The sequence below is a fragment of the Micromonospora sp. C97 genome, assembly GCF_018070385.1.
Taxonomy (GTDB): domain Bacteria; phylum Actinomycetota; class Actinomycetes; order Mycobacteriales; family Micromonosporaceae; genus Micromonospora; species Micromonospora parva.
The window spans coordinates 54,605-109,997 of the sequence record NZ_JAGPXU010000012.1 but is presented as its reverse complement, the minus strand read 5'-3'; the positions used below and the strand labels follow the sequence as shown (position 1 = coordinate 109,997).

Here is a 55,393-nt window from a genome sequence, read left to right as displayed (position 1 = left end):
GGATGTCGGGCAGCGCGTATTCGCGGTGGGCGATCCGGTAGCCGGGCTCGGCGTCGAAGGCGCTCGCCGTGCCGGTCTCCAGTGGGACACCCAACTCGCGCAGCTCGGCCTTGTCCCGTTCGAACTTGCGCTGGAACGCCTCGTGGTCGCGCGCGTCGTCAGGATCGTGCTCGTAACCGGGCACGGTCGCGGCGATCTGCGCGGCGGTCAGGAACCGTCGCGTGGACAGCAGGCAGATCACCAGGTTGACCAGGCGTTCGGTGCGGGTCCGCGACACGCGGTAGACGCTAGCAGCCGACGCGCCCACACCGTGCACCCACGCGGGCGTGCCGCACACATGTTCGGATCGGGTCTCCCCCGGCGCGTCGCCGTCCGCGGTCATAGGGTGATCCTCATGTCGGCACCGGAGGCCAGGCCCGCGAGCGAGAGCGTCGGCACCGTCGTCGTCGCCGGCGCCGCCAACCTCGCCATCGCGGTGGCCAAACTGATCGCCGGGGTGATCTCCGGATCCGCCGCGATGCTCTCCGAGGCGGCGCACTCGGTGGCCGACACCACCACCGAGGTGCTGCTCTTCCAGGCGCTGCGCCGCGGCGCCCGCCCGGCCGACCAGCGACACCCCTTCGGCTACGGCAAGGAGAGCTACGTCTGGGCGTTCTTCGCGGCGATGTTCACGTTCGTCGCGGGCGCCGGTTTCGCCGTCACCCACGGCGTCACCACGATCCTGGTGCACAAGCACAGCGGCGACTACCTGATCTCGTACATCGTGCTCGGGGTGTCGTTCGTCATCGAGTCGATCTCCCTGGCCCGCGCGGTGCGCCAGGTCCGCCGCGAGTCGCGACGCTGGCGGACCACGCCTCGGCGGTTTCTGCGGCTGACCGCCGACACCACCGTCAAGGCGGTCTTCCTGGAGGACAGCGCGGCCCTGATCGGTCTGGTGCTGGCCGGGCTCGGCGTCGGTCTGTCGCACGCCACCGGCGACGAGGTGTGGGACGGCGTGGCGTCGATCCTGATCGGCCTGCTACTGCTGACCGTCGCCGGGATCCTCGCCAGCAACAACCTGTCGCTGCTGGTCGGCCGGGCCGTGCCGGAACGGCTGCGCCGCGAGATCGAGCAGGAGCTGGCCGGGCTGCCCGAGGTGGAGCGCATCGACACCCTGTTGACCATGCAGCTCGGCCCGGACGACATCCTGGTCGCCGCGAAGGTCGACTTCCGCGACGAGGCCACCGGCGCGCAGATCGAGACCGCCGCCGACGAGGCCGAACGACGGCTCACCGGCCGCTACCCGGAGATCCGGTTCGTCTTCCTCGACCCCACCCGCTCGCTGCCCGGGGCCACCGGCACCGCCCGGCACACCCAGGCCCGACCGAGCCCGGACGCCGGCGGCGCCGAGTCCACCTGAACCGCACCCGGGCGCGGGCCGCCGGGCCCGCGCGGCTAGCGTGCCCGTCATGGTGCGATGGCGTACGGGGACGGTGGCGACGCTGCGACGGCAGTGGACCGGGGCGGTGGAGCTGGACGTCGACCTGCCCGACGGCACACGGATGCGCGCGCTGGCCTACCCGGAGCTGGTCGGCACGCCCGAGCCGGGCGACCGGGTGCTGCTCAACGCCGGCGCGCTGCTGATGGGGTTGGGCACCGGCGGGTACGCCCTGGTGGTCGCCCTGCCGGACCGGCTGCCCCCGGACCCGCCGGAGGTCGCCGACACCCGCGACGCCGGGCACCTGGTGAAGGCCCGCTACACCCCGTTGCAGCCGATCCTGCTCGGTGTCGACGAGGAGGCGTCCCCGCACCGCGACGTGCTGGCCGACGCGGACGACCTGGGCGGCCTGCCGGTGGTCACCGCCGATCTGCACTCGGCGCTGCCGGCGATCCTGGCCGGCATCCGGGCCGACGCCCCGAGGGCGCGGGTGGCGTACCTGCTCACCGACGGTGGCGCGCTGCCCGCCTGGTTCTCCCGCACCCTCGCCGGGCTGCGGTCCGAGCTGGTCGGCACGATCACGGTCGGGCAGGCGTTCGGCGGCGACCTGGAGGCCACCACAGTGCACGGCGGTCTGCTCGCCGCCCGGCACGTGCTCCACGCGGACCTGGCGATCGTGGCTCAGGGGCCCGGCAACCTGGGCACCGGCACCCGCTGGGGTTTCTCCGGCGTCGCGGTCGGCGAGGCGGTCAACGCGGTCGCCACGCTGGGCGGGCGGCCGGTCGGGTCGTTGCGCATCTCCGACGCCGACCCCCGTCCCCGGCACCGGGGCGTGTCACACCACAGCCTCACCGCGTACGGCCGGGTGGCGCTCGCCCCGGCGGAGCTGGTGGTGCCCGAGGACCTGGCCCCGTCGCTCGCGGCCGAGGTGCACGCGGCGCTGGCGCCCCTGGCGGCCCGGCACACGATCGTGCGGGTAGGCACCGACGGTCTCGACGCCGCGCTGCGGGCCAGCGTCGTGCCGCTGTCCACCATGGGCCGTGGCCTCGACGCCGACCACGCCTACTTCCTGTCCGCAGCCGCCGCCGGCCGCCACGCCACAACCCTCCTCCCCTGATCGGCCCGGCCCGGCCCTGGTGATCATGAAGTGCCCGCCGCCTCGGCGTGTCGGGGCAACAACTTCATGATCAACGCGGGCGACGGCGCGGGGCCGGAGCGCTGGGGGTTAGGCGAGGAAGATCAGGGCCAGCCAGCCGCCCACGATGAGGGCCAGGGCCAGGGCCAGCACCCAGGTCGGCACCGTGTAGTCACCGCGCCGGTTACGGTCGATCTCGGCGCGGATCTTCTCCCGCCGGCGTTCGATCCAGTTCTGCCGCTCGGTGCCGCGCTCGGGGCGCTCGGAACGGTCGGAAGGTCCAGAAGTCGTCATGGCGCGCTCAGCTTAACCGCTCGGCGCGCCGGGCCGACCGGCCCCGTCGGCGCAGCGCACCGCCGGGGCCGGTAACCCGTCACATGCTGGCGATCAGTCGCTCCACCCGCTCGTCGTACGCCCGGAACGGGTCCTTGCACAACACGGTGCGCTGCGCCTGGTCGTTGAGCTTCAGGTGCACCCAGTCGACGGTGAAGTCGCGGCGCTTCTCCTGGGCGTGCCGGATGAACTCGCCCCGCAGCCGGGCCCGGGTGGTCTGCGGCGGGGTCTCCTTGGCCTCGAAGATCTCCGGGTCGGTGGCCACCCGGTCGACGTCACCGCGGCGCTCCAGCAGCCCGTAGAGGCCCCGGCCGCGACGCACGTCGTGGTAGGCCAGGTCCATCTGCGCCACCCGGGGGTGCGACAACGGCAGATCGTGCTTGCGCTGGTAGCGCTCGATCAACCGCAGCTTGCTGACCCAGTCGATCTCCCGGGAGACCGGTTCCAGGTCACCGGTCTCCACCGCGTTGAGCACCCGCCCCCACAGCTCGACGACCCGCTTGGCGGCCTGGTCGCCGCCGCGCCGCTCGACGAACTCGGTGGCCTTGGCGAGGTATTCCTGCTGGATGTCGAGGGCGCTGACCTCCTTGCCGTTGGCCAGCCGCACCTTGCGCCGCCCGGTGATGTCGTGCGACACCTCCCGGATGGCCCGGATCGGGTTCTCCAGGGACAGGTCGCGCATCACCACCCCGGCCTCGATCATCCGCAGCACGATGTCGGCGGTGCCGACCTTGAGCAGCGTGGTGACCTCGTTCATGTTGGAGTCACCGACGATCACGTGCAGCCGCCGGTAGCGCTCGGCGTCGGCGTGCGGCTCGTCGCGGGTGTTGATGATCGGGCGGCTGCGGGTGGTCGCCGAGGAGACGCCCTCCCAGATGTGCTCGGCCCGCTGCGAGAGGCAGTAGACCGCGCCGCGTGGGGTCTGCAGGACCTTGCCGGCGCCGCAGATCAACTGCCGGGTCACCAGGAACGGGATGAGCACGTCGGCGAGCCGGCCGAACTCGCCGTGCCGGGAGACCAGGTAGTTCTCGTGGCACCCGTACGAGTTGCCGGCCGAGTCGGTGTTGTTCTTGAACAGGTAGATCTCACCCGCGATGCCCTCGTCGTGCAGCCGCTTCTCCGCGTCGACGAGCAGGCCCTCCAGGATCCGCTCGCCGGCCCGGTCGTGGGCGACCAGATCGGTCACCGAGTCGCACTCCGGTGTCGCGTACTCCGGATGCGACCCGACGTCCAGGTAGAGCCGGGCCCCATTGCGCAGGAAGACGTTGCTCGACCGACCCCAGGACACCACGCGCCGGAACAGATACCGCGCGACCTCGTCCGGGGACAGCCGCCGCTGCCCGCGATAGGTGCAGGTGACGCCGTACTCGGTCTCGAGGCCGAAGATTCGCCGCTCCATGGTGTGACATTAGCCGCCTGGGGGCCCGGTTCGTCACTGTCAGACCACAGGTCGTGCCCCGAGCGCTGTCACATACCGGTTGAGTGCGACATTCCGTCCGGGCCGAGGCTCGCCACGAACCGCCGGCAGCTGTCGTACTCCGGGAGCAGACCCCGCTCGCGCGCCTGGGCGAGGGTCGGCGCCGCGTCGTCGCGCGCGGACAGCAACGGAACCTCCGCCGGCCACTCGATGCCCAACTCCTCGTCCAGCGGGTGCACCGCGTGCTCGCCGGTCGGGTTGTAGGTGGCCGAGCAGAGATAGCTCAACGTCGCGTCGTCGGTCAACGCGCAGAACCCGTGCCCCAGCCCCTCGCTGAGGTAGACCGCCCGACGGTCGGTGTCGTCCAGCCGGACGCCCTCCCACCGGCCGAAGGTCGGCGAACCCACCCGCAGGTCCACGATCACGTCGAGGACCGCGCCCCGCACACAGGTCACGTACTTGGCCTGCCCGGGCGGGACATCGGCGAAGTGCACGCCGCGCACCACGCCACGCGCGGACACCGACAGGTTGGCCTGGGCCAGTCGCAGCGGATGCCCCACCGCCTCGGCGAGCTTGTCGAAGCGGTACCACTCCATGAACATGCCACGCGGGTCACCGTGCTGCTGGGGGGTGATCTCCCAGGCGCCCTCGATGCCCAACTCCCGGATCTTCACCAGGAACCCCCGTCGCGCTCGGCCTGCTCACTGAGCAGCCGGAGCAGGTAGTCGCCGTAGCCGCTCTTGGTCAGCGGCTCGGCCAGCGCGCGCAGCTGCGCGTCGTCGATCAGGCCGGCCCGCCAGGCGACCTCCTCGACACAACCGATCTTGAGGCCCTGCCGTTCCTCGACCACCCGGACGAACTCGGCGGCCTGCATCATCGAGGTGAACGTGCCGGTGTCCAGCCAGGCGGTGCCCCGATCCAGCACCGTCACCGACAGTTCGCCCCACTCCCGGTACGCCTCGTTGACCGCCGTGATCTCCAGCTCGCCGCGCGCGCTCGGGGTGAGCTTGCGCGCGATGTCGACCACCCGGTTGTCGTAGAAGTACAGGCCGGGCACCGCGAACCGGGACTTCGGCCGGGCCGGCTTCTCCTCGATCGAGAGCACCCGGCCATCGGCGTCGAAGTCGACCACGCCGTACTCCTGCGGGTTGGCCACCTGATAGGCGAACACCCGACCGCCGACCAGGTCACCGTGGTCGGCGAGCTGCCGTCCCAGGCCCACACCGTGGAAGATGTTGTCGCCGAGGACCAGCGCCACCGACGCGTCGCCGATGAAGTCCGCGCCGAGGATGAACGCCTGCGCGATGCCCTCCGGGCGTTCCTGGCTGGCGTACTCCAGCCGCAGCCCGAACTGGCTGCCGTCGCCGAGCAGGCGACGGAACTGGTCCTGGTCGTCCGGAGTCGTGATCACCAGGATCTCCCGGACCCCGGCCATCACCAGGGTGGAGAGCGGGTAGTAGATCATCGGCTTGTCGAAGACCGGCATCAGCTGCTTCGAGACCGCCCGGGTGATCGGCCAGAGCCGGGACCCGGTGCCGCCGGCAAGTAGGATTCCGCGCACCGGGGAAGCCTAGCCGCACCCGGACAGGTTGTGCGGGGGTCGCATACCGGGCTTAGCGCGCCACCCGTCGCGTATACTTCCGGACCCGTGAGGATCCTCGTCACCGGCGGAGCCGGATTCATCGGGTCGGAGTACGTCCGCCTGCTGCTGGGCAAGCCCCTCGGCGGCGCCGACGGCGTGCCGCCGCTCGAGCCGGCCGCCGTGACCGTCCTGGACAAGCTGACCTACTCGGGCAACCTCGCCAACCTCGCGCCCGTCCGCGACGACCCGCGACTGCGGTTCGTGCAGGGCGACATCTGCGACCCGGTCGTGGTCGACGAGGTCGTCGCCGGGCACGACGTGATCGTGCACTTCGCCGCCGAGTCACACGTCGACCGCTCGATCGCCGGCGCCGCGCCGTTCGTCACCACCAACGTGCTGGGCACCCAGACGCTGCTCGACGCGGCGCTGCGCCACGGCACCGGACGATTCGTGCACGTCTCCACCGACGAGGTCTACGGCTCGATCGACGAGGGCTCCTGGACCGAGACCTGGCCCCTGGCCCCCAACTCGCCGTACTCGGCGTCCAAGGCCGGCTCCGACCTGCTGGCGCTGTCGTACCACCGCACCCACGGCATGGACGTGGTCGTCACCCGCTGCTCCAACAACTACGGCCCGTACCAGTTCCCCGAGAAGGTCATCCCGCTGTTCGTCACCAACCTCCTCGACGGCGGCACCGTCCCCCTCTACGGCGACGGTGGCAACATCCGCGACTGGCTGCACGTGCACGACCACTGCCGCGGCATCGCCCTCGTGCAGCAGAAGGGCCGCGCCGGCGAGGTCTACAACATCGGCGGCGGCACCGAACTGACCAACAAGGAACTCACCGGTCTGCTCCTGGACGCCTGCGACGCCGGATGGGACCGGGTCGTCCCGGTCACCGACCGCAAGGGCCACGACCGCCGGTACTCGCTCGACATCACCAAGATCAGCGAAGAGCTCGGTTACCACCCCAGCATCACCCTGGACCAGGGCCTCGCTGACACCGTCCGCTGGTATCAGGACAACCGCACGTGGTGGGAACCCCTCAAGTCCGCCCCGGCCGCATGACCCGAATCCTCGTCACCGGCGCGGGCGGAATGCTCGGCCGGGACCTGGTCACCGTGCTGGGAGCACGACCCGACCTCAAGGTGACCGCCGCCACCCGCGCCGACCTGAACGTCACCGACCGCGCGGCGGTGGACGCCGCCGTCGCCGGGCACGACCTGGTGATCAACGCGGCGGCCTGGACCAACGTCGACGCCGCCGAAGCCGACGAGGCCGCGGCGACCGCCGTCAACGGAGGCGCCGTGACCAACCTGGCCGCGGCCTGCGCCGCCGACGGAACCCGACTGATCCAGGTCTCCACCGACTACGTCCTCGCCGGCAACGCGGACACCCCCTACCCGGAGGACGCGCCCACCGCGCCGGTCAACGCGTACGGCCGCAGCAAACTCGTCGGCGAACAGGCCGTCGCGCGCCTCCTGCCCGACACCGGGTACGTGGTACGCACCGCCTGGCTGTACGGCGCCCACGGCCCGAACTTCGTGGCCACCATGCTCCAACTCGCCGCCCACCGCGACCACCTCGACGTGGTCGACGACCAACACGGCCAACCCACCTGGTCCTACGCGCTCGCCCAACGACTCGTCGCGCTCGCCGACGCGGCAGTGGCCGGCAACGCGCCGCCCGGCGTCTACCACGGCACCTGCACCGGGCAGACAACCTGGTACGGGTTGGCCCGCGCCACATTCACGCTGGCCGGGCTGGACCCGGACCGCATTCGACCCACCACCAGCGACCGGTATCCGCGTCCCGCCCCCCGGCCTGCGTACAGTGTGCTAGGGCACAGCCGCTGGGCAGCCGTGGGTCTGCCCCCGCTTCCGGACTGGCACAGCGCCCTGGTTGACGCGTTCCACTCCCCCGCTCCACCCGCCCCGTGGAAGGTCGCATGAAGCTCACCCTCGTCACCGGCCTGACCGGCCTGCTGCTCCTCGGCACCATCGTCGAGCTGCTGCGCCGCCGTCAGCTGCGCGAGAAGTACGGCATGCTCTGGCTCGCCGTACTGGTCGTCGTGATCCCGCTGTCCCTGTTCCCCCGGCTGCTCGACAACGTCGCCGAACTCCTCGGCGTCGCCTCCGGCGTCAGCCTGGTGCTCTTCCTCGGCATCGTCTTCCTGCTGCTCGTGTGCGTGCACCTGAGCTGGGAGGTCAGCGCACTCGAAGAAGAGACCCGCACCCTGGCCGAGGACTTCGCCCTGCTGCGCGCCGAGATCGACGCGGACCGGGCGGCCCGTGACGAACTGGTGTCGACCGATGGTTAACGGCAAACGCACACTGATCATCATCCCGGCGCTCAACGAGTCCGGTTCGATCGCCGACGTCGTCGGCGAGGTCCGCGGCGAACTGCCCGGCGTCGACGTGCTCGTCGTCGACGACGGCTCCACCGACCGCACCGCCGCCGTCGCCACCGCCGCCGGCGCCACAGTCGCGAAACTGCCGTACAACCTCGGCGTCGGCGGGGCCATGCGCCTGGGCTACCGCTACGCCCGCGACCACAACTACGACGTCGCCATCCAGATCGACGCCGACGGCCAGCACGACCCCCGGTACGTGCCGAAGCTCGTCGACCTGCTCGACGACAACGACCTCGTCATCGGCGCCCGCTTCGCCGGCGAGGGCGACTACACCGTCCGCGGCCCCCGCCGCTGGGCGATGGTGATGCTCTCCGCCGTGCTGTCCCGGGTCGCCCACACCAAGCTCACCGACACCACGTCCGGCTTCCGCGCCGCCAACCGGCGGGTCATCGACATGTTCGCCACCTGGTACCCGGCCGAATACCTCGGCGACACCGTGGAGACCCTGGTCCACACCGCCCGCCGCGGATACCGCATCCGGCAGGTGCCCGTCGCCATGCGGAAACGGATGGCCGGCACACCCAGCCACTCCCCCGCCCGGGCGATGATCTACCTCGGCCGCGCGTTCGCCGTCCTCACGCTGGCCCTCATTCGCCGGTGATCCGTCGCCTGCTGCGCCTGATCCCGCCCGGCACCATCGCTGTTGGTGCCGGGCTGGGCCTTCTCGGCCTCGCCTCCTACGTGCACCTCGCGGTCGCCGGCCACAGCCTCAGCACCGCCGACTACTCCGCCCTGTCGGTGCTCTGGTCGATCGTGTTCACCCTCGGCATCGGCGTGTTCATGCCGATCGAACAGGAAGTCGCCCGGATCGTCGCCGCCCGGCACAGCCAGGGGCTGCCCCCGGGACCGGTGCTGGCCCGCGGCGTCACCGTCGCCGCCGTGCTGCTCGCCGTGCTGGTGTCCGCCGTCACCATCGGCCGCCAGCCGCTCGCCGACAAGCTCTTCGCCGGCGACGGCAACCTGGTCACCGTGCTCATCGGCGCACTCGCCGCGATGGCCGTCGCCTACGCCACCCGCGGCGTCCTCTCCGGCCTGCAACTGTTCCCCTGGTACGGCACCCAACTCGGGATCGACGGCGGCCTGCGCATCATCATGGTCGCCCTGCTCGGGCTGGCCGGGGTCACCTCCCCCGTCTGGTACGGGCTCGTACTCGTCGCCGCCCCGCTGGTCAGCGTCCTGGTCACCCTGCCACCGGTGCTGCGCGCCATCGGCGCCGGCCCGCCGGTCGCCTGGGCCACCCTGCTGCGCGGCCTCGGCCTGCTCACCGCCTCGAGCCTGCTCTCCCAGGTCGTGGTGAACATCGGCGTGATCAACGTGCAACTACTCGCGCCCTCCGACGCGGCAGCCGCCGGCGCGCTCCTGAGCGCCCTCGTGCTGGTCCGCATCCCCCTGTTCGTCTTCGGCTCCCTCCAGGCGTCACTACTGCCCGGCCTGGCCACCACCGCCACCACCGGCGACCAGGCCGGCTTCCACAGCCTGCTGCGCCGGGCACTCGGCATCGTCACCGCCCTCGGCCTCGCCGGCGCCCTCGGCGCCGTGCTGCTCGGCCCGTGGCTGGTCGGCGCCCTCTTCGACGCACCCGGCGTTCTCGGCCACGCCGACTTCGCCTGGTTGGCCGCCGCCACCCTCGCCTACCTGTGGGCGATGGTGCTCGGCCAGGCCCTGCTCGCCCTCGACCGGCACCGCGCCCAGGCGCTCGCCTGGACCGCCGGCGTCGCCGCCCTGATCGCCGTCACGCTGATCCCCGCCCCGGTCACCCTGCGAGTCGAGTTGGCGTACACCATCGGGTCCGTCATCGTGGCCGCCACCATGGCGACACTGCTGCTGCGCGGCGGCGCCCACCGACCCACCACCCCCACCCGGCCGCTCGCCGAGGCCGCCGCCCCTGCCGCATCCGGAGGCATCCGATGACCCGCCCACAGGTGACCGCGGTCATGCTCGCCTACGGCGCCGAGCCGTACCTGGTCGACGCCGCCCACGCCGTCCTCGCCAGCACCGACGTCGACATCGAACTGGTCGTCGTCGACAACGGTTGCACCGGCGACGGCATCGACATCGTCAAGGGCTTCCCCCAGGTGCGCGTCGTCCGCCCCGAGCAGAACACCGGCTACTCCGGCGGCTGCCGGATCGGCGCCGCCGAGGCCACCGGAGACTGGCTCGCCTTCGTCAACTCCGACGCCATCGTCGCCCCCGACGCCCTCGCCAAGACGGTGGCGGTCGCCGCCGAACCCGGCGTCGGCGCCGCGATGGCCTCCATCCGGCTCGCCGACACCCCCGAACTGATCAACACCGCCGGCAACCCGCTGCACTTCACCGGCCTGTCCTGGGCCGGCGGCAACGGCGAACCGGCCACCGCCCACGCCGTCCGCACCAGAGTCCCGTCACTCAGCGGCTGCTGCTTCGTGATCAGCAGGCAGCGCTGGCAGGAGCTCGACGGCTTCGCCGAAGAGTACTTCGCCTACCACGAGGACACCGAGCTGAGCCTGCGGCTCTGGCAACGCGGCCTGCGCCTGGAGTACGTCCCCGACGCCGTCGTCCGCCACCACTACGAGTTCTCCCGCAACGACCTGAAGCTCTACCTGGTCGAACGCAACCGGCTGGTCACCCTGCTCACCGCCTACCAGACCCGCACCCTGGTGCTGCTCGCCCCGATGCTGCTGCTCACCGAAGCCGCCATGCTCGCCGCCGCGCTCGCCGGTGGCTGGACCCGGCAGAAGACCCGCGGCTGGGGCTGGCTGTGGCGCAACAGATCCTGGGTGGGTGCCCGCCGCCGTCAACTCCAGGCCGAACGGACCGTACCCGACGGGGTGATCGCCGAGCTGATGACCGCCCGGGTCGCCCCCTCGAACGTCGACTCACCCCCCGGCATGGGCGTCTTCAACGCGGTCGCCGCCGGCTACTGGGCCCTCGCCCGGCCGCTGCTCCCCCGCCGCTGACCCACCACACGACAGCGCCGGGGCCCGCTCACGCGGACCCCGGCGCTTCCTGCTCACACGATCAACTGTCGGCCTGCCCCGGCCGATCCTCCAGGTCCGCGGAGCCCGCCGAACTGGTCGGCTTGCCCGCCTCCCCGGTCGGCACGCTCGGCGTCTCCGGCAGGTCACTCGCCGGCGGTGCCGCCTTCCCGTCCAGCAACGCGGTCAGCGCGGCCCCGGTGATCCGCCGGAACGTCCGGCCGACCCGCTGACGGTCCAGCACCGCCACCTCGAGCTGGTTCGCGGCGATCGTCCGAGCGGCGCCGCCCTCCCCACCGACGCTGCTGAGCGCCTGCACCGCGACCTTCACCGCCTCACCGAGCGACATGTCCGGCCGGTGGTTGGACTTCAGCACACCGGTGATGGCCTCAGCCTGACCACCCATCGCCATCCGCCCCGGCTCGTCATTGACCGAACCGTCGTAGGTGAGCCGGTACAACTCGTCATCGGCGGGGGCGGCCCCGACCTCCGCCACACAGATCTCCACCTCGAACGGCTTCGACTGCTCGGTGAAGATCGCACCAAGGGTCTGCGCGAACGCGTTGGCCAGGGCCCGACCGGTGACGTCCCGACGGTCGTAGCTGAGCCCGTTCAGGTCGGCCATCCGCACGCCGGCCCGCCGCAGGTTCTCGAACTCGTTGTACCGGCCGACCGCGGCGAAGCCGATCCGGTCGTAGATCTCACTGACCTTGTGCAGGGCGCTGGAGAGGTTCTCCGCGACGAAGAGCACCCCGCCGGAGTAGCTCAGGACCACGGCGCTGCGCCCGCGAGCGATGCCCTTACGGGCCAACTCGGAGCGGTCACGCATGATCTGTTCGGGCGAGGCGTAGAACTGCATGGCCACGGCGGCGGTTCTCCTAACGGGGCTGTGCTGACGACTGCTGGCAGGTGGGGGTGGGCGGGCGGGCCTAGCCGCCCGGGTTTTCCATCCGGCCGGCGACCACGCCCTCGGCGATCGTCGCCGTCTCGGCGTCGGTGAGCCGGTAGGTGCCCTCGGCAGTCGCGGTCATCACCACGGGGTAGATCCGGCGGGTCAGGTCGGGCCCACCGGTCGCGGTGTCGTCATCGGCCGCGTCGTAGAGCGCCTCGACCGCCAGCCGCGTCGCGTCCTCGACGGACAACCCGGCCCGGAACCGCTTCTTCAACGCGGACTTGGCGAACAACGACCCGGACCCGATCGCGTCGTAGCCGGTCTCCTCGTACGGGCCACCGGTCACGTCGAAGCTGAAGATCCGACCGGCCCGCGCCGGGTCGGCGGCGGCCAGGTCGAACCCGGCGAAGAGCGGCACCACGGCCAGCCCCTGCATGGCCGCCCCCAGGTTGCCCCGGATCATCGAGGCCAACCGGTTGGCCTTGCCGTCCAACGAGAGCATCGCGCCCTCGATCTTCTCGTAGTGCTCCAGCTCCACCTGGAACAGTCGCATCAGCTCGATGCCGATGCCGGCGGTGCCCGCGATGCCGACCAGCGAGTACGCGTCGGCCGGGTGCACCTTCTCGATGTCACGCTGGGCGATCAGGTTGCCCATGGTGGCCCGTCGGTCGCCCGCCATCACCACACCCTCGGCGGCCGCGATGGCGACGATGGTGGTCGCGTGCGGCGCCAGGTCGGCGGCCATGCCCGGCGGCAGCGGTCGCCGACCGGGCAGCATCTCGGGGGCCACCCGACTCAGAAACGTCGTGAAGGAGGACGTCCCCGCGTTCGTGAACACATCTGGTAGACGCCCGGATGGATCAAAGCCCGCTGCCACGTGGTTCCTCTCAGGTACGTGATCGCCCTGGCCAGCCTCATGGGACTGTCACGGAACTGGCCAAGACCACCGTTGCAGTTGAAGCAGAGTATCCCGCGCACCCATCCGGTGCGATGATCGTGGTCCAGATGTTGCGGGTCGGCGCCGCCACAGATCGCGCAGACCCCGCCCTGCTCGGCCAGGAGCTCCTGAAACTCCTTCTCCCCCACGCCGTACCTCCGCCGCAGGTGGTACTCGCGTGTCCCGCCGTAGAGCCGCTGCGCCGTCTCTTTGCCGCGGGCGTTGTGGCAGGGCTTGCAGTAGCTGTACCGGCCACTGGCCTTGGTCGTGGTGGTGGGGAACTCGTCGAGCGGCTTGATCTGCTCGCAGTCCGGACACCACTTGAGCCCCTCACCAACGGGCGTCGGCGACTTCTTCTGCGGCCCGACGCCCCGCTTGCGGCGGCTCGCCTCGGACCGAGCATTGGCGCACGCCTTGCAGTAGAAGGCCATGCCGTCCACCCGGCGCCGATCACGGTGGAACTCGCTGTAGGCCAGCACTCTCTTGCACTGCGGGCATGTCTTGCCCGGCGGCTCGGTCAAATCGGACATTTACCCCTATTGACCGCCTTTCTGTACATAACCCCTCACGAACTCTTCTGCATTTTCTTCCAGGACGGAGTCGATCTCGTCGAGGAGGTCGTCGACGTCCTCGGTGATCTCGGCGTGCCGCTCGGCCACCTCGGGGTTGGCCTCGGTGGTGACGTCCTCGATTTCCTCGCCCTGACGGGACTTGCCGGACTGCGACTGGCCGCCGCTGTCATGAGTGGCCACTGCTGCCTCCTCCACGATCGTCTGCGATGAACTTACCTCGCGCGGGCGACGAAAAGCCCGCCGCGCGCCGGCTTACGGCACACGACGGGCATCCGGGCGCGTCGTCAGCCCCCGGTCAACGTCTCCAGCAGGTCCTTGGCGCTGGCGCAGCGGTCGAACAGCGCACCGACGTGCGCGCGGGTGCCCCGCTCCGGCTCCATCATCGGCACCCGGACGAGCGACTCCCGGCCCACGTCGAAGATCACTGAGTCCCAGCTCGCGGCGACCACCTCGGAGGCGTACTGCGCGAGGCAGCGACCACGGAAGTAGGCCCGGGTGTCCTCCGGGGGCTCGGTCATCGCGGTACGGGTCTCGTCGTCGGTGAGCAGCGTCTTCATCGCCCCCCGGCTGACCAGGCGGTGGTAGAGGCCCTTCTCCGGCCGGACGTCGGAGTATTGCAGGTCGACGAGCTGGAGCTTGTGCGAGCCCCAACCGAGCTTCTCCCGCTCCCGGTAGCCCTCCAGCAGCCGCAGCTTGGCCACCCAGTCCAACTCGTCGGCGCAGAGCATCGGGTCCCGGCCCAGCCGGTCCAGGACGCTCTCCCAGCGGTCGAGCACGTCGACGGTCTGTTCGTCGGCGTCGGTGCCGTACCGGTCCTCGACAAAGGACCGGGCCCGCTCCAGGTAGGCCCACTGCAGGTCCAGCGCGGTGAGCCGGCGGCCGTCGCGCAGCCGCATGCGGTGCGTCAGTGAGGGGTCGTGGCTGACGGCGCGCAGCTCGCTGACCGGGTCGGCGATGCCGAGGTCGGCGCCGAGCGCCTTCTCCTCGATCATGGTGAGGATCAGGGCGGTGGTGCCGACCTTGAGGTAGGTGGAGATTTCGGAGAGGTTGGCGTCGCCGATGATGACGTGCAGCCGGCGGTACTTGTCGGCGTCGGCGTGCGGCTCGTCGCGGGTGTTGATGATGGGCCGCTTGAGGGTGGTTTCCAGGCCCACCTCGACCTCGAAGAAGTCGGCGCGTTGGGAGATCTGGAAGCCGCTCTGGCCGCCGTCCTGGCCGATGCCGACGCGGCCGGCGCCGCAGACGATCTGGCGGGTGACGAAGAACGGCGTCAGGTACGCCACGATGTCGGCGAACGGCGTCTGCCGGCGCATCAGGTAGTTCTCGTGGGCGCCGTAGCTGGCGCCCTTGTTGTCGGTGTTGTTCTTGTAGAGGTGGATCGGTTGGGTGCCCGGGATGGTGGCGGCCCGGCGGGACGCCTCGGCCATCACCCGCTCGCCGGCCTTGTCCCAGCGCACGATGTCGCGGGGGGTGGTGACCTCCGGGGTGGAGTATTCGGGGTGGGCGTGGTCCACGTAGAGCCGGGCGCCGTTGGTGAGTATCACGTTGGCCAGGCCGAGGTCTTCGTCGGCGAGGGCCTCGGCGGGGTCGTACGCGGCGCCGGAGTAGGTGAAGCCGCGGGCGTCGCGCAGCGGTGACTCTTCCTCGTAGTCCCACCGGGCCCGACCGCCCCGGTTGAGTTCCGGGCGGGCCCCGTAGGCGTTGACCACCTGCGACGAGGTGACCATCGGGTTGGCTCCGGCCTGTCCGGGCACGGAGATGCCGTACTCGACCTCGGTGCCCATGATTCGCCGTACGCTCATGCCGCGCCCCGCTTCAGCTCGCTGACGTACCGGTCCACGCCCCCGCCGGCCGGTGTGTTACCGCTCGATCGGCCCTGCGCTTCAGCCTAGTCCGAATCCGACAGCAACGCCCGCACCGGGCGTGGTCGGCCGGTCGGCCGGTCAGCGAGGATCCGGGGCTGGCTCGGAGATCGCTGACGCCGTCTCGTCGGCCTCGTCGAGGGGGCGCATCGAGACCCGCCAGGCGAGGACGCCGAGCAGTGTCAGCCCGAGCACGCTCGCCAGCAGGGGCGTGATCGAGCCGAGCGGGGGGTGCCAGTCGCCGGCGAAGGGGTTGAAGGTGCGGAAGGTCAGGTATTTGGGCAGCCCGTCCTGCCACCGCACCATCGTCAGGATGAGGACGAAGAGGTGGATCGGCAGGAGCAGGATGACGCTTATTCGGACCAGGGTCCGGCTGCGGGTGGCGTCGAGGCCGCGTTCCTCCCAGACGTACGCGGCGAAGAGCATCACCCCGGCGAGCATCGGCAGCATGTAGCGGCCCTGGGTGACGAACCCGGTCTGCTTGACCAGTGCCACCTGCATCACGGACGGCACCACGGTGCCGGCGACTATCAGGACGAGCAGCCGCCACCGGTCGACCAGCCGGCCGAAGACGAACGCGCCGATCAGTAGTGTCGCGGCGACGAACTGCCAGGTCAGGTAGATCGGCGCGGGCATTCGGGTGTCCAGCCACGAGGTCACGCCGACCATCTGGTCGAGGTAGCCGCGCCACCGGTCGGTTTCGGCGAGGGCGGCCTGGCCGTAGGTGTAGACGTGGCCGCCGTACTTGCCGAGGTCGGAGGTTTTCATCACGACGCCCCAGCCGACCGCGGTGACGGCTGCCACGGCGATGCCGCCGACCCACCACCAGACGGCTTTCTCGCGCACCAGCCGGCCGACGTTGCTCTGCCGCCAGGGGAAGGCGAAGGCGACGAACGCGGCGGCCAGCCAGAGGGGCCCGGTCTGCCGCAGCATGGCGAGCAGCAGTCCGCTGATGCCGGCGAGGATGAGGAGCCCGTGGTGCGGTTTGGGTCGGCGGTCCAGGAACAGCGGGATGGTCGCGGCGAAGAACGCCACGCCGGCGGCGATCTCCACGCCGTTGGGGTTGACGGCGCTGGCCATCTGGGCGGCCATCGGGGTGACGGCGACCAGCAGCCCGGCGATCATCAGACGGCGGCGGGACCAGGTCACCGTCACGACGAACGCGCTGGCGAGCAGCGCCGCGGCGATGCCGGCGCTGATGAACCGGGCGAGCAGCACCCCGGACCAGCCCGGCCAGAGGTCGAGTGGCCAGCCGACCAGGGCGTAGTAGACGGGGTGGTAGCGACCGGCGCCGGTGCCGGCGCGTACGGGGGTGTCGTCGCTGCCCGGTGGGACCGCGCAGGCGGCGGAGACGGCCGGCTTGAACTGCCAGCACTGTTCTCTGACCAGGCCGGCGGGGACGTCCTGGAAGGCCCCTGAGCCCTTCTTGGCGTCGGCCGGCGGCGGGGCGATCTCGCCCGCCGCCACTCCGGCGGCGCGGATCATGTGTTCCCGCTCGTCCGGTGTGCCGTCGTAGGGGGCGGCGACCGACCAGGCCCCGATGGTCAGCAGGAAGCCGACGAAGGCCAGGATCCAGACCCGGCGGGTGCCGGCGACGGCGCCGTCGCCGGCCGCAGGTTGTTCGGTCATCGCGGTTCTCTGCGCTGCCTTTCAGGGGGCGTGGGTCGGATCAGGGCCCGGTACCGGTCAGTCCGGCGTCGACTGGATGTCGAGGGTGAGCGCGGAGATCAGCATGTGGATGCCGGTCAGCAGCGGCCCGACGCAGAGCAGGACGCTGCCGGTGGTGGCGACGGGTGGGCCGAGCGTCTCGGCCAGCACCCAGATCCCCCAGCCGGAGCCGAACAGGATGAGGAACAGGCCGGTGAAGAAGAGCAGCGCGACGGCGGAGAACGAGGCGAGGACGTGCTTGAGCAGCATCCGCCGCCAGAAGCCGCGGAACAGGAGGCTGGCGATGCGGGGGGCGACCTTGTGGATGCGCATCGTCGACACCTCCTCGCCGTAGCTGGCGGGGACCGGTACGTCCTTGGCTCGGGCGTTGGCGATGTTGAGCCAGATGAGGAGGTCGTTCTCGAATTCGTAGCCGCGGGCCACGGCGGCGACGTTGAGCCGCAGCAGGGCCGACCGGGAGACCGCGGTGTAGCCGTTCTGCGGGTCGAAGAGGTTCCAGTAGCCGCTGGCGACCTTGGTCGCGAACGACAGGGCGACGCTGCCCAGCATCCGTACGGCCGGCATGTCGGCGAACGACGTGCGGGAGAAGAAGCGGTTGGCCTTGGTGAACTCGTAGCCGTCGTCGCAGATCGGGTCGAGCAGCGCGGGCAGGTAGGCCGGGTCCATCTGGGCGTCACCGGCCATCACGACGTTGATGTCGGCGCCCAGGAGGAGGGCCCGCTCGTGGCCGTCCATGATCGAACCGCCGACGCCGGTGTTCTTCTCGTGGTCGATGACGACGACCCGTGGGTCGCCCACCGCGCGGGCGCGCGCGGAGGTGTCGTCGGTGGAGCAGTCGTTGATGACCACGATGAAGTCCACGAAGTCGGGCATCGTGGTGATCGTCTTGCCGATCAGCCGGCTCTCGTTGTACGCCGGGACGACGGCGGCGATCTTCTGACCCTTGTACATGCTCAGCCGACCAGCGCGGTGTCGCGGATCTGCAGGCACACCTCGAGGGCGGCCAGGCCGTCTTCGCCGCTGACCACCGGTCGGCGGCGGTTGACGACGCAGTCGGCGAAGTGCCGCAGCTCGTGCATCAGCGGTTCGCCGTGCTGGGACAGGAAGGGGATCTCGACGCGGCCGCTCTGCCGGTAGCGCACGCCACCCTCGGAGAGGTACTCGGAGTGTTCGATGCGGTGCACCTCGACCTGCTGGCGCAGCAGGTCGGCGATGACGCAGTCGTTGCGCTGGGTGAGGGTGACGCGGCGGATCTTGTTCTGGCTGACCCGGCTTGCGGTGATGTTGGCGATCATGCCGTTTTCGAACATGAGCAGGGCGAACGCCAGGTCCTGCTCGGCGGAGCGGACGATCCGGGTCGCCGCGCGGTGCGCGACGATCTCCGAGCCGGCCACCGTGCGGGCCAGGTCGACGTCGTGGATCATCAGGTCCAGCAGGACGTCGGCGAGGGCGCGGTTGGAGAACGGGCCGACCCGGGTGATCTCCAACGACAGTGGGTCGTCCACCAGTTGCAGGAGTTCTGTCACCGCCGGGTTGAAGCGCTCGACGTGGCCGACCATCAGCACGCGGTCGTGCTTCTCGGCGAGGTCGATGAGGCTCCGCGCGTCGGCGACGGACGTCGCGATCGGCTTCTCGACGAGCAGGTCCCGGCCGCTGCGCAGGATGCGTGCGCCCAACTCGCCGTGCGTCTCGCTCGGGGTCGCCAGGACGACGGCGTCCACGCCGGCCAGCGCCTCGTCGAGGTCGGTCGTGTACTGCGCGCCGATGGCCTTGGCCAGGGTGGCGGCCCGCTGGGGGTCGGGGTCGCAGACGGAGGTGACGGTGACGTCCGGCGTGGAGAGGGCCACCCGGCCGTGGTTCGCGCCCATGATGCCCGCGCCGATGATCGCCAAATTAGGCATTGAACGCACCTCGTACGGCCTCGATCACCTGGTCGACGTCGTCGTTGGCCAGGTGCTGGTGGACAGGAAGGGAGAGCGCCTCCTCGGCGGCGCGCAGGGCACGAGGGGTGTCGTCCGTGCCGATCTGCGGGTGACCCACGTAGCAGTCGTAGTGGTGCATGAGGCGGGGGTAGTACAGACCGTAGCCGATCTGCCGCTCGTCGAGCCGCTTGCCGAGGTCGTCGCGGCTCAGTGGCGCGTCGGCGCCGATCCGCACCGTGTACTGGTGCCAGACGTGGCTGCGTCCCGCCGGCACCGACGGGGTGGTCAGACCGGGCAGGTCGGCGAGGCCGGCGGTCAGCTTCGCGGCGTTCTCGGCCCGACGGGCGGTGGTCTCGGCGAGCCGGCCGACCTGCGGCACGGCGATGGCCGCCTGTAGGTCGGTCAGTCGCCAGTTGTGCCCCGGCGCCTCGTACTGGTACCGCACCCGCATGCCCTGGTTGCGCAGCAGCCGCAGCCGGTCGGCGATGGCGTCGTCGGAGGTGGTGATCAGGCCACCTTCGCCGCACTGCAGGTTCTTGGTGGCGTACATGGAGAAGCAGCCGACGCCGAACGAGCCGACCGCCCGGTCACCGACGCGGGCGCCGTGCGCCTGGGCGGCGTCCTCGACGATCGCGAGCCCGGCGGTGTCGGCGATCGCGGTGAGGGCCGTCATGTCGGCGGGCAGCCCGTAGAGGTGCACCGGCAGGATGGCCTTGGTCCGTTCGTTGACCAGCGCCTTGACCGATTCCGGGTCGATGGTGAAGTCGTCGCGGATGTCGGCGAAGCGGACCGTCGCGCCGGACTCGAGGATCGCGTTCAGGGTCGCCGCGAAGCTGAAGGGGGTGGTGATCACCTCGTCGCCGGGCTGCAGACCGAGCGCTTCGAGAGCGGCGACCAGGGCGACGGTGCCGTTGCTGACGGCCACGGCGTGCGGCACACCGCACAGCTCCGCGAAGGACCGCTCCAGCTCGGCGACCATCGGGCCCTGCGCCAGCCTGCCGGAGCGCAGAACCGACAGGACCGCGGCCTCTTCCTCGGGGCCGATGACCACCGACGTGATGGGAATAGACATGAGGGGTCTCCTGTGAGTTCAGCGCTCTTCGAGTACGCCGGCGGGCAGCTGCTCGTCGCCGCGGGCGACCACCTCGCCGTTGCGGTTGACCCAGCCGAGGTGCCGGGCCGGGTTGCCGGCCACGAGTTGGTGCGGCTGCACGTCCCGGGTGACGACGGCGCCCGCGGCCACCAGGGCGTACTCCCCGATCTCGGTGCCGCAGACGATCGTGGCGTTGGCGCCGATGGAGGCCCCCGTGCGGACCAGTGTCGGCGTGACCTTCCAGTCCGGGTTCTGCGCCCGCGGGTTGAGGTCGTTGGTGAAGACAGCGCTCGGGCCGACGAACACCTCGTCCTCGAGCGTGACACCGTGATAGACCGAGACGTTGTTCTGCACCTTGACGCGGTCACCGATGGTGACTCCCGCGTCGACGAACACGTTGCGTCCGATGGTGCAGCCGGCACCGATGCGAGCGGTCGACCGGACGTGCGTCAGATGCCAGATCCGAGTCCCGGCTCCGACCTCGGCCCCGGCCTCCACCTCGGCTGTCGGGTGGATGGAGACACTCGGCATGTCGGTCACTGCACACCTTCGGGGGGTCTCGGGGCGATCGCGGGACGGGGAGACGATAGCGTGCTCCACCGTGACGACACATGGCGGGTCCGCATCCGAGGGTCAGCGATGAGGGCGGCGGCCTCGGCGACGATCGCAGGCCTGACACGCCGCAGCGAGGTGCGTTTTCTGATCGTCGGCGGGCTCAGCGCGATCACCGACACCAGTGCGCTCTACCTGTTCCACGGGGTGCTGGGGGTGTGGCTTCCGTTCGCCACGGTGCTCGCCTTCGCCGTGGCGTTCGTGGTCAACTTCGGGCTGAACCGGGCCTGGTCGTTCGGCTCGACCGGCGACGTCGGCGGTCAGGCGTGGCGATACCTGCTGCTGGTGCTGGTCAATCTGGCCCTCACTGTCGCCCTCGTGCAGGGGCTGACCTGGGCCGGTCTGCCGTACCTGGTCGCGAAGGTGCTCACCACCGGCGGCCTGGCGGTGCTGAACCTCTTCGTCTCCCGCAGGTGGATCTTCACCGACGGTCAGCGCTGACGCGCCGGGCGGTCCGCCGCCGGGGTGCGCAACGGCAACCGGGGCGACGCGTTTCGACGCGTCGCCCCGGTTGAACGCTGGTGCTACAGGTACTGGCCGGTGTTGCTGGCGGTCTCGATGGACCGGCCGGCCTCGGCGCCCTTGCCGCCGGAGACGAGCGTGCGGATGTAGACGATCCGCTCGCCCTTCTTGCCGGAGATGCGCGCCCAGTCGTCGGGGTTGGTGGTGTTGGGGAGATCCTCGTTCTCGCGGAACTCGTCGACGCAGGCGTCGAGCAGGTGCTGCAGGCGCAGCCCCTTGCGGCCCGAGGTGAGGAACTCCTTGATGGCCATCTTCTTGCTCCGGTCGACGATGTTCTGGATCATCGCGCCGGAGTTGAAGTCCTTGAAGTAGAGGACTTCCTTGTCACCGTTGGCGTAGGTGACCTCGAGGAAGCGGTTCTCCTCGGTCTCGGAGTACATCCGCAGCACCACGGCGTCGATCATCGCCGCGACGGTGGCCTGGGGGTCGGTGCCGTGTTCGGCCAGGTCGTCCGGGTGCAGGGGCAGCCCGGAGAGGATGTACTTGGAGAAGATGTCCTTGGCCGCCTCGGCGTCCGGTCGCTCGATCTTGATCTTGACGTCGAGTCGACCGGGGCGCAGGATCGCCGGGTCGATCATGTCTTCCCGGTTGGAGGCGCCGATGACGATGACGTTCTCCAGGCCCTCCACGCCGTCGATCTCGCTGAGCAACTGCGGGACGATGGTGTTCTCCACGTCGGAGGAGACACCGGAGCCACGGGTCCGGAAGATCGAGTCCATCTCGTCGAAGAACACGATCACCGGCGTGCCCTCGCCGGCCTTCTCCCGGGCCCGCTGGAAGATCAGCCGGATGTGCCGCTCGGTCTCGCCGACGTACTTGTTGAGCAGCTCGGGACCCTTGATGTTGAGGAAGAAGCTGGTGTGCTTCTCCTTGCCCTGACGCTCAGCGATCTTCTTGGCGAGCGAGTTGGCCACCGCCTTGGCGATGAGCGTCTTGCCGCAGCCCGGCGGCCCGTAGAGCAGGATGCCCTTGGGCGGGCGGAGCTGGTGCTCACGGAACAGGTCCGCGTGCAGGAACGGCAACTCCACCGCGTCGCGGATCTGCTCGATCTGCGACTGGAGGCCACCGATGTCGCCGTAGTCGACGTCGGGCACCTCCTCCAGGACCAGCTCCTCGACCTCGCTCTTCGGGATCCGCTCGTACGCGTACGCCGAGCGGGGCTCGATCATGAGCGAGTCGCCGGCCCGGATCGCCGAGCCGATGAGCGTCTCGGCGAGGTGCACGATGCGCTCCTCGTCGGAGTGGGAGACCACCAGCGCCCGGTCACCCGGCCCGCCGTTCGGTCCCTCCAGGATCTCCTTGAGCATCACCACCTCGCCGACCCGCTCGTAGCCGAACGCGTCGACGATGTTGAGCGCGTCGTTGAGCAGGACCTCCTGGCCGCGCCGCAGATCACCCACGTCGAGCGAGGGCGAGACCGCGACCCGTAGTTTCCGGCCGCCGGTGAAGACGTCCACCGTGCCGTCCTCGTGCTTGGCCAGGAAGACTCCGTAACCGCTCGGCGGTTGTGCGAGCCGGTCGATCTCCTCCTTGAGCGTCACGATCTGCGTGCGAGCCTCCTTGAGGGTGCTCACCAGCCGGTCGTTGTTCTCGGTCAGCCGCGCCAACTGCGCCTGGGTGGCCGCCAGCCGCTCTTCGAGCTGCCGGACGTGTCGGGGGCTTTCGGTCAACTTGCGCCGCACCAGGGCGAGTTCCTCTTGCAGGAACGCGACCTGCGTGGAGAGATCGTGGGCTTCCTTCTCCCACCGTGCGGCGCGCGAGTCCGCGTCGTCGCTACGTGCTGCCACGTCCCACCTCCCCGGGGGGCTTGAACGTTCTGCCCTAACACTAGCCGCTATGAGGCCGATTCGGTCCCACGCAACACCCTCGTCACCGAACCTTGATCGCCAAGGGTGGCCTGGCGGGCCGTTACCGGCGTTCGGGTACCGTCGGAGCGTGGGACGGGAGAACATGGGGGGTGCACCGGTGGCCGAGGTCGCGACCGACGAGTTGCAGGTCTGGGTTGACCAGGATCTCTGCACCGGCGACGGGCTCTGCGTGCAGTACGCGCCGGAGGTTTTCGAGTTCGACATCGACGGCCTGGCCTACGTCAAGGGCGTCGACGGTGAGCTGCGGATGGCGCCGGGCAGCCGGGTCGACGTTCCCGCGCACCTGCGACTCGAGGTGATCGACTCGGCGAAGGAGTGTCCGGGCGACTGCATCCACGTGGTGCGCGGCGACGGCGTCGAGGTCGCCGGCCCGGAGGCCGAGGACGACTGACCCACCGGCCGGGCCGCGCGGCCCGGCCGGGTCCAGAAGGGGTACGCCTCAGAGCATCGGCCGGCCGACCACCGAGGCGACCAACCGCGCGAACTCCTCCAACCGGGCGATCTGCCCGGCCCCGCCGTCGTCGAGGGTCTTACCGAACCGCAGCGCGTCGTGCCGGGGTGTGCCGGCCATCTCCTCGCTCGGCGGCGCCTCGTCCAACGAGGTGAGCAGCAGGTAGACGTCGATGCTGTCGACCCGGATCTCGCCGCTGTCGGAGCGGTTGAGCCGTCGCCGGCAGCCCACCTCGGTGACGGTGGAGACCGGCACCACCCGCAGCGACGAGGTCATCGAGCCGGGTGGGCCCTCCTCCGGCGGCACGTCCTCGCCGTGCCAGAGGATGAGCCGGCTGCCGTCACAGACGACGACCTCCTGCCACACCCCGTTGACCTCGTTGACGAAACGTTCCAGGGTGAAGCCGAGCACCGACGCGCCGCGCAGCACGCCACCGAGCGCCTCCAGGGCGACGTCCGGGTCCCGCAGGTAGGCCCGCGCCGCGGACTCCAGGTCCTGGTAGGGCGACCAGTCGGGAAAGACCGCGGGGAGGTCTCCACCGCCGTAGCCCGGTCGGCTCATGCCAGCGTCTCCCCCTGCTCGGCGCTGCCGACACCCCGCTCGATGGTCACGGCCTGTCCATCTCCCCCGTACCGTTGGCCTGAGCGCCCGCGGCCTGGGCGGCGGCGGCCTGTCGGGCCGCCTCCGCCTCGCGCAGGTCCTGGCGGCGCTGCGCGTACGCCTCGGTGCCCTTGCTGGGTTTGCGGCGACGCGGCGGCGCGGTGACCCCCGGGGCCAGCTTGCGCGCGGACACCAGGAAGGCGGTGTGCGCGATCATCCGGTGGTCGGGGCGGACGGCGAGGCCCTCGGCGTGCCAGTCGCGCACCAGGGACTCCCAGGCCCGTGGCTCGGTCCAGCCGCCGCGCTCGCGCAACGCCTCCACCAGCTCGGAGAGCTGCGGTGTGGTGGCGACGTAGCCGATGAACACCCCGCCGGGCACCAGCGCCCGCTCGACCATGTCGAGGGTCTCCCAGGGGGTCAGCATGTCCAGGATGATCCGGTCGAAGCCGGTCTCCTGGCACTGCGCGACGTCGCCGACGTGCAGGTTCCACGAGGGGTGCGGCCCGTTGAAGAACGCCTCGACGTTGCGCTTGGCGATCTGGGCGAAGTCGTCGCGCAGCTCGAACGAGTGCAGCTCGCCCTCGGTGCCGACGGCGCGCAGCAGGGAGCAGCTCAGCGCGCCGGAGCCGGCGCCGGCCTCCAGCACCTTCGCACCGGGGAAGATGTCACCCATCGCGACGATCTGCGCCGAGTCCTTCGGGTAGATCACCTGGGCGCCGCGCGGCATGGACAGCACGTAGTCCGACAGGAGCGGCCGCAGGGCCAGGAACGCGGTGCCGCCACCGGAGGTGGTCACCACGCTGCCGTCGGAGAGCCCGATCAGCGCGTCGTGCGCCAGGATGCCGCGGTGGGTGTGGAACTCCTTGCCGGGCTCCAGCGTCACGGTGTGCATCCGCCCCTTGGGGTCGGTCAGCTGGACCCGGTCGCCGGGCCGGAACGGCCCGCGGTGCACGGGTGTCAGCGCCGGGGTGGCGGCGTCGGCGGCGACGGTGGAGGGAGTTGCGGTCACGGTGTCATCTTCCGGTTGGGTTCGAGGAGCTGTGCCAGGTCCCCGATGTGCAGAATGCCGACGACATCTTCGCCTGACGTCACCACGTACTGCGCGCCCGGGTGGGTCTGTACGGCCTCCATCACCCGCTCGCCGTCCCACCCGAGCGACAACGTGGGAAGTGTGCCCAGCGACCGGGCGACGGCGTCCACCGCCAGCCACGGTCGGCGCTCGACCGGCACCGCGTGTGCGGCGGTCGGGTCGACCAGCGCCACCGGTCGACCGGTGGAGTCGGTGACCAGCAGCGCGGCGTTCGGCTGCCCGCTCTCGGCGCGCCTGCGCTCGGCCTCGGCCAGCGGTGTGCCGGTGGCCACCGGCCAGACCGGGCGGGCCAGCCGGGCGAGGTCGATCAGCGGAAACCGGCGGCTGACCCGGGCGGCCCGGATCGACTGCCCGGCGCCGCGCCAGAGGGTGACGGCGACCAGCAGCATCAGCGGCAGCGCCAGCGGCGCCAGCCGCCGCTCGACGGTGAGCAGCAGCACCAGGGCCGCGGTGCCGACGGCGACGATCCGGCCGGCCCACCCGGCGACCTCGGTGCCGAGGTGCCGGTCGCGGGTCAGCATCCACACGGCGGCGCGCAGCGCCCGGCCGCCGTCGAGCGGCAGGCCGGGCAGGCTGTTGAACAGCGCCACGATGACGTTGCTGACCGCGAGCTGGAAGGCGAGCTGGTGGGCCACTGTCCCCTCGGGTAGGGCGAGGGTGGCGGCGACCGCCAGGACGCCGAGCACCGCGGAGACGGCCGGGCCGGCCAGCGAGACCAGCAGGTCGACGCGGGGCGACGGGGCGTCCCGGTCCATCTCGGTGTAGCCGCCGAGCAGCTCCAGGGTGATCCCGCGCACACCGATGCCGTACCGGCGGGCGGTGAGGGCGTGGCCCAGCTCGTGCAGCAGCACCGAACCGAGCAGCGACACGACGAACCCGAAGCCGATCAGGTAGCCGCTGAGCTGCGGCAGGCCCAGTTGCCGGCGGGCGAACTCGCCGTACAGCACCGCGATGAGCACCGCGAGCAGGACCATCGAGCCGTTGAGGTGCAACGGCACCCCGAACACCCGTCCGACGTTCAGGCCGAGACGCCGGTCCGGTCGGCGCGGCGGCCGGGTTGTCTGCTCCATCGCCACGATGCTACGGACCGCCGCTGTGCGGGGCGGGCGGCGGTCGGTGTCACACCGGTGCCCTAACCTTTGCCGACATGACGGCGGAATCGGTCACCACCCCCCAGCCCTCCCCCGCGGCGCAGGCGCCGCCGACGGTGCGGGCCTCGCTGTCGCCGTCGCGGGCGGCGGATTTCAAGACCTGCCCGCTGCTCTACCGGTTCCGCAGCATCGACCGGCTGCCCGAGCGCACCACCATCGAGCAGGCCCGGGGCACGCTGGTGCACGCGGTGCTGGAGCGTCTGTTCGACCTGCCCGCCACCGGCCGCACGCCGGAGGCGGCCGGTGACCTGGTGGCCCCCCAGTGGGACCGACTGGTCACCGAGCAGCCGGAGCTGGCCGGGATCTTCGACGACGCGGAGCCGGCCGGCCCGGTGGAGTTCCTCCGCTCCGCGGCCGGGCTGTTGCAGGGTTACTTCGCGGTGGAGGACCCGACCCGGTTGGAGCCGGCCGAACGCGAGAGCCTGATCTCCGCAGTGGTCGACGAGGAGCTGCTGATCCGGGGCTACCTCGACCGGCTCGACGTCGCCCCAGACGGCGCGCTGCGGGTGGTCGACTACAAGACCGGTGGCGCCCCACGGGAGGCGTTCGAGGCGCGGGCGCTGTTCCAGCTGAAGTTCTACGCCCTGGTGCTGTGGCGCACCCGGGGGGTGGTGCCGCGGGTGCTGCGCCTGCTCTACCTGCGCGACGCCGAGGTGTTGGACTACACCCCGGACGCCGACGAGCTGGTCCGCTTCGAACGCACGGTGGTGGCGCTGTGGCGGGCGATCGAGCAGGCCACCGCCCGGCAGGACTTCCGGCCCCGGCCGAGCCGGCTCTGCGACTGGTGCAGCCACCAGGCGCTGTGTCCCAGCTTCGGCGGCACCCCGCCGCCGTTCCCGGTCGCCGCCGCGAGCGCCGACCCGCTGCGCGACTCCCGGTCCGCCCCGGTGGCGCCGGGCGCCGACGAGTGAGCGCCCGCTGACCGACGCGCCTGCCCCGGCGCGGCGTCGCCGGTCGACCCCGGGGGTGCGCCCGACGCCGGTGAACCGACCGCAACGGCGCCGCATCGGTCGGGACAGGGCGACCGGCCGGCCTCTACGGTGATCCGCGACGCACCGGTTCCGGTGGGCGAGGATGACCGGTGCGCGCCACGAGGCCGGCGGGACGGGAGACGAGATGAGCGATCGGGCACCCTCGGCGCGGCCGGTGCGGATCCTGCTCGCCGACGACCAGCCGCTGCTGCGGACCGGGTTCCGGATGGTGCTGGGCGCCGAGAGCGACCTGGACGTGGTGGCCGAGGCCGGTGACGGGGTGGAGGCGGTGGAGTTGTCCCGCCGGCTGCTGCCGGACGTCGTGCTGATGGACATCCGGATGCCCCGGATGGACGGGGTGGCGGCGACCCGGGCGATCGTCGACGCCCGACTGCCGGTACGGGTGCTGGTGCTGACGACCTTCGACCTGGACGAGTACGTGGTGGGCGCGTTGCGGGCCGGTGCCAGCGGGTTCCTGGCCAAGGACGTGCCGGCCGAGGACCTGATCGCGGCGATCCGCACCGTCGCCGGGGGCGACGCGGTGGTGGCGCCTCGGATTCTGCGGCGACTGCTGGACCGCTTCGCGGAGCTGCTGCCCGACCCGGCGGTGACGCCGTCGGCGGCGCTCGACGCGCTCACCGACCGGGAGCGTGAGGTGCTCGTGCAGGTCGCCCGGGGGTTGTCCAACGCCGAGATCGCGAGGGTCCTGTCGGTGAGCGAGACCACCATAAAGACCCACGTCGGGCACGTGCTGACCAAGCTGCGGCTGCGCGACCGGGTGCAGGCGGTCGTGCTGGCGTACGAGTCGGGGCTGGTCCGCCCCCGGGCGTAGCCCGCACCGGCCCGGCTACCTCACCTGGCGTACTCGAAGATCCCTCCGTGGGGGGACGGCTGGCGTTGCCGCCGTCACCTACCGTGACCGGAGACGGCCCGGTTCGGTTGACCCTCCTGTGGCGTCAGGCGGAAGTGTTGGTGCTGCCGCCCGCCCGGGGGGTGGGGAAAAACGGTCTGTCGGTCGTCATGTCAGGGGCAACCCTGATCCGACATGGGGGTGCACCCGCAGCGGGAAATCCGCACCGGGTCCCCCCAGGGTCGGACGGGACGGGCGAGGAAAGCACCGATGATTGAACGGTCGCGCCGGACCATCGGGGGGCGGCGTGCGTTTTCGGACAGACGGAAGAGGTAGATGACGTGACCGCGACGGTAGGCCAGCAGGCGCAGGCCGCGGCCCGGGCGAACGACGTGTGGAAGGTGTACGGCAGCGGCGAGGCTCAGGTCATCGCGCTGCGGGGGGTCAGCGCCGAGTTCGAACGTGGCCGCTTCACCGCGATCATGGGCCCGTCGGGTTCCGGCAAGTCGACGCTGATGCACTGCCTGGCCGGTCTGGACTCGGTGACCCGGGGGACGGTGTCGATCGGTGAGACGACTGTCACCGGGCTGGGCGACGCGGGGCTGACGAAGCTGCGCCGCGACAAGGTGGGCTTCATCTTCCAGCAGTTCAACCTGCTGCCGACGCTGACCGCCAAGGAGAACATCCTGCTGCCACTGTCGATCGCCGGGCGTAAGCCGGACCCGGCCTGGTACGACACGGTGATCGAGACGGTGGGACTGAAGGATCGACTGGACCACCGGCCGGCGCAGCTCTCCGGTGGGCAGCAGCAGCGGGTGGCGTGCGCGCGGGCGCTGGTCTCCCGCCCCGAGGTGATCTTCGCGGACGAGCCGACCGGCAACCTGGACTCACGCTCCGGCGCGGAGGTGCTCAACTTCCTGCGTAACTCGGTGCGCGAGCACGGCCAGACCATCGTGATGGTCACCCACGACCCGACGGCCGCCGCGTACGCCGACCGGGTGGTCTTCCTCGCCGACGGTGAGATCGTCTCGGAGCTGATCGAGCCGACCGCCGAGACGGTGCTGGACACCATGAAGAAGCTGGACACTCCGGCCGAGGTGGGCAACTGATGTTCCGCGCGACGCTGAAGAGTCTGCTGGCCCGCAAGGTCCGGCTGATCCTGTCCGGCCTGGCGGTGGTGCTCGGGGTGATGTTCGTCTCCGGCGCGTTCGTCCTCACCGACACGCTGGGTCGCTCCTTCGACTCGATCTTCGCCGACGCCTACTCGGACGTCGACGTGAACGTCGCGGCGAAGCCGAAGGTGCAGGTCAACGAGATGGAGGGTGAGCAGACGGCCGCCGCGCTGCCCGCCGCCGTGGTGGACCGGGTCACGCAGGTGCCGGGGGTGGCGTCGGCTACCGGTGTCGTCGCCGCCGACGGCGCCCGGATCATCGGCAGCAACGGCAAGGTGGTGACCTCGTTCGGTCCGCCGCAGTTGGGCGAGAACTGGACCGGCGAGGGCGAGCTGCTGCGGCTGCGTGAGGGGCGCGCGCCGCAGGCCGAGGACGAGATCGTCATCAACAAGGCGTTGGCCACGGCCGCGAAGGTGCAGGTCGGCCAGAAGGTCGGCGTGCTCACCGCGTTCGAGTCGAAGAAGCGGGACTTCACCCTGGTCGGTGTCGTCGGTTACAGCGGTGACCGGGACTCGATCGGTGGTGCCAACGAGGTCTTCTTCACCACTTCGGTGGCGCAGCGGCTGATGCTCGGCGAGCCCGATGTGTTCAGCAACATCACCGTACGCGCTGCCGGCGGGGTCTCCGACGAGACGCTGCGCGACGACGTGAGCGGTGCCCTCGGCGCGGACTTCGAGGTGAAGACCGGCGAGCAGTTGGCCGCGGACGCCGCGGGTGGCCTGAAGGAGGGCCTGTCCTTCTTCAACAAGATCCTGCTCGGTTTCGCGGCGGTGGCGCTGCTGGTGGGCACCTTCCTGATCCTCAACACGTTCTCGATCATCGTGGCGCAGCGGACCCGGGAGTTGGCGCTGATGCGCGCCATCGGGGCCAGCGGGCGGCAGATCATCGGTTCGGTGGTGCTGGAGGCCATCGCGGTGGGGTTGATCGCGTCGGTACTCGGCCTGGCGGCCGGTATCGGGGTGGGCGCGCTGCTGGCGTTCCTGTTCGGCAAGTTCGCCGGTGGGCTGACCCTGGCCGGGATCGGCGTGCCGGCGGCGGCGGTGATCGGTGCGTTCGCCGTCGGTCTGGTGATCACCGTGGTGGCGGCGCTGCTGCCGGCGCTGCGGGCGTCGCGGATCCCGCCGATCGCGGCCATGCAGGACGTGGCCACCCCGGACCGGCCGTTGACCAAGGTCACCGTGGCCGGATCGCTGGTCACCGGCGTCGGCGCGGTGCTGCTGTTCCTCGGGCTCAGCGGCAACGCCGGCGGTCAGACGCTGTCCACCATCCTCGGTGGGGTGCTGTTCGCCTTCATCGGGGTGGCGTTGCTGACCCCGCTGATCAGCCGGCCGGTGGTGAGCCTGCTGGGCGCGATCTTCTCCTGGTCGGTGCCGGGCAAGCTGGGCCGGCTCAACTCCGGGCGCAACCCGCGCCGCACGGCGATCACCGCCGCCGCGCTGATGGTCGGCATCGCGCTGGTCACCGGCGTCACTGTCATCCTCGACTCGGCCAAGGGCAGCATCAGCGCGCTCGCCCAGGACACCATCAAGGCCGAGCTGGTGATCGCCGGCGTGCAGGGCGGTCCGCGTCCGCCGTCGTTCGACCCGGGGGTGCTGGACCAGGCCAAGGCCCTGCCCGGTGTGCAGCTGGTCGACGGCGAGTACGGCGACATGGCGAAGATCGACGGCGAGAGCACCTGGGTGGCGGCGAGCAGCGACCCGGCGTCGCTGCGGCAGATCTTCGGGGCGAAGCCGACCGCCGGTGACATCGACCGGATCGGGCCGACGCAGATGTTGGCCAGCTCGGACACGGCCACCTCCCGTGGCTGGTCGGTCGGCTCGACGGTGACGGTGCAGCTGACCCGGGGCGAGGCCCGCACCTACACGGTCAGCGGCATCTACGAGTCGTCGCAGCTGACCAACCCGGTGACGCTGCCTCCGGCGGCGGCGAAGAACTTCGCAATCCCGCAGCCCATCCAGGGCTTCATCCAGCTGGCACCGGGCACCCGGGTCTCCGACGTTCAACCGCAGGTCGAGGCGTTGCTCGCGGACAGCCCCGAGGTGTCGGTGGCCGACCGGGACGCGTTCATCAAGCAGCAGACGAGTTCGCTCGACGGGTTGCTCACGATGATCCAGATCCTGCTCGCGCTGGCCATCGTGATCGCCGTGCTGGGCATCATCAACACCCTGGCCCTGTCGGTGCTGGAGCGGACCCGCGAGTTGGGTCTGCTGCGGGCGATCGGCCTGCGCCGGTCCCAGACCATGGGGATGATCACCGTGGAGGCGGTGGTGATCTCGGTGTTCGGCGCGCTGCTCGGCGTGGTGGTGGGCACCGGTCTCGGCGCCGCGGTGGTCGAGGCGCTCAAGGACGAGGGCATCACCGACCTGATCCTGCCCTGGGGGCAGATGGGAGTGTTCCTCGGTCTCGCCGCCGTCATCGGCGTGGTGGCCGCCGTGCTCCCGGCCGTTCGGGCGGCTCGGATCAACGTGCTGGGCGCCATCGCCCACGACTGACGCCGCAATCGAAGGGGCTCCCGCACCGCGGGGGCCCCTTCGTGCGTCAGGCTGCGGCCCGGTCGGCCAGCAGGTCCGCGAGAAACGCCAGGTCCACGCCGGTCAGGCTCTCCACCTGGCGTACGCCGACAGTGCTCGGCAACGCCACCTCCGCCGGTACGGCCAGCACCGCCGCGCCGGCGGCGACCGCGCTGGCCACCCCGGTCGGTGAGTCCTCGATCGCCACGCACCGCCCGATCGGCACACCCAGCAGCCGGGCGGCGGTCAGGTAGGGCTCGGGGTGCGGTTTGGCGGCCACCACCTCGTCGCCGGCGACCACCGTGTCGAAGTTGTCCCGGCCGAGGGTGTCCAGGGCGATCTCGACCAGCGCCCGGGGGCTGGAGGTGACCAGCGCGGTGGGGATTCCCGCCGCGCGGACCGCGTGCACCAGCTCGAACGCGCCGGGTTGCCAGGGCAGGCCGGTGCGGAACAGCTCCAGGATCCGGGCGTTGATCCACGCCGCGCTGATCTCCGGATCCCGTTCGGGCTGCCCCAGGTCGTCGTGCAGGATGCGCATCGACTCGGCCATGGCGGTGCCGACGATCGACTGGCGGGCGTCGACGGAGAGCTCCCCGCCGTACTCCTTCGCGAGTTCCTGCAACGCGACGTCCCACAGCTTCTCGCTGTCGACCAGCGTGCCGTCCATGTCGAAGAGCACGGCGGCGGGGTAGGTGCTGCTCAGCGGAGCCTCCAGGGTCGTGGGCGACACCGGCGATCCTGCCAGCACCGCGCGTCTGCGGTGGCGGCAACGGGCGTCGGAGTGACCCGGGCAACCCACTCAGCCCAGGTCGCACTCCTTCAGGGAACCCTCGTAGCCGCGGAAGAACATGTCGGTGCGTTGCTCGGCGGTGCCGTGCGCGCCTTCGGCGAACCACGGCTGGTCCGGGTCGTCGCCGACCGCCGCCACCCCCTCCCGGAACTCGTCCAGGTCGCCCTCGGCGAGGGTCAGGGCGCCCGAGCGCACCGAGTCGCCGAGGTACGCCCCGGCCATGCAGTCGGCCTGCAGTTCCTGCTGGATGGTGAAGCTGTAGTTGATGCCAAGCCGCACCTGGATGGCGTGCGCGTACTCGTGCCCGAGCAGGTAGAAGACGAACGCGTCGCCGACCTGGCGGAACGCCGCCACGGACCAGGCGACGTCGTAGGCGATGAAGTCGCCCCGCGAGCAGTAGACCGCGTTGTTGCGGGGCAGCCGCTGCCCACCGCAGGACACCTCGCCGTCGCGCTGGTACGGAATGATCTGCCGGATCGGTCGGAACTGCTGCCCCGATTCCTTGAACTGGGCCGCCCAGTACCGCTCGGCGACCGCCTGCGCGTCGGCGACGTCCTGTTCGAACTCGGCGATGCTGGTGGTGCTGTCGGCCCGGGTGGTGCTCGGGCCCGGGGAGGCGGCCGACGGGTTCGCCCCGGGGCGCTCGGCCTCCGGCTCGACCAGCCCACCGCCGGCGCAGGCGAGTGAGACCAGTGCGGCGATCAGCAGGCCCGCCAACGGGCCCCGCGCGTCGCGTCCGAACCGTGCCGCCACTGTGCCTCCCCAGACATCGGTGCTCGGGCTGCGATGTACCCCGACGATACGGCCGTCACGCCCACCACCGGATTCACGCAAGCCGCGCCCAGACGGTTCACGCCGAGCGTCGCCGTGGCGGACGGTCAGGTGGATCGGTCAGCCGCTCGACTCCCGCCCGCGCTGCCAGGTGCCACCCTGGTCACCGTGCCGTTCGGCCTCGTACCGGTGCTGCCGACCCCGGGCCTCCCGCCCCGCCGCCGGATCGTCCGCGGAGTCCACCCGCCCCCGCCGAACGACCGCCGCCCAAGCCGCCCCCACCACCAACACAAACGCCCCCGCCACGACCCACACCACCGTCACTCCACCAACCTAATCCCCACCCACCATCCCCTCGCTCACTGGTGATCAAGAGGTTGGCGTCAGCCCTCCCGGCGTGTCGTGACGCAAACTTCTTGATCACCAGATCGGGTGGGGTGGGAGTGTCCGGGAGCGGGGGTTGGGTTCGACGTTTCCGGTGGACGGTGCCGAGGGCGGCACCGGAGACAGGAGGGCCACTGTGAAGTACATGATTCTGCTCTACGGGTCGCAGCAGGACTATGACGTGCTGTCCGGTCGGGCTTCCGACCGGCCGGCGATGTCGGCCGAGCAGATCGCGGCGATGCACCACCACATGGAGACCTTCCACCAGGCGCTGGCCGAGTCCGGGGAACTGGTCGACGCCCGGGGCCTGAGCGAGCCGGTACACGCCCGCCGGGTGCAGGTACGCGAGGGAGCGCCGGTGGTCACCGACGGCCCGTACCCGGAGACGCAGGAGGTCCTCGCCGGTTACACCATCGTGGAGTGCGCCAGCTTCGATCGGGCCACCGAGATCGCCGCCGGCCTCGTCGACCCGGACGCCCCCGGCGGGTACGTGGACGTGCGACCGGTGCTCGACGGCGTCGAGGACCTGGCCGGCTGACACGTGCCGGAAACCCCGACCGAGGACCTGCTGCGCGAACTGGCGCCGCAGGTCCTCGGCGCGCTGGTCCGCCGCTTCGGGCACTTCGACACCGCGGAGGACGCGGTGCAGGAGGCGTTGATCGCCGCGGCCGACGGGTGGCCGCGCGACGGCGTACCGGACAACCCCCGGGGATGGCTGATCACCGTGGCGTCCCGCCGGCTGACCGACCTGCTGCGGCGCGAGCAGGCCCGGATGCGGCGGGAGGACACCGTGGCGCGGTGGACGCTGCCCGAGCAGCGGCACGCGCCCGCCGCCGACCATGAGGCGGCGGACGCCGACGACACGCTCATCCTGCTGTTCCTGTGCTGCCATCCGGCGCTCTCGCCGGCCTCACAGATCGCGCTCACGCTGCGTGCGGTGGGCGGGTTGAGCACCGCCGAGGTGGCGCGGGCGTTCCTGGTGCCGGAGGCCACGATGACCCGGCGGATCAGCCGGGGCAAGCAGCGCATCCGCGACAGTGGACTGCGGTTCGCGCCGCCCACCGGCCCGGAGCGCGCCGACCGGCTCGCCGCCGTGCTGCACGTGCTCTACCTGGTCTTCACGGAGGGGTACGCCCGTACCGCCGGGCCCGGGTTGCTGCGGGCCGACCTGACCGCCGAGGCGATCCGCTTGGCCCGCCTGGTGCACCGGCTGCTGCCCGACGATCCCGAGGTCACCGGGCTGCTCGCGTTGATGCTGCTCACCGACGCCCGCGCTCCGGCGCGGATCGGCGCGCACGGCGAGCTGGTGCCGATGGCCGAGCAGGACCGCACGCGGTGGCGGGCCGACCAGATCGCCGAAGGAGTCGAGCTGATCACCGGTGCGCTGCCGCGCGGGGTCGTCGGGGCGTACCAGCTCCAGGCGGCCATCGCGGCGGTGCACGACGAGGCGCCCAGCGCGGCGGCCACCGACTGGGCGCAGATCACCGCCCTGTACGAGGTGCTCCTCGGGATGTCCGACAACCCGGTGGTGGCGCTCAACCACGCGGTGGCGGTGGCGATGAGCCGGGGCGCTCCGGCCGGGTTGGCGCTGCTCGCCGACCTGGCCGACGACAGTCGACTCGCCGACGACCCTCGACTGCCGGCCGCCCGTGCCCACCTGTGGGAGCGGGAGGGTGAGCGGGTCGCGGCGCGCGAGGCGTACCGGATGGCGGCGGCGCGCTCGACGAACCTGGCACAGCAGCGCTACCTGAACGCCCGCGCGGACCGTCTCGCGGGCGACCCGCCCCCCACCGACTGAACCAGCGGGCCGTGCCGGGGCACAGGCTGGCGGCCAGGAAGCGTCAGGGGCTGCCAGGAGGCGTCACGGGCTGGCGGCCAGGAAGACGAAGGCCGCCAGCAGCACCAGGTGTACGCCGCCCTGCAACACGTTGGCCCGGCCGGGCACCACGGTGAGGACGGCGGTCACCGCGGTGAGCGCGAGCAGGGCGAGTTGGGTGCCGCCGAGGCCGAGCAGCAGCGGGCCTTCCAGCCAGATCGAGGCGACCGCTATGACCGGGATGGTCAGGCCGATGCTGGCCATCGCCGAGCCGAGCGCGAGATTCAGGCTGATCTGCACGCGGTCACGGCGGGCGGCGCGGGCGGCGGCCAGGGTCTCCGGCAGCAACACCAGCAGGGCGATGATCACACCGACGAACGCGTGCGGCAGGTTCGCCGCGGCGACGCCGGCCTCGATGGTCGGGGAGACGGTCTTGGCGTCGCCGACCACCGCGATCAGTGCCACCAGCAGCAGGCCCAGGCTCATCAGGGCCGCCCGGGTGCTCGGCGGCTTGGCGTGCTCCTCCGCGTCGATCACCTTGCCCTTGCTGTCGACCGGCAGGAAGTAGTCGCGGTGCCGACCGGTCTGCACGAGGACGAACAGCCCGTAGAGCGCCAGCGAGGCGACGGCGGCGAACGCGAGCTGGGCCGGGCTGAACTCCGGGCCGGGCCGGGCCGTGGTGAAGGTCGGAATGACCAGGCTCAGGGTGGCCAGGGTGATCACGGTGGCCAGGGCCCCGCCGGTGCCCTCCGGGTTGAACACCGCGACGCGGCGGCGCAGCGCCCCGAGCAACAGGGACAGGCCGAGGATCCCGTTGCAGGTGATCATGACGGCGGCGAAGACGGTGTCCCGGGCGAGCGACTGGGTCTTCTCCGGCCCGCTGATCATCAGCGTGACGATGAGGGCGACCTCGATCACGGTGACCGCGACCGCGAGCACCAGTGACCCGTACGGCTCCCCCACCCGGTGGGCGACCACCTCCGCGTGGTGCACGGCCGCGAGCACGGCACCGCCTAGCAGCACCGCGACCACCACGATGAGCAGGCCGGGCAGGTCCCGCCCCCAGGTGGCGACTAACACCAGCAGAGCGAGCACGGGTACGGCGAAGGTCCAGTCGGTCAGGCGGGAGCGAAGCAGGGCGGCCATGCCGTACAGAGTGCCAGGCCAGGTGATCATGTGCCCACCATCGACGCAGCGTCTGCCGTGTCGAGGTCCACAACGAGCAAACCCGTAACCTGTAGGTTACTCTTTCGGGGTGGATGAGGTGGCCGTCGCGATCGCCGACCCGGTACGCCGGCGCATCCTGAGCATGTTGCGCGACGAGCCCCTCTCCGCTGGCGTCATCGCCGCGCGGTTCACGATCAGTCGACCCGCCATCAGCCGCCACCTACGGTTGCTGCGGGAGAGCGGGCTGGTCCGTGACGAGCTGGTCGGACGGCAGCGGATCTACCGGCTCGACCCCGGCCCGCTCGCCCCGCTGCTCGACTGGCTCACCGGGCTCGCCACCGTCGACCGCTGGGAGCGGCACCTCGACGCGCTGGAGACCGAGGTCTATCGCACCCGCCGAGAGCGCCGCAGCCGTGGCCCGGCGGAGCACCGAAGGGAGCACACGGCATGACCCGCACACCCGCAGGACGCCTGTTTCGCACCGCCACGGGGCACGATCTCGTCCTCACCCGGACCTTCCGCGCCCCAGTGGAGGACGTCTGGGCCAGCCTGACCGAGTCGGAGCGCACCGCCCGCTGGTTCGGCCCGTGGGAGGGCGAGGCCGGGCCCGGACGGACCATCCAGGTCCAGATGGCGTACGAGGAGCAGCAGCCCTGGTGTGCGGTACGCATCGACGTGTGTGAACCGCCACTGCGCCTCGCCGTGTCGATGATCGACGAACACGGCAACTGGCTGCTGGAGCTGTCGCTGACCGAGACCGACGGCACCACCGAGCTGCGATTCGTGCAGCACCTGAGCAGCGTGGCGGGCATCGCCGAGGTGGGCGCCGGTTGGGAGTACTACCTGGACCTGCTGGTCGCCTCCCGCGACGGCTCGCCCCGCCCGCGGTTCGACGACTACCACCCGGCGATGCAGCAGTACTACCAGGGGCTGGCCGCCGCGACGGCCGGCTAGGGGTCCAGCTCCCGCCGCAGCCTGGCGAACTCGGCGGTCAGCGCCGGCAGGGGAAAGTGCGCGTTCAGGCCGCTGGGGTTCGGCAGCACCCAGACCCGGGCCGGCCCGAGCGGCTCCGGTCGCGGACCCAGGACGGCCGTCGGTCGGGCGAAGGCGACCCGGTACGCGGTCACCCCGAGGATCGCCACCCACCGCGGCCGGTAGCGCTCGGCCTTCATCGCCAACCCGGTGACCCCGGCCACCAGCTCCTCCGACGTCAGCTCGGCGGCGCGGGCAGTGGCCCGGTTGCTCAGGCTGGTGATGCCCAGGCCCTGCCGCAGCAGCTCGTCGCTCTCCCACGAACGCAGCTGGCGGTCGGTGAAGCCAGCCCCGTGCAGGGCCGGCCAGAAGCGGCTGCCCCGGCGGGCGAACGGCTGCCCCACGGCGGCCGAGTAGAGGCCCGGGTTGTAACCGCAGAACAGCACGCGCAGCCCAGGGCCGATCACGTCCGGCAGACCTCGGCCGGCGGCATCCGCCACCTCCTGCCGGGTCGGCCGTCGCGGCGGCCCCGCACGCTCCGCGTCCACAGCACCGATCCTGCCGTACGCCCGGCGCCGGCACCGGCGCGCGCTCTGACACAGTGACCCGATGCAGTCCGACGACCACCTCGCCGCCAGCCGCTACGCCCGGATGCGCTGGAACACTCCGCTCTCACCGGAGCACGCCGCGCTGCTGCTGCAACGGCTCGACGTCCGCCCCGGCTCACGCGTGCTCGACCTCGGCTGCGGCTGGGGTGAGCTGCTGCTGCGGGCGGTCGCCGCCGGCGGTGTGTCCGGCCCGGTCGCGACCCGGGGCGTCGGCGTCGACACCGACGACGCCGTTCTCGCCCGAGGGCGGCGACTCGCCGCGGATCGGTCGCTGAACCGGCACGTCGCGTTCGTGACGGGGGAAGCGGCCGCCTGGCAGGAGCCGGCCGACCGGGTCCTCTGCATCGGTTCGGCACACGCCTTCGGCGACACCGCGGCGGCCCTCGACGCCCTCGCCGCCGTGGTACGACCCGGTGGGCGACTGCTGTTCGGCGACGCCTACTGGGAACGGCCCCCCACGGCGGAGATCGCCGAGGTCTTCGGCCCGGATGTCGCGACCCTCCCCGGGCTGGTCGAGGCCGCCCGCGAACGCGGCTGGCGGCTGCTGCACCTGAGCACCGCCGACCAGCGGGAATGGGACGACTTCGAATCCAGCTGGCTGGCCGGCCGGCAGGAGTGGCTGCTGGCGTACCCGGAGGATCCTCGTGCGGCCGACGTCCGCGCGGAACTCGACGACCGGTTGCGCGAGTACGTGGGCGGTTACCGAGGTGTCCTCGGCCTCGCCTACCTCGTCCTCGGTCGCTGACGGCCCCGGTCACGTCTGGACCGAACGGCAGAGCTGAACTGGCAGGCAGGAGAACCGGAGCCGACCGGTTGACAAGCCCGTTCGGCGCCGCTCGTTCTCACGACGTCACCGGCGTCGGCTCGCGCGGGTGGGTGACCAGACGGTGCGTGCGGAGCCCGTAGGCGCTGGCGGGGCCATCCGGTCCGGGCGCCGCGCCCGCGGGTGGGTGGGCTGGTCGGCTGTGCGGGCCTCGGCAGCCCGACGGAGACGACGGCGAGCAGCACCGCCGCGACGATGCCGTCGAGCCAGTAGTGGTTGCCCGTGGTCACGACAACCAGCAGGGTGACGAGCGGATGCGCCAGCCACAGCCACCGCAGGCGCCCGCCGGTCACGGCGATGAGCGCGACGGCGACGGCGAGCGCCCAGCCGACGTGCAGGGAGGGCATGGCGGCGTACTGGTTGCTCAACGCGTCCGTGTCGGGCGGGCCGTAGACGGCGGGCCCGTAACGGCTACCGGTGTCCACCATGCCGGTCAGGGCGGTCAGTCGCGGCGGCGCCAGCGGAACCAGGAAGTGCAGCGCCAGTGCGGCCGCGGTGAGCCCGGCGAGCATGCGACGCGTCCAGAGATAGCGCACGGGGTGTCGCACGTACAGCCAGATCAGACAGCTGATCGTGGCGGGGAAGTGCACGTACGCGTAGTAGCCGTTGGCCAGGTGCACCAACAGCTCGTGGGAGAGCACGGGACGTTGGAAGGCGGCCTCGTCGGGCAGGTGGAACAGACGCTCCACCCGCCAGATCCATTCCCCGTTTCCCACCGCTGTCGACGCCCGGTCGGCCCCCGCCACCCGCGCCGCCTTGTAGACGAGGAACAGGGTGGCGACGAGCCCCAGCTCACGCATGGCCCGGCGCAGTGCTACGGCTCGCCGGGCGGGTGCCGCTGGCAGCTCCGCGGTATCCACAGACCCCTCGATTCGGTGACGTTCGCTCGTACCGGCCCCGGGTCGGATGGCCCGACGTCAGCGTGACCGGGTCGGTCCGTCCTGCGTGGTGTCGACGCGCACCTGGTCGAAGGCGGGAGCGCCGTCGACCGCGTCGGCGGCGACGGCCGCCGACGTGGCGGCGTCCGGCAGGTCGAGGCTGGTCCGCAGGGTGATCGGCTTGAGCAGGAGCGCGGCGATGATGCCGACGACCCCGATGGCGGCGGAGATGAGGAAGATGTGTCCGGTGGCGTCGCCGTACGCCGCCCGGACGATCTCCTGGACCTGCTCGGGCAGGGCGGTGATGTTGAGGTTGCTGCTGCCCGAGCCGCCGGAGGCGGGGATCCCGGCGGCGGTGAGGTCGTGGGTGATCTGGTCACCGACCCGGCGTGCGAGGACGGCGCCGAGCACGGAGACGCCGATGGTACCCCCGAGCGACCGGAAGAACGCGACGCTGGAGCTGGCCGCGCCAATGTCCTTGAGCGAGACCGTGTTCTGAACGGCGAGGACGAGGTTCTGCATGGTCATGCCGACGCCGACGCCGACGGTGAACATGGCGGCGCCGACCAGGACGAGCGACGTCTCGTGGTCGATGGTGCCGAGCAGCGCGAACCCGGCGACGAGCAGGATCGAACCCGCGACGATGTACGGCTTGATCTTTCCGCTCTTGGTGATCAGCCGGCCCGCGACGATGGAAGAGCCGAGGACTCCGGCCATCATCGGAATGGTGAGCAGGCCTGCCTCGGTCGGGCTGTAGCCGCGGCCGATCTGGAAGTACTGACCGAGGAAGACGGCACCGCCGAACATGGCCATGCCGACCGCGAGGCTGCCGAGGATGGCCAGCGCGGTGGTGTGCTGGCGCACGATACCGAGCGGGACGACCGGCTCGGCCGCGCGCGACTCGACCCAGACCGCCAGGGCGAGCAGGACGAGCGAACCGCCCACCATGGCCGCGGTCTGCCAGGAGGCCCAGGCGAACGAGCCGTCGACGAAGGAGATCCAGATCAGCAGCACGCTGACGCCAGCGGCGATGAGGCCGGCACCCAGGTAGTCGATCTTGACATTCTCACGCCGTGCGGTCGGCAGGTGCAGGGTGGCCTGGAGCAGGATCAGCGCGATCGCGGCCACCGGCACGCCGACGAAGAAGCACCAGCGCCAGCCGAGCCAGGACGTGTCGACGATGAGGCCGCCGAGCAGTGGGCCGCCGACCGTCGCGACGGCCATGACACCACCGAGGTAGCCGTTGTAGCGGCCGCGCTCGCGCGGCGGGATCATGGCCGCGATCGCCACCTGGACGAGCGCCTGCAGACCGCCGACCCCGATGCCCTGGAACGCGCGGGCGGCGATGAGCTGGCCGGCGCTCTGCGAGAAGCCGGCGACGACCGAGCCCACCAGGAAGACCACGATGGCGACCTGGATGAGGATCTTCTTGTTGAACAGGTCGGCCAGTTTGCCCCAGATCGGGGTGGTTGCCGTCGCGGTGAGCAGGGTCGCGGTGACCACCCAGGTGTACTGGTTCTGCGAGCCGTTCAGGGCTCCGATGATCTTCGGTAGCGCGGTCGAGACGACAGTGCTGCTCAGCATCGCGACGAACAGCACCAGCAGCAGGCCACTGAGCGCTTCCAGGGTCCGCCGATGGGTCATCGGCTCAGCGCCGGCCGTGATGGTGGGTGCGCTCATCGCGCGGCCTCCAGGTTGTCGTTGTCGTTGTTTCCGAGGGCGATCTCGATGTCGCCGGTGAACCGGCCGAGGGCGGCACTCAGCGCCGCCACCTCGCCGGGAGTCCAGTCGGCGAGCGCCCGTTCGAGCACCTCGCCGTACCAGCGGTGGCTGTCGGCCAGGGCGGCACGGCCGGCCGGGGTGACCGCCAGGATGGTCGCCCGCTTGTCGGTCGGGTCTGGCCGCCGCTCGACCAGCCCGTGCGCGACGAGCGCCGCGACGGAGCGGCTGACGGTCGACGCGTCCAGCCGAGTGCGCTCGGCCAGGTCGCGGGCGTGGCAGTCGCCGGAGAGCTGTTCGATCTGCACGAGCATGCCGAGCATGCCGGCCGGGATCGCCGGGTGTTCGTCGGCCCGGCGTTGTTTCAGCAGTCGAACGCTTCTGACCAGGTCGTACAGGCGAAGGCCGAGCTCACCGGCATCGCTTTCCACATCCGCTCCCCACCCGAGTTGGTTGCCTCAAGCAAGCATCTACCGATCTTTCCCACTGCGCAAGTTTGCTCATTGAGAAGTCCCTCACCCGCACGTACCCTCGGTGCGATGGACGAGACGACCGGTCTGCGGGAGCGCAAGAAGGCGGCCACCCGCCTCGCTCTGCACGAGGCGGCCCTCCGCCTCGCCGCCGACGAGGGCATCGACGCGGTGACGGTCGAGGCGATCGCCGACGCCGCCAACGTCTCCCGGCGGACCTTCTCCAACTACTTCTCCAGCAAGGAGCAGGCCCTCTTCCACGGCGACACCATGCGCCTGCACCGGCTGTTGGAGCTGATCCGGGAACAGCCCGTCGACGAGGCGCCGTGGACCGTCCTGAGCCGGGCAGCCGAGCGCCTCACCGAGGAGGTCTTCGGCGGTTCTGAGCCCTCCTGGCTGACCCAACGCCGGGAGCTACGCGCGCACCCCGGCCTGGCCCCACACCAGGTGGCGGCGTACGCCGCGATCGAGCGCGAGCTGGCCGCGGAACTCGCCCGCCGGCTGACCGGCGACGACGTGGCACTGCGCTCCCGCCTCCTGGCCGCGACCTTCCTGACCATCCTGCGGGTCGCCGTCCAGCACTGGATCGAGCACCCGGGCGAGCCGATGACGGAAACCGTCCGGACCGCGCTCGTCGCGGCCGCGCCCGCGGTGCCCCCCGGAGGCCACCGGACCAGCACCGGCACCTGGCACCGCCCTCCGATCCCCGCAGAATCCCCCAGGGCCCAGTGAGTGGTAGCCAACGGGCGCGGTCTTGACGGAGCGCAGACATCGGAGGTTTACTGCGTCAGCGATAGCAGTCGATGCGCCTTGACCATCCTTTGTGGTAAGTGGGGCACCTCGGCGACGCGATCGCCACTGGTCGCCACTGCTGAGCCAGCCGTCTCCTGGCGCTGGCGGTAGCGACGCTCCCCCCTCGGCGGGCGGGGAGCACCGGCACGGCAACCCGCACGGCGCAGCGTCGCGCTCCCCGCAGGACGATCCCCACAGGTACGGCACCACCCCGAACCATCTCAGCCGAGCGTCGGCGGCCCGGCTCCGTACCACCGCCAACCTCGGCCCGGCGAGCCCACAGCTCCGTGACGCGCGCCTGGGCCGACGCTCAGCAGAGGAGCAAGATCATGCGTTCCCGTCCCCGCCTGTTGGCACTCGTCACCGGGCTGGCCGTCATGCTGGCCAGCCTGGTCGCCCTGCCGACCCCCGCATCGGCGGCACCACTGACCAAGGTCCTGGTGTTCAGCAAGACCGCCGGCTTCCGGCACTCGTCGATCCCCAACGGCATCGCCGCGATCCAGCAGCTCGGCTCCGCCAACGGCTTCACCGTGACGTCCACCGAGGACGCGGCCCAGTTCACCACCTCCAACCTGGCCCAGTACCAGGCGGTGGTCTTCCTGTCGACGACCGGCGACGTCCTCAACGCCAGCCAGCAGACCGCCTTCGAGTCGTACATCGCCGCCGGTGGCGGGTACGTCGGCGTGCACGCCGCCGCCGACACCGAATACAACTGGCCGTGGTACGGCGCGCTGGTCGGCGCGTGGTTCGACTCGCACCCGGCGATCCAGAACGCCACGGTGAAGATCGAGGACCAGACCAACCCGTCGACCGCGCACCTCGGCACCACCTGGGTCCGCTCCGACGAGTGGTACAACTACCGCACCAACCCCCGCTCCAGCGCACGGGTTCTCGCCAGCCTCGACGAGTCGTCCTACAGCGGCGGCAACATGAACGGCGACCACCCGATCACCTGGTGCAAGGCGTACGGCGGCGGACGCGCCTGGTACACGGGCCTCGGGCACACCGAGGCGTCGTACACCGACCCGAACTTCACCCGGATGCTGCTCGGCGGCCTCCAGGTCGCCGCGGGCTCGGTGACCGCCGACTGCTCGCCGCGTACGACCACCCCGCCGCCCACCGCCACCGGCTCGACCCTGCGGGCCCGCGCGAACAACCAGTACGTGAGCGCGCCCAACTCGACCACCGCGCTGATCGCCAACAAGGCTTCGGTCGGCACCACCGAGCGGTTCGACCTGGTCAACCTCGCCAACGGCAACGTGGCGCTGCGCGCCAAGGGCAACGGGCAGTTCGTCGCGGCCGAGAACGCGGGCGCTTCCGCGCTGATCGCCAACCGGGCCACCGCCGGCGCCTGGGAGACGTTCCAGCTCGTCCGCAACTCCGACGGCACGGTGAGCCTGCGGGCCACTGTGAACAACCGCTACGTCGCAGCCGACAACGGTGGGTCCTCCCCGCTGATCGCCAACCGGACCTCCATCGGCCAGTGGGAGAAGTTCGACCTGGTCACCACCAACTGACCTGATCCCCCGCTCGCTCTCCACCACCCCACCTGGTCGTGGTGCGCCCCCGCGCGCCCGTCCCCCGGTCGTCGAGAAAGGACGATCATGCCCTCGTACCCCCGGCGCTGGCCCCGGGCGCTCTTCGCGGCGGTGCTCACCGTCGCGAGCGCGGCCCTCGCTGTGGCTGCACCGTCCACCGCCCAGGCGGTGGTGATTCCCGCCTCCGACTATCAACAGGTCAAGCTCGCCACCGGCTCCGCCGAGCTGGGTGAGGCCATGTCCCTGGCCGTGCTGCCCAACCGCTCGGTCCTGCACACCGCCCGAAACGGCGTGCTGCGGGTGACCGACGTGGCCGGCAACACGAAGGTCTCCGGCACCCTGTCCGTCTACACGCACGACGAGGAGGGGTTGCAGGGCGTCGCCGTCGACCCCAACTTCGCCACCAACCGGTGGGTCTACCTGTACTACTCGCCCACGTTGAGCACCCCGTCCGGGGACGCCCCGACCACCGGCTCGCAGTCCGACTGGGACCGGTGGAAGGGGCACCTACGGCTGTCCCGGTTCACCCTCAACTCCGACGACACGCTCAACCTGAGCAGCGAGAAGATCGTGCTGCAGGTCGCCAACGACCGTGGGCAGTGCTGCCACGTCGGCGGTGACCTGGACTTCGACGCCGCCGGCAACCTGTACCTGACCACCGGCGACGACACCAACCCGTTCGAGTCGTCCGGCTACGCCCCACTGGACGAGCGGACCAACCGCAACCCGCAGTTCGACGCCCAGCGCACCGCGGGCAACACCAACGACCTGCGGGGCAAGCTGCTGCGGATCAAGCCGCAGGCGGACGGGACGTACACCATCCCGTCGGGCAACCTGTTCGCGCCCGGCACGGCCAACACCCGCCCCGAGATCTACGCGATGGGGCTGCGCAACCCGTTCCGGATGAGCGTCGACAAGGCCACCGGCGTGGTCTACCTCGGTGACTACGGCCCGGACGCGGGGAGCACCAACTCCAGCCGGGGCCCGCAGGGTCAGGTGGAGTTCAACCGCATCACCGCGCCGGGCAACTTCGGCTGGCCGTACTGCACCGGCACCAACACCAGCACGGAAACATACAACGAATACACCTTCCCGTCCGGGCCGTCGCAGTCGAAGTACAACTGCACGGGCGGGCCGACCAACAACTCGTTCCGCAACACCGGCCTCGGCACGCTGCCCGCGGCGAAGCCGGCCTGGATCAAGTACGCCGGCGACTCCGGCTCACCGTCGGAGTTCGGCAGCGGCTCCGAATCGCCGATGGGCGGACCGGTCTACCGGTACGACGCGTCGCTGAACTCCAGCATCAAGTTCCCGCAGTCACTCAACGGCCAGTTCTTCGCCGGCGAGTACGGCCGCCGCTGGATCAAGGCGATCGCTGTCAACTCCGACGGTTCGCGCGGGGAGATCTCCAACTTCCCGTGGTCCGGCACCCAGGTCATGGACATGGCCTTCGGCCCGGACGGGGCGCTGTACGTGCTGGACTACGGCACCGGCTCGAACAACCAGGCGCTGTTCCGGATCGAGTACATCGGCGGCGGCAACCGCAACCCGATCGCTGTCGCCTCGGCTAACCCGACGTCGGGGGCCAACCCGCTGACAGTCAACTTCTCGTCGGCCGGCAGCTCGGACCCGGAGGGTGGGGCGCTGAGCTACCTGTGGACGTTCGGGGACGGCACCACGTCGACGGCGGCCAACCCCACCAAGACGTACACCACGAACGGCACGTACTCCCCCACGTTGAGGGTCACCGACCCGAATGGGTTGACCGGCACGGCGAGCCTGGTCATCACCGTCGGCAACACGGCCCCGACGGTGACGCTCACGTCGCCCGCCGACGGGCAGTTGTTCAGCTTCGGTGACACCGTGTCGTACCAGATCAGCGTGAGCGACCCGCAGGACGGCACGATCGACTGTTCCAAGGTCAGCCTGACGTACGCGTTGGGCCACGACAGTCACGCCCACCAGATCACCTCGAAGAACGGGTGCAGCGGCTCGATCACCGTCCCGACCGACGGGGAGCACGACTCGGCCGCGAACATCTACGGGGTCTTCGACGCCGCCTACACCGACAACGGTGGGCTCACCACGCACAGCATCAAAACCCTGCAACCGAAGCACCGCCAGGGTGAGCACTTCGGCGCGCAGTCCGGCGTCCAGGCCACCGACCACACCAACGCCGAGGGTGGCCGCACGGCCGGGTTCATCGAGAACAACGACTGGATCTCGTACCAGCCGTACAACCTGACCAACGCGAACCGCATCACCGTGCGGGCGTCGTCGGCCGGTGCCGGCGGCACCATCGAGGTACGGGCCGGGTCGGCCACCGGCACGCTGCTGGGCACCGTCTCGGTGCCGGTGACCGGCAACTGGGAGACCTTCACCGAGGTGTCCGGCACGATCAGCAACCCACCCACCGCGTCAACGACGCTGTACCTGGTGTTCAAGGGCGGGTCCGGCTACCTGTTCGATGTCGACGCGTTCACCTTCACCACCGGCACCGGTGGCAGCACGCCGGTGAGCACGCTGCGGGCGCAGATCAACAGCCAGTACGTGTCGGCGGTCGGCAGCACCGCGCTGATCGCCAACAAGGCCAGCGTCGGCAGCACCGAGCAGTTCGACCGGGTGGACGCTGGCAACGGCGACATCGCGTTGCGGTCGCGCGCCAACGGGCTCTACGTCTCGGCCACGAACGCGGGCGCCGCAGCTTTGGTCGCCAACGCCACGGCGATCGGGTCGTGGGAGAGATTCCAGCTCATCACCAACACGGACGGGACGGTGAGTCTGCGGGCCACTGTCAACAACCAGATCGTGTGCGCCGAGAACGCCGGGGCCGGATCCCTGATCGCCAACCGTACGTCGGTCGGGGCCTGGGAGAAATTCATCCTGACCACCGGCTGACCGGGGGGTGAGTGCACGTGGGGCCCGGCCTGGTGACCGACCAGGTCGGGCCCTACGTCGTGAAGTAGGCGGCGCTCTGCGCGTCCGCCGGGTAGTAGGACTCCACAGCGATCTCCTCGATCGTGATGTCCGTCGGCGTGCCGAACGTGGTGATGGTCGAGAACAGCCGCAGCTCGCGCCCGTTGATCCGCAGGATCATCGGGATCACCACGTCGGCGTCGACCCGTTGACCCGTCGGCTCCTCCGGCAGCGGAGCCAGCAGTTCGTGGTAGAGCGCCGCCAGTTCCGCGTCGGGAGCGGCGGCGAGCTGACGCGAGATCCGGCTGCGGAACACCGCCCGCACGTCGGCCAGGTTGACCACCAGGCGGGCCAGCCCGCGCGGGTCCAGGCCCAGCCGGATCAGGTTCACCGGTGGCCGCAACAGGTCGGGGGCCACGTACGCGAAGAACGGGTCCACAGCACTGTTGGTCAGCACGATGTTCCACCGGCGGTCGAAGACCAGCGCCGGATACGGCTCGTGCGCCCGCAGCACCCGGCGGACCGCGTCGAGGGCACCGGACAGGGCGATGTCGTCGAGCGGACGCTGCGCGTACCGGGGTGCGAAGCCGGCGGCGAGCAGCAACTGGTTGCGATCACGCAGCGGCACGTGCAGCTGGTCGGCGAGCCGCAGGATCATGTCGGCGCTCGGCGTGGACTTGCCGGTCTCGACCAGACTGACGTGCCGGGCCGAGACATCCGCGGCGATCGCCAGGTCGAGTTGGCTGAGCCCCCGGCGCTTGCGCCACTGCCGTAGGAGTTCCCCGACCGCATACACGATCATGAGCCTACTCATCGTCGGTGCGGACGCCATGAAGTGCGATGTCATCGACAACCACCCGGGCCGGGGAAACACTTGCGCCCATGACCACCGAGAACAAGAGCATCGTCGCACGCGCGTTGGCAGGGCTGGTCGACACGGGCGACGTCGACACGCTCGCCTCGTTCCTGAGCGAGGACTTCATCCACCACCGGTCGGATTCGACGACCTCGACCAGGACGCAGTGGCTCGCCGCCGTCCGCGCCGCGCTGGGCCCGACCGCCGGCATGCGGGTCGACATCCTGCACCTGTTGGCCGACGGTGACCACGTCGTGGTGCACTCGCGACGCCGCCTACCCGACGCGGGGCCGGAGATCGTCGTGGTCGACGTCCTGCGGATCGCCGACGGGGCCATCGTGGAGGCGTGGGAGGTCATCGAACCGGCGGCCCACGCGACCGCCAACGGGACGTGGTGGAACCCGGCCGTCTAGATCGGGAAGTGGCCGCGACGCCAGTGCCAGTGGCCGCCGTCCCGCAGGTGGTCGATGATCGCGCGCTGGAGCACGGTGCGGCGCGGCAGCTCGTCCAGCGGCGTGGTCAGGGTGCGGAACCCGAACCGCAGCATCTCGATGTCGGCGTCCGGCCCCTCCGACTCCTGGTGGGGTTCCAGCTCGAACCGGCGCTGGAACCGCAGGATGTTGGAGTCCTCCGGAAGGTACTCCCGCAGCTGCGGGTCGAGCAGCCACGATCCGCAGGAGAACACCGTGTAGCGCTCGTCGGGAAAGTGCCGGGGGAAGAACGCGCGGGCCTCGTCCAGCGACGCCGTCACCGCCTGTGGGGTCAACGGCCCCGATTCGGGGACGTGCAGGCCGAGGGCGCCGTCGCCGCGCTGGTACTGCAGCCGGCCCAGCTCGTAGAGGCCACCGCGCGAGTGCAGCGTCAGCCAGCTCTGCATGACCGGCCAGCCGTCACCGCGCATCCGTCGGTCGACGGCGAGGTTGCGGCCCAGGTCGGCGAGGGTCACCCAGGACACGGCATCGGGGACGCCGTGGTCGCTGTGGTACCCCCGCACCACGTCGACCAGGGCCAGGTACGCGTACACGTAGAGGTGCCGCCAGGCGGGCCCCCGCTCGCGCGGCAGCTCCGGGCCGGGCGGCAGCCAGTCGTAGCCCCCGAGGTCGGCGCGGACCGCGGCGATCGAACGGTCGAGCAGCCAGCGCAGCTCCGCCGTCCACAGCGGTGAGCCCGGCTCCGGCCAGCCCGCCATGATCTCGGCGGCGTCGTCCGGCGGCACGGCGAGCCGGTCGAGGATCGCGGGCGCGTCCGCCTTCGGCGGCAACGGGGCGGACGGCCCGTCACCGGCGAGCCGGTGCACGCGGTCGACCTCCTCGACGGGCACGCCGAGCCGGGCAGCGATGTCGTCCAGATCCACGCCGACGAACCTACCGCCCGGCGGGCATCTCAGGAGTCCGCCGGCACTCCGGCGTCGAGCTGCCCGATCATCGGCGCGAGGAGGTCGTTGAGTTCCCGGGCCAGCACCACCACGGCCCGGCGTGCCGCCGCGGCGACGTCGTCGTCGTCCGGACCGTCGGGCGTCGGCGGCAGATCGTCGAGTGGGACCGGCGCCTCCACCTGCAGCAGCGCGCGCAGGTGCGGGCGGCGCGTCTGGTCCTGCTCGGTGGGTGTGGTGAACTGGCCGAACATCTGGGGCCAGTCCTGCCAACCACGGTCGCGCTGCCACTGCTTGGTCCAGGTCAGCTCGGCCGGCCAGCGGGAGGCCACCGTCACCGCACAGACCAGGCTGCCGTCCCAGGGGCTGCGGGCGCAGGTCGCCGAGATGATCCGCCGGTGCCAGCGGACGAAGCCCGGCGACAGCTCGGTGGCCAGCCGCCAGGCCGTCACCGCGAACGCCACCGGCGCGAAGTCGCCCCAGGTGTCGGCGAAGTCGTCGATCCGCCGCAGCACCTCGGCCTCGTACCGGCCGCGCCCCTCGACGCCGTGCTCGCGGTCGAACTGCTCGTCCAGCCAGAAAGCGCGCGGATCCGGCATCCTCAACCCCGTTTCGCCAGTGATGGTGTCCCGCACCCTCGAATCTAGGCGAATGTCGGGGTGTGGACGGCATCCTCGCCGGTTGTCGACCCCGCGCCGGAGCAGCCCGTCGGCTGCCGCCGCCGCAGCGGCAGACGCTTGACAAGGAGTGGGTTCCAGAGTGGACGATGCACCGTGCGCATTCTCGTGGTGGGTGGCAGCGGCCTGATCGGCGCTCACGTGGTGGACGTCCTGCGGGAGCGTGGCCACGCCGCGACAACTGTGGCGCGTACCGCCCAGTCGGGCGTCGACCATCTGCTCGATGTCGGGTCCGCCTCGATCGAGGACCTGCGGCAGGTGCTCGCCGGTCACGACGGTGTCGTGTACGCCACCCGCACCGACGAGCAACGGCCGCTGCCCAAGCCGATCTATCCGGAGTTCCGCCGCGACAACGTCGACCCGGTGGTACGCCTGTTCACCGCCGCCCGCCTGGAAGGTCTCACCCGGGGCGTGGTGATGGGCTCCTACTACACCTACTTCGACCGGCTCCACCCCCAGTGGCGCCTGGCCGAGCGGCACACGTACATCCGGTGTCGCCTGGAGCAGGCCCGGGAGGGGCGGGCCGCCGCCGGCGAGGGCCTGCCGGTCGCCGTCCTCGAACTGCCTTTCGTCTTCGGTCGGGCCGGCGACCGGCTGCCCAACTGGGCCGGTCCGCTGGACCGGTGGGCGCGCTCGCGTACCCCGCTGGTCGCCCCGGTCGGCGGCAGCGCCGCGGCCTCCGCGCGCAGCGTGGCCGAGGTCGCCGTCGACGCCCTGGAGCAGGCCAGCGGCGCCGACCTCCCGGTCGCCGACGAGAACCTCAGCTGGCACGACATGCTCGCGCGCATCGCCGCGGCGGTCGGCCGGCCCCGCCGGGTCGGCCGCCTGCCGGCCGGCGCGGCGCGGGCCGCCCTGCGACTCGGCGGTGCGGCGCAGGCCCTCGGCCGCAAGGAGTCCGGAGTGAACCCGACCTACCTGGGCGATCTCCTGCTCGCCAACCTGTTCATCGAGCCGACGAGTGGCCGCCCGCTGGACCCGGCGCTACGCGAGACCTTCCGGAGCGCCTGACCCTCCTTGGCGCCGATCACCCGGTGGTGGCGCCGCGAGGTCGACGAACTCGTGCACCAGCGGTGACCGGTTGTCCTCGGCCCAGGCCAGGCACACCTGGTTGGGGCCGAGGTCGGCGACGGGCACGTGAACGACGTCCGGTCTGGTGTAGAACGTCGCCGTCGACAGCGGCAGGATCACCGTCCCGACGTACGCGGCGACATGCTCCAGCTTCTCCTCGACGGAGTTCAGCGCGGGCCGAGGGCGAGGGTCGCTGTCGATGGGACGGTTCGGCAGGTCCCGCCACTCCGGCACCGCGTCCGGGTCCTGCAAGAGCCGTTCCCCGGCCAGCTCGGCGAGGTCGACCGACTCCTTGCCGGCCAGCCGGTGATCGGTGGGCAGGACGACGACGCGGGGTTCGCTGAACAGTGGCCGCAGGCGCAGGCCGCGCTGGTCGACCGGAAGCCGGACGTAACTGACGTCCGCGCGCCCGTCACGGACGATGTCGGCCTGGTCGTCGAAGGAGGTCCGGACGACGTTGACGGCCAGGTCGGGGTGTCGCTGGCCGATGGCGCGGGCGTCGGCGGTGACGAGCAGGCCGGGCATGAACGCGATGGTGAACGTCGGCCTGCCGTGGGCGGCCCGCTGCACCCGCCGCCGTAGGGCCTCCGCCGAGGCGAGCAGCGCACGGGCGTCGGTCAGCAGCTGCCGACCGGCCTCGGTCAGCACCGTGGAGCGGCGGTCCCGAACGAAGAGCTCGGCGCGCAGTTCGTGCTCGAACGCCCGGATCTGCCGTGACAGGACCGGCTGGGCGATGTGCAGCCGGGCGGCGGCCCGACCGAAGTGCAGCTCCTCCGCGACCGCCACGAAGTAGCGGAGCTTGCGCAGATCGACGTCCACAGCGCCCCCGTCCGGTTGCCGCTCCGGGCGGTTCCACGATACCCGACGGGTATGAGTGGAGTGATGCCCAACGGGCATCACAGGAGGTGAAAGAGGTCTTGGACGCGGACGTTCCCGGCGGAGCACGGTGGTAGCCGTCTCCATCACCCGACCCGGAAGGACACGATCATGACCCTCATCGACAAGCGCGTCGTCGTACTCGGCGGAACCTCGGGGATCGGCCTCGCCACCGCCGCCCGCGCCGCCCGCGAGGGCGCCCAGGTCGTGGTCGCCTCCAGCAACCAGCGCAGCGTGGACCGCGCCCTGACGACCCTGCCGACCACCACCCAGGGGTACGTCGCCAACCTCACCGATCCGGGTGCCGTGTCCCGGCTGTTCCGCGACCTCGGCTCGTTCGACCACCTCGTCTACACCGCCGGGGAACCCCTCGCGCTGATGGCCGTCGACGCCCTCGACCTCGACGCCGCCCGGACCGCCTTCGACCTGCGCTACTTCGGCTCCCTGTCGGCGGTCAACGCGGCACTGCCGCACCTGCGCCCCGGCGGGTCGATCACCCTCACCACCGGCACCGCCAACCACCGGCCCAACGCCGGCTGGTCGGTAGCGGCCAGCATCACCGGGGCGATCGACGCGCTGGTCCGCGCGCTCGCCGTCGAACTCGCCCCGATCCGGGTCAACGCCGTCTCCGCCGGCGTGATCCGCTCACCGCTGTGGGACTCCCTGCCCGAAGAAACCCGAGAGCAGATGTACGCGCAGCTCAGCGAGTCCCTTCCGCTCGGTCGGGTGGGTGAGCCCGAGGAGGTCGCCGAGGCGTTCGTCTACCTCCTGCGGGCGACCTACGCCACCGGGACCGTGGTGACGGTGGACGGCGGCACCCTGATCTCCTGAGCCCGCCGTCGGCGGTGGCGTGGCGTCGCCAAGGGCCGCACTACTTCACTGATGTAGTGGTCTGCGCCGCTCGCGAGGCCCCGACAACAGTGAAGTGGTGCGGGTGGGACCGACCGGCGGCGGCGTCAGCGGAGCTGTTCGGCCAGGCCGACGACGATGCCCTCGGGGCCGCGGACGTAGCAGAGCCGGAAGATGTCCTCGTACCGCTCCACCTCGCCGACCAGTTCGGCGCCGTGGCCGCGCAGCCGGGCGACCACGTCCTCGATGTCGTCGACGGCGAACATGATCCGCCGAATGCCCAGCGTGTTCGCCGGCGCGTCCCTCGGTGCCGTGATGATCGCCGCTGGTCGGTGGAACATCGCCAACTCGACCTTGCCGTGGCCGTCCGGGGTCCGCAGCATCGCCACCTCCTGCCGGACGTCGTCGATCCCGATGACCCGCTCCACCCACCGCCCCTCGACCGGCCCCCGCCCCTCCACCTCCATGCCGAGTTCGACGAAGAACGCGATGACCGCGTCAAGGTCCTCGACCACGATGAGGACGTTGTCCATCCGCTGGATCGCCATGCCGGATCTCCCTGCTCTGCTGCGATCACGATGACCGCATCCTCCCCGAGGACGGAGCCACCCGGCGGTCTTCGACATTCAGAGCAGACCGTCTGCCGCGTCGCGGCTGTCGCACCGCTGGTACGGGACCAGATCATGAATGCGGACGACACGCTCGCCGGGTGACGTGCGGTCACCGCATCTGGTGTGCCACAGCAACCGGGCTGTCGACCAGGGAGATACCGCAAGATCGGCAGTTGCGGCCGGCGTGCAGAATAGATCCATGCAGATATCCGACTGGATAGCCCTGGCAGGCACCGCGGGCGGCCTTCTGATGAGCCTGGCAGCAATTTTCGTAACTTATCATATTTATCACCTCCAAACCGAAGAGGCGAGGAGGAACGGACGTGATGTGGAAACCCCTGCGCTGCTCGCGCACATCCTGCGCCTGATCGAGATGATCCTGTCGATCATGCCCTCGGCGTGGAACGAATCGCGCAGAAAGCGAGGCCCGGACATCAGCGAACAACAGGGGACAGGACCCGTCCCGCCACGACATGTCCCGCCAGCGCCGCGACCACCGAAACGATCCGACGGGGACTCTCCACGTCAACGGTCAACCGCGCAACCCGAGAAAGACCGCGCGCACGCACCGGAACCAGCGGGCAGAGAACCTGGCAACCTGTCCTCAATGCCTTCAGCGTCGGAAGAGTCCCCACCGCCTCCCGGTGACACTCCTGACCCCACTGTCCCCGCAGGCGAGACACCGTCGACGCGCGGCAAACAATTACTGATGGGTCCGGAGATAAGATTTACACAGGTGCCGACGGAACGCCCGCCCTACCAAGAACTCTTAGAAGAAATAGATAGAATGATGCCGTCCGATGAGCACGGGGAGAGGCACGATCCACCGAACCGTGAGCGTGACACCCCCGATTACGGCATCCCAGGGCTCTAACATCCTGCCCCAGTTGCGAAACTGGGGGCTGCGGCGTGCTGTCTGCCCGGCTGCTGCGAGGGAGCGGCAAGTGCAGTGGACCGACATCGGTCGCCAGCTGCCCGACGTTGGAGATCGTGGCACGTTGACGTTCGACGTCGACCAGTACGCCGCAAACCTGTGGCCCTTGGCCGAGCTGCGGCCCTGCGGTGACTAGTCCCGGTCCCACTCCGTCGAGGCCGTGAGCACCAGCGGGATCGTGTCGACCAACTCTTGCGGTCCCTCGATTTGCCACGCACGTACGCAGCAGCCGCAGCCGCTCTCCGCGATTGAGGTCAACGACTCGCGATATCGCGCGATCCAGGCTTCGGCGTCGACCACCTCGCTGGGGATGTCGACGCGGGCCATCATGCTGAATCGAGACACAGCGACACCGTAGCGGGAACCAGGCCCCTGCGCGCTACCAGTGCCGACGCCATTCGAGGCCACCCCGATGCGCCACCGCCGGGGCGTCACCGCGCTGGACGTACAGCACATCATCCTCAACCCACCAGACGTCAGCGGCACGAAGAAGAACCGGACATGCCAACGTC

At 70.9% G+C, this 55,393-nt stretch carries 58 protein-coding genes (1 of these 58 only partly in view); 25 read left to right on the top strand and 33 right to left on the bottom strand.

Going from position 1 to position 55,393, the window contains the following annotated elements; genetic code table 11:
• A protein-coding gene (locus KBX26_RS18085) for a YafY family protein (protein ID WP_030332932.1) crosses the window boundary here: on the bottom strand, positions 1-277 show its start. It extends 722 nt beyond the left edge of the window; 277 of the gene's 999 nt are visible here — the first part of the coding sequence; the start codon lies at positions 275-277; its stop codon lies beyond the left edge, outside the window.
• Between the two features lie 117 nt (positions 278-394).
• On the opposite strand from KBX26_RS18085, the gene KBX26_RS18080 reads away from it, so the two are divergent.
• Positions 395-1,399, top strand: a complete 1,005-nt coding sequence (locus tag KBX26_RS18080) for a cation diffusion facilitator family transporter (RefSeq protein WP_030332931.1) — start codon at positions 395-397, stop codon at positions 1,397-1,399.
• 49 nt (positions 1,400-1,448) lie between these two features.
• Entirely contained in the window at positions 1,449-2,534 is a 1,086-nt protein-coding gene (locus KBX26_RS18075) for a DUF3866 family protein (protein ID WP_210857776.1), read from the top strand.
• Between the two features lie 108 nt (positions 2,535-2,642).
• Here KBX26_RS18075 and KBX26_RS18070 read toward each other — a convergent pair whose 3' ends face one another.
• From KBX26_RS18070 to rfbA, 4 genes are all read right to left on the bottom strand, one after another.
• A complete protein-coding gene (locus KBX26_RS18070; protein WP_210857777.1) occupies positions 2,643-2,846 on the bottom strand; it encodes a hypothetical protein in 204 nt (67 codons plus the stop codon).
• 79 nt (positions 2,847-2,925) lie between these two features.
• Positions 2,926-4,284 (bottom strand): Pup--protein ligase, encoded by a 1,359-nt coding sequence (pafA, locus tag KBX26_RS18065; RefSeq protein WP_030332925.1) that lies wholly within the window; start codon positions 4,282-4,284, stop codon positions 2,926-2,928.
• 68 nt (positions 4,285-4,352) lie between these two features.
• On the bottom strand, positions 4,353-4,976 hold the full coding sequence (rfbC, locus tag KBX26_RS18060) for a dTDP-4-dehydrorhamnose 3,5-epimerase (protein ID WP_030332924.1): 624 nt from the start codon (positions 4,974-4,976) through the stop codon (positions 4,353-4,355).
• The gene (gene rfbA / locus KBX26_RS18055; protein WP_210857778.1) at positions 4,973-5,863 is read right to left on the bottom strand and encodes a glucose-1-phosphate thymidylyltransferase RfbA; all 891 of its coding nucleotides are present in this window, start codon (positions 5,861-5,863) and stop codon (positions 4,973-4,975) included. The genes rfbC and rfbA overlap by 4 nt, the downstream gene beginning before the upstream one ends.
• Before the next feature lie 87 nt (positions 5,864-5,950).
• On the opposite strand from rfbA, the gene rfbB reads away from it, so the two are divergent.
• From rfbB to KBX26_RS18025, 6 genes are read left to right on the top strand one after another with little or no spacing between them, the layout of a single operon-like run.
• The gene (gene rfbB / locus KBX26_RS18050; protein ID WP_030332920.1) at positions 5,951-6,952 is read left to right on the top strand and encodes a dTDP-glucose 4,6-dehydratase; all 1,002 of its coding nucleotides are present in this window, start codon (positions 5,951-5,953) and stop codon (positions 6,950-6,952) included.
• Positions 6,949-7,836: a dTDP-4-dehydrorhamnose reductase gene (gene rfbD / locus KBX26_RS18045; RefSeq protein WP_030332918.1), complete on the top strand. Its 888-nt coding sequence runs from the start codon at positions 6,949-6,951 to the stop codon at positions 7,834-7,836. The genes rfbB and rfbD overlap by 4 nt, the downstream gene beginning before the upstream one ends.
• A complete protein-coding gene (locus KBX26_RS18040) occupies positions 7,833-8,204 on the top strand; it encodes a DUF2304 domain-containing protein (RefSeq protein WP_030332916.1) in 372 nt (123 codons plus the stop codon). Before rfbD ends, KBX26_RS18040 begins: the two co-directional genes overlap by 4 nt.
• The gene (locus KBX26_RS18035; RefSeq protein WP_030332914.1) at positions 8,197-8,898 is read left to right on the top strand and encodes a glycosyltransferase family 2 protein; all 702 of its coding nucleotides are present in this window, start codon (positions 8,197-8,199) and stop codon (positions 8,896-8,898) included. Before KBX26_RS18040 ends, KBX26_RS18035 begins: the two co-directional genes overlap by 8 nt.
• A complete protein-coding gene (locus tag KBX26_RS18030) occupies positions 8,895-10,208 on the top strand; it encodes a polysaccharide biosynthesis protein (RefSeq protein ID WP_307857843.1) in 1,314 nt (437 codons plus the stop codon). Before KBX26_RS18035 ends, KBX26_RS18030 begins: the two co-directional genes overlap by 4 nt.
• A complete protein-coding gene (locus KBX26_RS18025) occupies positions 10,205-11,233 on the top strand; it encodes a glycosyltransferase family 2 protein (RefSeq protein WP_030332910.1) in 1,029 nt (342 codons plus the stop codon). Before KBX26_RS18030 ends, KBX26_RS18025 begins: the two co-directional genes overlap by 4 nt.
• 61 nt (positions 11,234-11,294) lie before the next feature.
• Here the strand turns inward: KBX26_RS18025 and prcA are convergent, their stop codons facing one another.
• From prcA to KBX26_RS17975, 10 genes are all read right to left on the bottom strand, one after another.
• On the bottom strand, positions 11,295-12,116 hold the full coding sequence (prcA, locus tag KBX26_RS18020) for a proteasome subunit alpha (protein ID WP_210865936.1): 822 nt from the start codon (positions 12,114-12,116) through the stop codon (positions 11,295-11,297).
• A 64-nt stretch (positions 12,117-12,180) separates the two neighbouring features.
• Positions 12,181-13,020, bottom strand: coding sequence for a proteasome subunit beta (gene prcB, locus KBX26_RS18015; protein ID WP_030332906.1), 840 nt, complete (start codon positions 13,018-13,020; stop codon positions 12,181-12,183).
• Positions 12,939-13,610 carry an endonuclease VII domain-containing protein gene (locus KBX26_RS18010; protein WP_210865935.1) on the bottom strand — a complete coding sequence of 224 codons (672 nt, stop codon included), beginning with the start codon at positions 13,608-13,610 and terminating at the stop codon, positions 12,939-12,941. Before KBX26_RS18010 ends, prcB begins: the two co-directional genes overlap by 82 nt.
• 6 nt (positions 13,611-13,616) lie before the next feature.
• A complete protein-coding gene (locus KBX26_RS18005) occupies positions 13,617-13,832 on the bottom strand; it encodes a ubiquitin-like protein Pup (protein WP_030332902.1) in 216 nt (71 codons plus the stop codon).
• A 104-nt stretch (positions 13,833-13,936) separates the two neighbouring features.
• Positions 13,937-15,454, bottom strand: a complete 1,518-nt coding sequence (dop, locus tag KBX26_RS18000) for a depupylase/deamidase Dop (protein WP_036411579.1) — start codon at positions 15,452-15,454, stop codon at positions 13,937-13,939.
• Positions 15,455-15,595: 141 nt separating this feature from the next.
• Entirely contained in the window at positions 15,596-17,143 is a 1,548-nt protein-coding gene (locus tag KBX26_RS17995; protein ID WP_210865934.1) for a DUF2142 domain-containing protein, read from the bottom strand.
• A 57-nt stretch (positions 17,144-17,200) separates the two neighbouring features.
• On the bottom strand, positions 17,201-18,133 hold the full coding sequence (locus KBX26_RS17990; protein WP_030332896.1) for a glycosyltransferase family 2 protein: 933 nt from the start codon (positions 18,131-18,133) through the stop codon (positions 17,201-17,203).
• Positions 18,134-18,135: 2 nt separating this feature from the next.
• On the bottom strand, positions 18,136-19,083 hold the full coding sequence (locus tag KBX26_RS17985) for a Gfo/Idh/MocA family protein (RefSeq protein ID WP_081883858.1): 948 nt from the start codon (positions 19,081-19,083) through the stop codon (positions 18,136-18,138).
• Positions 19,076-20,176 (bottom strand): DegT/DnrJ/EryC1/StrS aminotransferase family protein, encoded by a 1,101-nt coding sequence (locus tag KBX26_RS17980; protein WP_030332892.1) that lies wholly within the window; start codon positions 20,174-20,176, stop codon positions 19,076-19,078. The genes KBX26_RS17985 and KBX26_RS17980 overlap by 8 nt, the downstream gene beginning before the upstream one ends.
• Before the next feature lie 18 nt (positions 20,177-20,194).
• The gene (locus tag KBX26_RS17975; RefSeq protein WP_030332890.1) at positions 20,195-20,728 is read right to left on the bottom strand and encodes an acyltransferase; all 534 of its coding nucleotides are present in this window, start codon (positions 20,726-20,728) and stop codon (positions 20,195-20,197) included.
• 159 nt (positions 20,729-20,887) lie between these two features.
• Between KBX26_RS17975 and KBX26_RS17970 the strand changes: the two genes are divergently transcribed.
• Positions 20,888-21,250 carry a GtrA family protein gene (locus tag KBX26_RS17970; RefSeq protein WP_167337305.1) on the top strand — a complete coding sequence of 121 codons (363 nt, stop codon included), beginning with the start codon at positions 20,888-20,890 and terminating at the stop codon, positions 21,248-21,250.
• An 83-nt stretch (positions 21,251-21,333) separates the two neighbouring features.
• On the opposite strand, the gene arc is transcribed toward KBX26_RS17970, so the two are convergent.
• On the bottom strand, positions 21,334-23,118 hold the full coding sequence (gene arc / locus KBX26_RS17965) for a proteasome ATPase (RefSeq protein ID WP_030332887.1): 1,785 nt from the start codon (positions 23,116-23,118) through the stop codon (positions 21,334-21,336).
• Positions 23,119-23,296: 178 nt separating this feature from the next.
• On the opposite strand from arc, the gene KBX26_RS17960 reads away from it, so the two are divergent.
• Positions 23,297-23,590, top strand: coding sequence for a ferredoxin (locus KBX26_RS17960; RefSeq protein ID WP_030332886.1), 294 nt, complete (start codon positions 23,297-23,299; stop codon positions 23,588-23,590).
• 48 nt (positions 23,591-23,638) lie between these two features.
• Here KBX26_RS17960 and KBX26_RS17955 read toward each other — a convergent pair whose 3' ends face one another.
• The 3 genes from KBX26_RS17955 to KBX26_RS17945 are packed head-to-tail and all read right to left on the bottom strand — an operon-like array spanning position 23,639 to position 26,347.
• The gene (locus KBX26_RS17955) at positions 23,639-24,211 is read right to left on the bottom strand and encodes a hypothetical protein (protein ID WP_030332883.1); all 573 of its coding nucleotides are present in this window, start codon (positions 24,209-24,211) and stop codon (positions 23,639-23,641) included.
• A 46-nt stretch (positions 24,212-24,257) separates the two neighbouring features.
• Positions 24,258-25,259 (bottom strand): tRNA (adenine-N1)-methyltransferase, encoded by a 1,002-nt coding sequence (locus tag KBX26_RS17950; RefSeq protein WP_374224308.1) that lies wholly within the window; start codon positions 25,257-25,259, stop codon positions 24,258-24,260.
• Positions 25,256-26,347, bottom strand: a complete 1,092-nt coding sequence (locus KBX26_RS17945) for a M50 family metallopeptidase (RefSeq protein ID WP_036411658.1) — start codon at positions 26,345-26,347, stop codon at positions 25,256-25,258. The genes KBX26_RS17950 and KBX26_RS17945 overlap by 4 nt, the downstream gene beginning before the upstream one ends.
• A gap of 140 nt (positions 26,348-26,487) precedes the next feature.
• Between KBX26_RS17945 and KBX26_RS17940 the strand changes: the two genes are divergently transcribed.
• The 4 genes from KBX26_RS17940 (at position 26,488) to KBX26_RS17925 (ending at position 31,976) form a co-directional block, all read left to right on the top strand.
• Positions 26,488-27,402, top strand: a complete 915-nt coding sequence (locus KBX26_RS17940) for a PD-(D/E)XK nuclease family protein (protein ID WP_210859934.1) — start codon at positions 26,488-26,490, stop codon at positions 27,400-27,402.
• 205 nt (positions 27,403-27,607) lie between these two features.
• Positions 27,608-28,294, top strand: a complete 687-nt coding sequence (locus tag KBX26_RS17935) for a response regulator transcription factor (RefSeq protein ID WP_030332874.1) — start codon at positions 27,608-27,610, stop codon at positions 28,292-28,294.
• Positions 28,295-28,653: 359 nt separating this feature from the next.
• Positions 28,654-29,421 (top strand): ABC transporter ATP-binding protein, encoded by a 768-nt coding sequence (locus KBX26_RS17930; RefSeq protein ID WP_030332873.1) that lies wholly within the window; start codon positions 28,654-28,656, stop codon positions 29,419-29,421.
• Positions 29,421-31,976, top strand: coding sequence for an ABC transporter permease (locus KBX26_RS17925; protein ID WP_210865933.1), 2,556 nt, complete (start codon positions 29,421-29,423; stop codon positions 31,974-31,976). The genes KBX26_RS17930 and KBX26_RS17925 overlap by 1 nt, the downstream gene beginning before the upstream one ends.
• Before the next feature lie 46 nt (positions 31,977-32,022).
• Here KBX26_RS17925 and KBX26_RS17920 read toward each other — a convergent pair whose 3' ends face one another.
• The 3 genes from KBX26_RS17920 to KBX26_RS17910 form a co-directional block, all read right to left on the bottom strand.
• Positions 32,023-32,673, bottom strand: coding sequence for an HAD family phosphatase (locus tag KBX26_RS17920; RefSeq protein WP_030332868.1), 651 nt, complete (start codon positions 32,671-32,673; stop codon positions 32,023-32,025).
• A 120-nt stretch (positions 32,674-32,793) separates the two neighbouring features.
• Complete coding sequence (locus KBX26_RS17915) at positions 32,794-33,537, bottom strand: neutral zinc metallopeptidase (protein WP_307857842.1); 744 nt, start codon at positions 33,535-33,537, stop codon at positions 32,794-32,796.
• Positions 33,538-33,675: 138 nt separating this feature from the next.
• Positions 33,676-33,879, bottom strand: coding sequence for a hypothetical protein (locus KBX26_RS17910; protein ID WP_210865932.1), 204 nt, complete (start codon positions 33,877-33,879; stop codon positions 33,676-33,678).
• A gap of 205 nt (positions 33,880-34,084) precedes the next feature.
• Here KBX26_RS17910 and KBX26_RS17905 point away from each other — a divergent pair, with 205 nt between their 5' ends.
• On the top strand, positions 34,085-34,477 hold the full coding sequence (locus tag KBX26_RS17905) for a YciI family protein (RefSeq protein WP_245233651.1): 393 nt from the start codon (positions 34,085-34,087) through the stop codon (positions 34,475-34,477).
• A gap of 3 nt (positions 34,478-34,480) precedes the next feature.
• Positions 34,481-35,737, top strand: a complete 1,257-nt coding sequence (locus tag KBX26_RS17900) for an RNA polymerase sigma factor (protein ID WP_210865931.1) — start codon at positions 34,481-34,483, stop codon at positions 35,735-35,737.
• A gap of 63 nt (positions 35,738-35,800) precedes the next feature.
• On the opposite strand, the gene KBX26_RS17895 is transcribed toward KBX26_RS17900, so the two are convergent.
• Complete coding sequence (locus KBX26_RS17895) at positions 35,801-36,901, bottom strand: calcium:proton antiporter (protein ID WP_030332858.1); 1,101 nt, start codon at positions 36,899-36,901, stop codon at positions 35,801-35,803.
• A 109-nt stretch (positions 36,902-37,010) separates the two neighbouring features.
• Here KBX26_RS17895 and KBX26_RS17890 point away from each other — a divergent pair, with 109 nt between their 5' ends.
• Together KBX26_RS17890 and KBX26_RS17885 are read left to right on the top strand one after the other, a co-directional pair.
• Positions 37,011-37,373 (top strand): metalloregulator ArsR/SmtB family transcription factor, encoded by a 363-nt coding sequence (locus KBX26_RS17890; protein WP_210865930.1) that lies wholly within the window; start codon positions 37,011-37,013, stop codon positions 37,371-37,373.
• Positions 37,370-37,876, top strand: a complete 507-nt coding sequence (locus KBX26_RS17885; RefSeq protein ID WP_210865929.1) for an SRPBCC family protein — start codon at positions 37,370-37,372, stop codon at positions 37,874-37,876. Before KBX26_RS17890 ends, KBX26_RS17885 begins: the two co-directional genes overlap by 4 nt.
• On the opposite strand, the gene mug is transcribed toward KBX26_RS17885, so the two are convergent.
• Positions 37,873-38,442: a G/U mismatch-specific DNA glycosylase gene (gene mug / locus KBX26_RS17880; protein ID WP_030332853.1), complete on the bottom strand. Its 570-nt coding sequence runs from the start codon at positions 38,440-38,442 to the stop codon at positions 37,873-37,875. The genes KBX26_RS17885 and mug overlap by 4 nt on opposite strands.
• Positions 38,443-38,503: 61 nt before the next feature.
• Here mug and KBX26_RS17875 point away from each other — a divergent pair, with 61 nt between their 5' ends.
• The gene (locus KBX26_RS17875) at positions 38,504-39,247 is read left to right on the top strand and encodes a cyclopropane-fatty-acyl-phospholipid synthase family protein (protein ID WP_210859148.1); all 744 of its coding nucleotides are present in this window, start codon (positions 38,504-38,506) and stop codon (positions 39,245-39,247) included.
• On the opposite strand, the gene KBX26_RS17870 is transcribed toward KBX26_RS17875, so the two are convergent.
• The 3 genes from KBX26_RS17870 to KBX26_RS17860 are packed head-to-tail and all read right to left on the bottom strand — an operon-like array spanning position 39,226 to position 42,353.
• A complete protein-coding gene (locus tag KBX26_RS17870) occupies positions 39,226-40,185 on the bottom strand; it encodes a phosphatase PAP2 family protein (RefSeq protein WP_307857841.1) in 960 nt (319 codons plus the stop codon). The genes KBX26_RS17875 and KBX26_RS17870 overlap by 22 nt on opposite strands.
• Positions 40,186-40,242: 57 nt before the next feature.
• Positions 40,243-41,883 (bottom strand): MDR family MFS transporter, encoded by a 1,641-nt coding sequence (locus KBX26_RS17865; RefSeq protein WP_210865928.1) that lies wholly within the window; start codon positions 41,881-41,883, stop codon positions 40,243-40,245.
• Positions 41,880-42,353 carry a MarR family winged helix-turn-helix transcriptional regulator gene (locus tag KBX26_RS17860; RefSeq protein ID WP_307857840.1) on the bottom strand — a complete coding sequence of 158 codons (474 nt, stop codon included), beginning with the start codon at positions 42,351-42,353 and terminating at the stop codon, positions 41,880-41,882. Before KBX26_RS17860 ends, KBX26_RS17865 begins: the two co-directional genes overlap by 4 nt.
• 108 nt (positions 42,354-42,461) lie before the next feature.
• Between KBX26_RS17860 and KBX26_RS17855 the strand changes: the two genes are divergently transcribed.
• From KBX26_RS17855 to KBX26_RS17845, 3 genes are all read left to right on the top strand, one after another.
• Entirely contained in the window at positions 42,462-43,124 is a 663-nt protein-coding gene (locus KBX26_RS17855) for a TetR/AcrR family transcriptional regulator (protein ID WP_081883856.1), read from the top strand.
• A 389-nt stretch (positions 43,125-43,513) separates the two neighbouring features.
• Positions 43,514-44,701, top strand: coding sequence for a ThuA domain-containing protein (locus KBX26_RS17850; protein WP_030332847.1), 1,188 nt, complete (start codon positions 43,514-43,516; stop codon positions 44,699-44,701).
• A gap of 87 nt (positions 44,702-44,788) precedes the next feature.
• Positions 44,789-47,620: a PQQ-dependent sugar dehydrogenase gene (locus KBX26_RS17845; RefSeq protein WP_210865927.1), complete on the top strand. Its 2,832-nt coding sequence runs from the start codon at positions 44,789-44,791 to the stop codon at positions 47,618-47,620.
• Between the two features lie 52 nt (positions 47,621-47,672).
• Here KBX26_RS17845 and KBX26_RS17840 read toward each other — a convergent pair whose 3' ends face one another.
• Entirely contained in the window at positions 47,673-48,440 is a 768-nt protein-coding gene (locus KBX26_RS17840; RefSeq protein ID WP_210865926.1) for a helix-turn-helix domain-containing protein, read from the bottom strand.
• An 80-nt stretch (positions 48,441-48,520) separates the two neighbouring features.
• Between KBX26_RS17840 and KBX26_RS17835 the strand changes: the two genes are divergently transcribed.
• Complete coding sequence (locus KBX26_RS17835) at positions 48,521-48,907, top strand: nuclear transport factor 2 family protein (RefSeq protein ID WP_030332840.1); 387 nt, start codon at positions 48,521-48,523, stop codon at positions 48,905-48,907.
• Here KBX26_RS17835 and KBX26_RS17830 read toward each other — a convergent pair.
• Both KBX26_RS17830 and KBX26_RS17825 read right to left on the bottom strand, forming a co-directional pair.
• Complete coding sequence (locus KBX26_RS17830; protein ID WP_210865925.1) at positions 48,904-49,848, bottom strand: acyltransferase domain-containing protein; 945 nt, start codon at positions 49,846-49,848, stop codon at positions 48,904-48,906. The two genes, KBX26_RS17835 and KBX26_RS17830, sit on opposite strands and share 4 nt — an antisense overlap.
• A gap of 29 nt (positions 49,849-49,877) precedes the next feature.
• On the bottom strand, positions 49,878-50,465 hold the full coding sequence (locus tag KBX26_RS17825) for a hypothetical protein (RefSeq protein ID WP_247680765.1): 588 nt from the start codon (positions 50,463-50,465) through the stop codon (positions 49,878-49,880).
• 174 nt (positions 50,466-50,639) lie between these two features.
• Here KBX26_RS17825 and KBX26_RS17820 point away from each other — a divergent pair, with 174 nt between their 5' ends.
• Positions 50,640-51,551 (top strand): NAD(P)-dependent oxidoreductase, encoded by a 912-nt coding sequence (locus tag KBX26_RS17820; RefSeq protein ID WP_210865923.1) that lies wholly within the window; start codon positions 50,640-50,642, stop codon positions 51,549-51,551.
• Here KBX26_RS17820 and KBX26_RS17815 read toward each other — a convergent pair.
• Positions 51,525-52,430 carry a LysR family transcriptional regulator gene (locus KBX26_RS17815; RefSeq protein WP_210865922.1) on the bottom strand — a complete coding sequence of 302 codons (906 nt, stop codon included), beginning with the start codon at positions 52,428-52,430 and terminating at the stop codon, positions 51,525-51,527. The two genes, KBX26_RS17820 and KBX26_RS17815, sit on opposite strands and share 27 nt — an antisense overlap.
• 168 nt (positions 52,431-52,598) lie before the next feature.
• Here KBX26_RS17815 and KBX26_RS17810 point away from each other — a divergent pair, with 168 nt between their 5' ends.
• Positions 52,599-53,318: an SDR family oxidoreductase gene (locus tag KBX26_RS17810; RefSeq protein WP_030332830.1), complete on the top strand. Its 720-nt coding sequence runs from the start codon at positions 52,599-52,601 to the stop codon at positions 53,316-53,318.
• Between the two features lie 125 nt (positions 53,319-53,443).
• On the opposite strand, the gene KBX26_RS17805 is transcribed toward KBX26_RS17810, so the two are convergent.
• A complete protein-coding gene (locus KBX26_RS17805) occupies positions 53,444-53,884 on the bottom strand; it encodes a VOC family protein (protein WP_030332827.1) in 441 nt (146 codons plus the stop codon).
• Positions 53,885-55,013: 1,129 nt separating this feature from the next.
• Positions 55,014-55,226: a hypothetical protein gene (locus tag KBX26_RS17800; protein WP_210859500.1), complete on the bottom strand. Its 213-nt coding sequence runs from the start codon at positions 55,224-55,226 to the stop codon at positions 55,014-55,016.
• Between the last annotated feature and the right edge of the window lie 167 nt (positions 55,227-55,393).

What these genes read in the sequence shown, in the direction of transcription:
- KBX26_RS18080 (WP_030332931.1), top strand. Translation starts at nt 395, where the DNA reads ATGTCGGCACCGGAGGCCAGGCCCGCGAGCGAGAGCGTCGGCACCGTC.
- KBX26_RS18075 (WP_210857776.1), top strand. Translation starts at nt 1,449, where the DNA reads ATGGTGCGATGGCGTACGGGGACGGTGGCGACGCTGCGACGGCAGTGG.
- KBX26_RS18070 (WP_210857777.1), bottom strand. Translation starts at nt 2,846, where the DNA reads ATGACGACTTCTGGACCTTCCGACCGTTCCGAGCGCCCCGAGCGCGGC.
- pafA (WP_030332925.1), bottom strand. Translation starts at nt 4,284, where the DNA reads ATGGAGCGGCGAATCTTCGGCCTCGAGACCGAGTACGGCGTCACCTGC.
- rfbD (WP_030332918.1), top strand. Translation starts at nt 6,949, where the DNA reads ATGACCCGAATCCTCGTCACCGGCGCGGGCGGAATGCTCGGCCGGGAC.
- KBX26_RS18040 (WP_030332916.1), top strand. Translation starts at nt 7,833, where the DNA reads ATGAAGCTCACCCTCGTCACCGGCCTGACCGGCCTGCTGCTCCTCGGC.
- KBX26_RS18035 (WP_030332914.1), top strand. Translation starts at nt 8,197, where the DNA reads ATGGTTAACGGCAAACGCACACTGATCATCATCCCGGCGCTCAACGAG.
- KBX26_RS18025 (WP_030332910.1), top strand. Translation starts at nt 10,205, where the DNA reads ATGACCCGCCCACAGGTGACCGCGGTCATGCTCGCCTACGGCGCCGAG.
- KBX26_RS18010 (WP_210865935.1), bottom strand. Translation starts at nt 13,610, where the DNA reads ATGTCCGATTTGACCGAGCCGCCGGGCAAGACATGCCCGCAGTGCAAG.
- dop (WP_036411579.1), bottom strand. Translation starts at nt 15,454, where the DNA reads ATGAGCGTACGGCGAATCATGGGCACCGAGGTCGAGTACGGCATCTCC.
- KBX26_RS17995 (WP_210865934.1), bottom strand. Translation starts at nt 17,143, where the DNA reads ATGACCGAACAACCTGCGGCCGGCGACGGCGCCGTCGCCGGCACCCGC.
- KBX26_RS17990 (WP_030332896.1), bottom strand. Translation starts at nt 18,133, where the DNA reads ATGTACAAGGGTCAGAAGATCGCCGCCGTCGTCCCGGCGTACAACGAG.
- KBX26_RS17985 (WP_081883858.1), bottom strand. Translation starts at nt 19,083, where the DNA reads ATGCCTAATTTGGCGATCATCGGCGCGGGCATCATGGGCGCGAACCAC.
- KBX26_RS17980 (WP_030332892.1), bottom strand. Translation starts at nt 20,176, where the DNA reads ATGTCTATTCCCATCACGTCGGTGGTCATCGGCCCCGAGGAAGAGGCC.
- KBX26_RS17975 (WP_030332890.1), bottom strand. Translation starts at nt 20,728, where the DNA reads ATGCCGAGTGTCTCCATCCACCCGACAGCCGAGGTGGAGGCCGGGGCC.
- KBX26_RS17955 (WP_030332883.1), bottom strand. Translation starts at nt 24,211, where the DNA reads ATGAGCCGACCGGGCTACGGCGGTGGAGACCTCCCCGCGGTCTTTCCC.
- KBX26_RS17940 (WP_210859934.1), top strand. Translation starts at nt 26,488, where the DNA reads ATGACGGCGGAATCGGTCACCACCCCCCAGCCCTCCCCCGCGGCGCAG.
- KBX26_RS17935 (WP_030332874.1), top strand. Translation starts at nt 27,608, where the DNA reads ATGAGCGATCGGGCACCCTCGGCGCGGCCGGTGCGGATCCTGCTCGCC.
- KBX26_RS17925 (WP_210865933.1), top strand. Translation starts at nt 29,421, where the DNA reads ATGTTCCGCGCGACGCTGAAGAGTCTGCTGGCCCGCAAGGTCCGGCTG.
- KBX26_RS17905 (WP_245233651.1), top strand. Translation starts at nt 34,085, where the DNA reads ATGATTCTGCTCTACGGGTCGCAGCAGGACTATGACGTGCTGTCCGGT.
- KBX26_RS17895 (WP_030332858.1), bottom strand. Translation starts at nt 36,901, where the DNA reads ATGGCCGCCCTGCTTCGCTCCCGCCTGACCGACTGGACCTTCGCCGTA.
- KBX26_RS17885 (WP_210865929.1), top strand. Translation starts at nt 37,370, where the DNA reads ATGACCCGCACACCCGCAGGACGCCTGTTTCGCACCGCCACGGGGCAC.
- KBX26_RS17875 (WP_210859148.1), top strand. Translation starts at nt 38,504, where the DNA reads ATGCAGTCCGACGACCACCTCGCCGCCAGCCGCTACGCCCGGATGCGC.
- KBX26_RS17865 (WP_210865928.1), bottom strand. Translation starts at nt 41,883, where the DNA reads ATGAGCGCACCCACCATCACGGCCGGCGCTGAGCCGATGACCCATCGG.
- KBX26_RS17855 (WP_081883856.1), top strand. Translation starts at nt 42,462, where the DNA reads ATGGACGAGACGACCGGTCTGCGGGAGCGCAAGAAGGCGGCCACCCGC.
- KBX26_RS17850 (WP_030332847.1), top strand. Translation starts at nt 43,514, where the DNA reads ATGCGTTCCCGTCCCCGCCTGTTGGCACTCGTCACCGGGCTGGCCGTC.
- KBX26_RS17845 (WP_210865927.1), top strand. Translation starts at nt 44,789, where the DNA reads ATGCCCTCGTACCCCCGGCGCTGGCCCCGGGCGCTCTTCGCGGCGGTG.
- KBX26_RS17840 (WP_210865926.1), bottom strand. Translation starts at nt 48,440, where the DNA reads ATGATCGTGTATGCGGTCGGGGAACTCCTACGGCAGTGGCGCAAGCGC.
- KBX26_RS17835 (WP_030332840.1), top strand. Translation starts at nt 48,521, where the DNA reads ATGACCACCGAGAACAAGAGCATCGTCGCACGCGCGTTGGCAGGGCTG.
- KBX26_RS17825 (WP_247680765.1), bottom strand. Translation starts at nt 50,465, where the DNA reads ATGCCGGATCCGCGCGCTTTCTGGCTGGACGAGCAGTTCGACCGCGAG.
- KBX26_RS17810 (WP_030332830.1), top strand. Translation starts at nt 52,599, where the DNA reads ATGACCCTCATCGACAAGCGCGTCGTCGTACTCGGCGGAACCTCGGGG.
- KBX26_RS17805 (WP_030332827.1), bottom strand. Translation starts at nt 53,884, where the DNA reads ATGGCGATCCAGCGGATGGACAACGTCCTCATCGTGGTCGAGGACCTT.